Origin of the sequence: Streptomyces sp. NPDC006997, from assembly GCF_040635175.1 — a bacterium.
In the GTDB taxonomy this organism is placed as follows: Bacteria; Actinomycetota; Actinomycetes; order Streptomycetales; family Streptomycetaceae; genus Streptomyces.
Genome location: NZ_JBEYHH010000008.1, coordinates 112,262 through 168,963, shown reverse-complemented (window position 1 = coordinate 168,963; position 56,702 = coordinate 112,262). Strand labels below are relative to the sequence as shown.

At 72.1% G+C, this 56,702-nt stretch carries 49 protein-coding genes, 1 tRNA gene, 3 pseudogenes and 1 riboswitch (2 of these 54 running past the window's edge); of the genes and pseudogenes, 19 read left to right on the top strand and 34 right to left on the bottom strand.

Annotated elements, in window-relative coordinates; translation table 11 throughout:
* Positions 1–21: the end of an oligopeptide:H+ symporter gene (locus ABZ659_RS10685; protein WP_360216162.1), read on the top strand. 1,476 nt of this gene lie to the left of the window's left edge; the window shows 21 of its 1,497 coding nt (coding positions 1,477–1,497); its start codon lies off the left edge, out of view; the stop codon is at positions 19–21.
* 443 nt (positions 22–464) lie between these two features.
* Here ABZ659_RS10685 and ABZ659_RS10680 read toward each other — a convergent pair whose 3' ends face one another.
* On the bottom strand, positions 465–947 hold the full coding sequence (locus tag ABZ659_RS10680; RefSeq protein ID WP_360216159.1) for an ATP-binding protein: 483 nt from the start codon (positions 945–947) through the stop codon (positions 465–467).
* A 286-nt stretch (positions 948–1,233) separates the two neighbouring features.
* Positions 1,234–1,611: an STAS domain-containing protein gene (locus ABZ659_RS10675; protein WP_360216156.1), complete on the bottom strand. Its 378-nt coding sequence runs from the start codon at positions 1,609–1,611 to the stop codon at positions 1,234–1,236.
* A gap of 239 nt (positions 1,612–1,850) precedes the next feature.
* Between ABZ659_RS10675 and ABZ659_RS10670 the strand changes: the two genes are divergently transcribed.
* Complete coding sequence (locus ABZ659_RS10670) at positions 1,851–2,789, top strand: RNA polymerase sigma factor SigF (RefSeq protein WP_360216153.1); 939 nt, start codon at positions 1,851–1,853, stop codon at positions 2,787–2,789.
* Positions 2,790–2,975: 186 nt separating this feature from the next.
* Here the strand turns inward: ABZ659_RS10670 and hutI are convergent, their stop codons facing one another.
* From hutI to hutU, 4 genes are read right to left on the bottom strand one after another with little or no spacing between them, the layout of a single operon-like run.
* Positions 2,976–4,151 carry an imidazolonepropionase gene (gene hutI / locus ABZ659_RS10665; RefSeq protein ID WP_360216150.1) on the bottom strand — a complete coding sequence of 392 codons (1,176 nt, stop codon included), beginning with the start codon at positions 4,149–4,151 and terminating at the stop codon, positions 2,976–2,978.
* A 35-nt stretch (positions 4,152–4,186) separates the two neighbouring features.
* On the bottom strand, positions 4,187–5,611 hold the full coding sequence (locus ABZ659_RS10660) for a formimidoylglutamate deiminase (RefSeq protein ID WP_360216147.1): 1,425 nt from the start codon (positions 5,609–5,611) through the stop codon (positions 4,187–4,189).
* The gene (locus ABZ659_RS10655) at positions 5,608–6,825 is read right to left on the bottom strand and encodes an allantoate amidohydrolase (RefSeq protein WP_360216144.1); all 1,218 of its coding nucleotides are present in this window, start codon (positions 6,823–6,825) and stop codon (positions 5,608–5,610) included. Before ABZ659_RS10655 ends, ABZ659_RS10660 begins: the two co-directional genes overlap by 4 nt.
* Entirely contained in the window at positions 6,822–8,486 is a 1,665-nt protein-coding gene (gene hutU / locus ABZ659_RS10650; RefSeq protein ID WP_360216141.1) for a urocanate hydratase, read from the bottom strand. Before hutU ends, ABZ659_RS10655 begins: the two co-directional genes overlap by 4 nt.
* Before the next feature lie 138 nt (positions 8,487–8,624).
* Here hutU and ABZ659_RS10645 point away from each other — a divergent pair, with 138 nt between their 5' ends.
* Entirely contained in the window at positions 8,625–9,989 is a 1,365-nt protein-coding gene (locus tag ABZ659_RS10645) for a diaminopimelate decarboxylase (RefSeq protein WP_360216138.1), read from the top strand.
* 214 nt (positions 9,990–10,203) lie between these two features.
* On the opposite strand, the gene ABZ659_RS10640 is transcribed toward ABZ659_RS10645, so the two are convergent.
* The 4 genes from ABZ659_RS10640 to wrbA form a co-directional block, all read right to left on the bottom strand.
* Positions 10,204–10,791 (bottom strand): hypothetical protein, encoded by a 588-nt coding sequence (locus ABZ659_RS10640; protein WP_360216135.1) that lies wholly within the window; start codon positions 10,789–10,791, stop codon positions 10,204–10,206.
* 172 nt (positions 10,792–10,963) lie between these two features.
* Positions 10,964–11,830, bottom strand: a complete 867-nt coding sequence (locus ABZ659_RS10635; protein WP_360216132.1) for a MurR/RpiR family transcriptional regulator — start codon at positions 11,828–11,830, stop codon at positions 10,964–10,966.
* Positions 11,827–13,335, bottom strand: a complete 1,509-nt coding sequence (locus ABZ659_RS10630; RefSeq protein WP_360216129.1) for an aromatic amino acid ammonia-lyase — start codon at positions 13,333–13,335, stop codon at positions 11,827–11,829. Before ABZ659_RS10630 ends, ABZ659_RS10635 begins: the two co-directional genes overlap by 4 nt.
* A 298-nt stretch (positions 13,336–13,633) precedes the next feature.
* Positions 13,634–14,278 (bottom strand): NAD(P)H:quinone oxidoreductase, encoded by a 645-nt coding sequence (wrbA, locus tag ABZ659_RS10625; protein ID WP_360216126.1) that lies wholly within the window; start codon positions 14,276–14,278, stop codon positions 13,634–13,636.
* Positions 14,279–14,411: 133 nt separating this feature from the next.
* Between wrbA and ABZ659_RS10620 the strand changes: the two genes are divergently transcribed.
* Together ABZ659_RS10620 and ABZ659_RS10615 are read left to right on the top strand one after the other, a co-directional pair.
* The gene (locus tag ABZ659_RS10620) at positions 14,412–15,179 is read left to right on the top strand and encodes an isoprenyl transferase (RefSeq protein ID WP_360216341.1); all 768 of its coding nucleotides are present in this window, start codon (positions 14,412–14,414) and stop codon (positions 15,177–15,179) included.
* Positions 15,180–15,243: 64 nt separating this feature from the next.
* Positions 15,244–15,681, top strand: a complete 438-nt coding sequence (locus tag ABZ659_RS10615) for a hypothetical protein (RefSeq protein ID WP_360216123.1) — start codon at positions 15,244–15,246, stop codon at positions 15,679–15,681.
* A gap of 22 nt (positions 15,682–15,703) precedes the next feature.
* On the opposite strand, the pseudogene ABZ659_RS10610 reads toward ABZ659_RS10615, so the two are convergent.
* Positions 15,704–16,177, bottom strand: a pseudogene (locus tag ABZ659_RS10610) (SDR family NAD(P)-dependent oxidoreductase); the annotation flags it as partial.
* Between ABZ659_RS10610 and ABZ659_RS10605 the strand changes: the two are divergent.
* The gene (locus ABZ659_RS10605) at positions 16,178–16,426 is read left to right on the top strand and encodes a hypothetical protein (RefSeq protein ID WP_360216120.1); all 249 of its coding nucleotides are present in this window, start codon (positions 16,178–16,180) and stop codon (positions 16,424–16,426) included.
* 381 nt (positions 16,427–16,807) lie between these two features.
* Here ABZ659_RS10605 and ABZ659_RS10600 read toward each other — a convergent pair whose 3' ends face one another.
* Positions 16,808–18,196: a cystathionine beta-synthase gene (locus ABZ659_RS10600; protein ID WP_360216117.1), complete on the bottom strand. Its 1,389-nt coding sequence runs from the start codon at positions 18,194–18,196 to the stop codon at positions 16,808–16,810.
* Positions 18,197–18,347: 151 nt separating this feature from the next.
* Between ABZ659_RS10600 and ABZ659_RS10595 the strand changes: the two genes are divergently transcribed.
* The 3 genes from ABZ659_RS10595 (at position 18,348) to ABZ659_RS10585 (ending at position 21,853) form a co-directional block, all read left to right on the top strand.
* Entirely contained in the window at positions 18,348–19,388 is a 1,041-nt protein-coding gene (locus tag ABZ659_RS10595; protein ID WP_360216114.1) for an SGNH/GDSL hydrolase family protein, read from the top strand.
* A gap of 141 nt (positions 19,389–19,529) precedes the next feature.
* On the top strand, positions 19,530–20,750 hold the full coding sequence (locus ABZ659_RS10590; RefSeq protein ID WP_360216111.1) for an acetyl-CoA C-acetyltransferase: 1,221 nt from the start codon (positions 19,530–19,532) through the stop codon (positions 20,748–20,750).
* Positions 20,751–21,043: 293 nt separating this feature from the next.
* A complete protein-coding gene (locus ABZ659_RS10585) occupies positions 21,044–21,853 on the top strand; it encodes a hypothetical protein (RefSeq protein ID WP_360216108.1) in 810 nt (269 codons plus the stop codon).
* A gap of 19 nt (positions 21,854–21,872) precedes the next feature.
* Here ABZ659_RS10585 and ABZ659_RS10580 read toward each other — a convergent pair whose 3' ends face one another.
* Positions 21,873–22,184: a hypothetical protein gene (locus tag ABZ659_RS10580; RefSeq protein ID WP_360216105.1), complete on the bottom strand. Its 312-nt coding sequence runs from the start codon at positions 22,182–22,184 to the stop codon at positions 21,873–21,875.
* A 102-nt stretch (positions 22,185–22,286) separates the two neighbouring features.
* Between ABZ659_RS10580 and ABZ659_RS10575 the strand changes: the two genes are divergently transcribed.
* Entirely contained in the window at positions 22,287–22,517 is a 231-nt protein-coding gene (locus ABZ659_RS10575; RefSeq protein WP_360216102.1) for a DUF4287 domain-containing protein, read from the top strand.
* 76 nt (positions 22,518–22,593) lie between these two features.
* Here the strand turns inward: ABZ659_RS10575 and ABZ659_RS10570 are convergent, their stop codons facing one another.
* The gene (locus ABZ659_RS10570; RefSeq protein WP_360216099.1) at positions 22,594–23,490 is read right to left on the bottom strand and encodes a Bax inhibitor-1/YccA family protein; all 897 of its coding nucleotides are present in this window, start codon (positions 23,488–23,490) and stop codon (positions 22,594–22,596) included.
* A 375-nt stretch (positions 23,491–23,865) separates the two neighbouring features.
* On the opposite strand from ABZ659_RS10570, the gene ABZ659_RS10565 reads away from it, so the two are divergent.
* Both ABZ659_RS10565 and ABZ659_RS10560 read left to right on the top strand, forming a co-directional pair.
* Positions 23,866–24,318 (top strand): DUF6153 family protein, encoded by a 453-nt coding sequence (locus ABZ659_RS10565; RefSeq protein ID WP_360216096.1) that lies wholly within the window; start codon positions 23,866–23,868, stop codon positions 24,316–24,318.
* Between the two features lie 108 nt (positions 24,319–24,426).
* Entirely contained in the window at positions 24,427–25,296 is an 870-nt protein-coding gene (locus tag ABZ659_RS10560; protein ID WP_360216093.1) for a F510_1955 family glycosylhydrolase, read from the top strand.
* 405 nt (positions 25,297–25,701) lie between these two features.
* Here the strand turns inward: ABZ659_RS10560 and ABZ659_RS10555 are convergent.
* Positions 25,702–25,785, bottom strand: a tRNA-Leu gene (locus ABZ659_RS10555).
* Between the two features lie 469 nt (positions 25,786–26,254).
* Here ABZ659_RS10555 and ABZ659_RS10550 point away from each other — a divergent pair.
* Together ABZ659_RS10550 and ABZ659_RS10545 are read left to right on the top strand one after the other, a co-directional pair.
* The gene (locus tag ABZ659_RS10550) at positions 26,255–27,025 is read left to right on the top strand and encodes an ABC transporter ATP-binding protein (protein ID WP_360216090.1); all 771 of its coding nucleotides are present in this window, start codon (positions 26,255–26,257) and stop codon (positions 27,023–27,025) included.
* A 46-nt stretch (positions 27,026–27,071) separates the two neighbouring features.
* A complete protein-coding gene (locus ABZ659_RS10545) occupies positions 27,072–29,600 on the top strand; it encodes an FtsX-like permease family protein (RefSeq protein WP_360216087.1) in 2,529 nt (842 codons plus the stop codon).
* A gap of 41 nt (positions 29,601–29,641) precedes the next feature.
* Here ABZ659_RS10545 and ABZ659_RS10540 read toward each other — a convergent pair whose 3' ends face one another.
* From ABZ659_RS10540 to ABZ659_RS10475, 14 genes are all read right to left on the bottom strand, one after another.
* Positions 29,642–30,937, bottom strand: coding sequence for a cyclopropane-fatty-acyl-phospholipid synthase family protein (locus ABZ659_RS10540; RefSeq protein ID WP_360216084.1), 1,296 nt, complete (start codon positions 30,935–30,937; stop codon positions 29,642–29,644).
* A 182-nt stretch (positions 30,938–31,119) separates the two neighbouring features.
* Positions 31,120–32,529 carry an NAD(P)/FAD-dependent oxidoreductase gene (locus ABZ659_RS10535; protein WP_360216081.1) on the bottom strand — a complete coding sequence of 470 codons (1,410 nt, stop codon included), beginning with the start codon at positions 32,527–32,529 and terminating at the stop codon, positions 31,120–31,122.
* 424 nt (positions 32,530–32,953) lie between these two features.
* Positions 32,954–33,895 (bottom strand): Ppx/GppA phosphatase family protein, encoded by a 942-nt coding sequence (locus ABZ659_RS10530; protein ID WP_360216078.1) that lies wholly within the window; start codon positions 33,893–33,895, stop codon positions 32,954–32,956.
* Entirely contained in the window at positions 33,892–34,428 is a 537-nt protein-coding gene (locus ABZ659_RS10525; protein WP_360216075.1) for a DUF501 domain-containing protein, read from the bottom strand. Before ABZ659_RS10525 ends, ABZ659_RS10530 begins: the two co-directional genes overlap by 4 nt.
* Before the next feature lie 53 nt (positions 34,429–34,481).
* Positions 34,482–34,955 carry a septum formation initiator family protein gene (locus ABZ659_RS10520; protein WP_360216072.1) on the bottom strand — a complete coding sequence of 158 codons (474 nt, stop codon included), beginning with the start codon at positions 34,953–34,955 and terminating at the stop codon, positions 34,482–34,484.
* A gap of 117 nt (positions 34,956–35,072) precedes the next feature.
* Positions 35,073–36,353, bottom strand: a complete 1,281-nt coding sequence (eno, locus tag ABZ659_RS10515) for a phosphopyruvate hydratase (RefSeq protein ID WP_360216069.1) — start codon at positions 36,351–36,353, stop codon at positions 35,073–35,075.
* A 258-nt stretch (positions 36,354–36,611) separates the two neighbouring features.
* On the bottom strand, positions 36,612–37,307 hold the full coding sequence (locus tag ABZ659_RS10510; RefSeq protein WP_360216066.1) for a transglycosylase family protein: 696 nt from the start codon (positions 37,305–37,307) through the stop codon (positions 36,612–36,614).
* A 3-nt stretch (positions 37,308–37,310) separates the two neighbouring features.
* Positions 37,311–37,493: riboswitch (cyclic di-AMP (ydaO/yuaA leader) on the bottom strand.
* A gap of 182 nt (positions 37,494–37,675) precedes the next feature.
* Positions 37,676–38,707: a transglycosylase family protein gene (locus ABZ659_RS10505; RefSeq protein WP_360216063.1), complete on the bottom strand. Its 1,032-nt coding sequence runs from the start codon at positions 38,705–38,707 to the stop codon at positions 37,676–37,678.
* Between the two features lie 164 nt (positions 38,708–38,871).
* Positions 38,872–40,218, bottom strand: a complete 1,347-nt coding sequence (locus tag ABZ659_RS10500; protein WP_360216060.1) for a cytochrome P450 — start codon at positions 40,216–40,218, stop codon at positions 38,872–38,874.
* Between the two features lie 79 nt (positions 40,219–40,297).
* Complete coding sequence (locus tag ABZ659_RS10495) at positions 40,298–41,290, bottom strand: nucleoside triphosphate pyrophosphohydrolase (protein ID WP_360216057.1); 993 nt, start codon at positions 41,288–41,290, stop codon at positions 40,298–40,300.
* 117 nt (positions 41,291–41,407) lie between these two features.
* Positions 41,408–42,058: a SurA N-terminal domain-containing protein gene (locus ABZ659_RS10490; RefSeq protein ID WP_360216054.1), complete on the bottom strand. Its 651-nt coding sequence runs from the start codon at positions 42,056–42,058 to the stop codon at positions 41,408–41,410.
* Positions 42,059–42,224: 166 nt separating this feature from the next.
* A complete protein-coding gene (locus tag ABZ659_RS10485) occupies positions 42,225–43,718 on the bottom strand; it encodes a serine/threonine-protein kinase (RefSeq protein WP_360216338.1) in 1,494 nt (497 codons plus the stop codon).
* Positions 43,719–43,756: 38 nt separating this feature from the next.
* Positions 43,757–44,401, bottom strand: coding sequence for a hypothetical protein (locus ABZ659_RS10480; RefSeq protein WP_360216051.1), 645 nt, complete (start codon positions 44,399–44,401; stop codon positions 43,757–43,759).
* 154 nt (positions 44,402–44,555) lie between these two features.
* Positions 44,556–46,205: an N-6 DNA methylase gene (locus ABZ659_RS10475; RefSeq protein ID WP_360216048.1), complete on the bottom strand. Its 1,650-nt coding sequence runs from the start codon at positions 46,203–46,205 to the stop codon at positions 44,556–44,558.
* Here ABZ659_RS10475 and ABZ659_RS10470 point away from each other — a divergent pair.
* Positions 46,183–46,398, top strand: coding sequence for a hypothetical protein (locus tag ABZ659_RS10470; protein WP_360216045.1), 216 nt, complete (start codon positions 46,183–46,185; stop codon positions 46,396–46,398). The two genes, ABZ659_RS10475 and ABZ659_RS10470, sit on opposite strands and share 23 nt — an antisense overlap.
* 24 nt (positions 46,399–46,422) lie before the next feature.
* Here ABZ659_RS10470 and ABZ659_RS10465 read toward each other — a convergent pair.
* Positions 46,423–46,908, bottom strand: a pseudogene (locus ABZ659_RS10465) (HNH endonuclease family protein); the annotation flags it as partial.
* Positions 46,909–47,030: 122 nt separating this feature from the next.
* Between ABZ659_RS10465 and ABZ659_RS10460 the strand changes: the two are divergent.
* The 3 genes from ABZ659_RS10460 to ABZ659_RS10450 are packed head-to-tail and all read left to right on the top strand — an operon-like array spanning position 47,031 to position 50,958.
* A complete protein-coding gene (locus tag ABZ659_RS10460; protein ID WP_360216042.1) occupies positions 47,031–48,161 on the top strand; it encodes a tyrosine-type recombinase/integrase in 1,131 nt (376 codons plus the stop codon).
* A complete protein-coding gene (locus ABZ659_RS10455) occupies positions 48,158–50,362 on the top strand; it encodes a site-specific integrase (RefSeq protein ID WP_360216039.1) in 2,205 nt (734 codons plus the stop codon). Before ABZ659_RS10460 ends, ABZ659_RS10455 begins: the two co-directional genes overlap by 4 nt.
* Positions 50,359–50,958, top strand: a complete 600-nt coding sequence (locus ABZ659_RS10450) for a DUF6262 family protein (RefSeq protein WP_360216036.1) — start codon at positions 50,359–50,361, stop codon at positions 50,956–50,958. The genes ABZ659_RS10455 and ABZ659_RS10450 overlap by 4 nt, the downstream gene beginning before the upstream one ends.
* 47 nt (positions 50,959–51,005) lie before the next feature.
* Here ABZ659_RS10450 and ABZ659_RS10445 read toward each other — a convergent pair whose 3' ends face one another.
* The 3 genes and pseudogenes from ABZ659_RS10445 to ABZ659_RS10435 all read right to left on the bottom strand — a co-directional run.
* A complete protein-coding gene (locus tag ABZ659_RS10445; RefSeq protein WP_360216033.1) occupies positions 51,006–51,548 on the bottom strand; it encodes a hypothetical protein in 543 nt (180 codons plus the stop codon).
* Between the two features lie 356 nt (positions 51,549–51,904).
* Positions 51,905–52,675, bottom strand: a complete 771-nt coding sequence (locus ABZ659_RS10440) for an HNH endonuclease family protein (protein ID WP_360216031.1) — start codon at positions 52,673–52,675, stop codon at positions 51,905–51,907.
* Between the two features lie 82 nt (positions 52,676–52,757).
* A pseudogene (locus ABZ659_RS10435) lies at positions 52,758–52,973 on the bottom strand (hypothetical protein); the annotation flags it as partial.
* 175 nt (positions 52,974–53,148) lie between these two features.
* On the opposite strand from ABZ659_RS10435, the gene ABZ659_RS10430 reads away from it, so the two are divergent.
* A complete protein-coding gene (locus ABZ659_RS10430; RefSeq protein WP_360216028.1) occupies positions 53,149–53,334 on the top strand; it encodes an antitoxin in 186 nt (61 codons plus the stop codon).
* A 253-nt stretch (positions 53,335–53,587) separates the two neighbouring features.
* Here ABZ659_RS10430 and mfd read toward each other — a convergent pair whose 3' ends face one another.
* On the bottom strand, positions 53,588–56,702 hold the 3' portion of the coding sequence (mfd, locus tag ABZ659_RS10425) for a transcription-repair coupling factor (RefSeq protein WP_360216025.1). Its footprint extends 419 nt past the window's final position; the window shows 3,115 of its 3,534 coding nt (coding positions 420–3,534); the start codon falls outside the window, past its right edge — the gene reads right to left on this strand; it ends in the stop codon at positions 53,588–53,590.

The window sequence follows — 56,702 nt, the reverse complement described above, 5'->3', positions numbered from 1 at the left end:
CTGATGGGCAGCGTGCGCTGACGCCGCCCGCTCCGGCGGGGCCGCCGCATCCGAGGGGGATGCGGCGGCCCTTCGGCGTGCTCGGCGCGTCCGGCGTCCGGGCGAGGACGCCCGGCAGCTCGACGTCGATGGGCGAGACGGCGCCCTTGTCACCGGTGGGCGGCTCGCACGGGCAGTCGTCGTCGACGTCGACGACATCGGCCCGGGCGGCGGGGCGGCGGGGGCGGCGGGGGCGGCCGTCAGCAGCGCCGCCACCGCCAGGGCCGCGACGGATGCGGGCGCGGCGGCGTGTCTGCGGTCCGTCCGGTAGGACGCGGTCATCCGTCCGCCCTCCGGGTCCCCTGACACGCTTCCTGGCGGCGCGTCAGGTCGGGCGCCCCGGTACGCCGGAGCACCAGAGGAAGGACGACACGGGGCGTGGGGGAAGCGTGCGGGCGGGAGCGGGGTCCGGGGGCGGGGGCGGGCTACGCCGGAGCCGCCAGCTCCGCCCACACCGTCTTGCCCGCGACGCCGGGCGCGCGGACGACGCCCCAGTCCAGGCAGAGCCGCTGCACGATGAACATGCCGTGGCCGCCGGGCCGTCCCGCGCGGTGCGGGGTGCGCGGTGACGGCTGGCCCGTGCCGCGGTCGGAGACCTCGACGCGGATCACCTTGTTGTCGCAGGTGATCTGGAGCCCTTCCGGCCCCTCCGCGTGCAGACAGGCGTTGGTGACCAGCTCGGAGACGACGAGCAGCACGTCCTCGGCGACGGCCCGCTGATCGGCGGAGGCGGCGGGCAGCCAGCCCCAGGCGTGCAGTGCCTGCCGGGCGAAATCGCGGGCCATGGGGACGACGCCGCTCTCGCCGTCGAGGCTCAGCCTGCGGACCTGACGTCCCGCGGACGCCCCGGAAGCGCCGCTGGGCTCAGGGCCGCGGTCGCCCGGCGGGTAGGGCCGGGTGGTGCTCATCAGCGCTTCACCTCACCGATTCACCAGTTCATGTTTCAAAAGTCACTACTCGGTCGACCACTGCCCAGTGTCGGCGCCCGGGGTCCGGGTTCGGTCACCGCCCAGTGTCAGGTTGTCTCCTGCCCGAGCGGACCGGGGGAACACCCCCCTTCCGCCGGGAACCCCGCTACGGCCGAAAAGCGCAGGCCACAGGGGACGTCGGGAGTCGGTCAGCGCGCACGGGGGCCACTGCGGGCCGCGCGGACGGCGCGGTCGCGGCGGCGCGGGGCGGGCCCGGCGCACGGGGTCAACCGGCGTCGCCGGGGAAGGCGTCCTCGACGGTGTCGTGAACCGTGAAGACCGCGTCCGCCCCCGTGATCTCGAACACCCGCGCCACCACGGGCAGCATTCCCGCCAGATGGACGCCGCCACCGGCGGCCTCCGCCTTCAGCCGGGCGCCGAGCAGCACGTTGAGCCCTGTGGAGTCGCAGAACTCCAGCCGCGAGCAGTCGATGACAAGGCGGCTGAGCCCTTTGGCGAGGCAGTCGTCGAGCGGCTCGCGCAACAGGTCGGCGGTGTGGTGGTCCAACTCACCCGCCGGGGTCACGACGGCACTAGAGCCCTCTTCCCGCACCTCCACCAGAAGCCGGCCCGACTGTGCGCTGCCGACCGTCCCGTGGTCCATGCCGTCTCTCTCCCGAGGTCGTGGCTGCTTGACTGATTGCCCTCGAACACTACGCCCTCCCGACCGACTCCGACTACCGAACATCCTCCCAGAATCGGACATTTCCCCACAGAACGCACTTGCGGTGGGCTCCGTGAAGCGGGTAGGGCTAGTAAGGACACGTAACCAACACGGCCGGCTTCGGAGGCGCCGCACACCGCAGTGCACGTATTGGCTTCGGCAGCCATATGCCGAGAACGATGGAGGACATCATGTCACCCCGGCTCGACGCATCGCATACCCAGAGGGCGACGTCGGCATCCCCTTCGGATCATCCGGCCCCGGCCCCGCCCGTCGCCGTCCACGACGCCCACGAGGCCGACCACGACGACGTACTCGCCGGGCTCCCGGAGATCCCCCCGTACGACGAAGTGGCGCCCCTCGACGCGCGGGCCCTGTCCAAGACCCTCTTCGAGCGGCTGGAGTCCCTCGAGGAAGGCACCCACGAGTACGCCTACGTCCGCAACACGCTCGTCGAACTCAACCTCGCCCTGGTCAAGTTCGCCGCCTCCCGCTTCCGCTCCCGCAGCGAGCCGATGGAGGACATCATCCAGGTCGGCACGATCGGTCTGATCAAGGCCATCGACCGCTTCGAACTCAGCCGTGGCGTCGAGTTCCCGACCTTCGCGATGCCAACCATCATCGGCGAGATCAAGCGCTTCTTCCGTGACACCTCCTGGTCCGTGCGCGTACCGCGGCGCCTCCAGGAGCTCCGGCTCGACCTGGCCAAGGCCGGTGACGAGCTGGCCCAGCGGCTCGACCGCGCCCCGACGGTCGGCGAACTGGCCGAGCGGCTCGGCATCTCCGAGGACGAGGTCGTGGAGGGCATGGCCGCGTCCAACGCGTACACCGCCAGCTCGCTGGACGCCCAGCCCGAGGAGGACGACTCCGAGGGCGCCCTCGCGGACCGCATCGGCTACGAGGACCACGGCCTCGAAGGCATCGAGTACGTCGAGTCGTTGAAGCCGCTGATCGCCGAACTTCCGTCCAGGGACCGCAGGATCCTTTCCCTGCGCTTCGTCGCCAACATGACCCAGTCGGAGATCGGCGACGAGCTGGGCATCTCCCAGATGCACGTGTCCCGGCTGCTGTCGCGCACGCTGGTGCGGCTGCGCAAGGGACTGACGGTCGAGGAGTGACCGCGCCTCCCTCTGAGGCCGTTCCCGGGTGCGCGTCCGGGCGCGGCCCCAGGGGCGTGTCGCGAAGGTCCCGTCGTCCGCCCGCAGGGCGGGCCGAACGGCGTCATGGGGGGGGTCCCCCCTGCTCGAACGGAGCCGAGAGCTTGGGGGAGTGCCAGACGCCGGGCGAGACTTTCGCCACACGCTTCAGACCACGCGGCGTCCCGCGCGCCACACCTGTGTGACCAACGGCACGCCCGGCCGGTAGGCGAGGTGGACGTGGCTCGGCGCGTCGAGGACGACGAGGTCGGCGCGGGCACCGGGGCCCAGACGGCCGACGTCGTCGCGCCGGAGCGCCGCCGCGCCGCCCGCGGTGGCCGACCAGACGGCCTCGTCGGGTGTCATCCCCATGTCCCGCACGGCGAGCGCGACACAGAACGGCACCGACGAGGTGTACGACGATCCCGGGTTGCAGTCGGTCGACAGCGCGACGGTGACGCCCGCGTCCACCAGGCGGCGGGCGTCCGGCCACGCGGCGCGGGTGGAGAACTCCGCGCCGGGCAGCAGCGTGGCGACGGTACGGCTGTGGGCCAGGGCGTCCACGTCGGCGTCGGTGAGGTGGGTGCAGTGGTCGGCGCTGGCCGCGTCGAGTTCGACGGCGAGCTGCACGCCGGGGCCGAAGGAGAGCTGGTTGGCGTGGATGCGGGGGTGCAGGCCCTTCGCCTTCCCGGCGGTGAGGACGGCACGGGCCTGGTCGCCGTCGAAGGCGCCCTTCTCGCAGAACACGTCGATCCAGCGGGCGTACGGCGCGCAGGCGTCGAGCATCTCGCCGGTGACCAGGGCGACGTAGGCGGCCGGGTCGTCGGCGAGGTCGGGGGCGACGATGTGCGCGCCGAGGTAGGTGACCTCGTCGGTGTGCGCGGCGGCGACGCGCAGGGCGCGGGCCTCGTCGGCGACGGTGAGGCCGTAGCCGGACTTGGTCTCGAAGGTGGTGGTGCCCTGCCGGAGGGCCTCGGCGAGGTGGCGGGTGAGGTTGTCTTCCAGCTGCTCGTCGCTGGCGGCGCGGGTGGCGGCGACGGTGGTGCGGATGCCGCCCGCGCTGTAGGGGCGGCCGGACATGCGGGCGTTGAACTCGGCGGTGCGGTCGCCCGCGAACAGCAGGTGGGAGTGGGAGTCGACGAAGCCGGGGAGGACGGCCCGGCCGCCGACGTCGACCCGGTTGTCAGTGGCGGGTGCTTTGCTTGACTCACCGGTCCACGTGACGCGGTCGCCTTCGATGACGACGGCCGCGTCCTGGACGAGTCCGAGGGGTGAGTGGTCGCCGAGGGAGGGGTCGTTGGTGACGAGCGTCGCGATGTTGGTGATGACGGTGCTGCTGCTCATGGCGTCCTCGGGGGTGGCCGGGCGGGTGGGGGTCGTCAGGCGCGCAGGGCTTCCACGGCCCGCGCGAGCGCTCGCGGCACGTCCGGTACGAGGGTGTGGGCCCCGTCGCGCACGACGTGCCGCCCTCCGACGACCGTGTGCCGTACGTCCGCCGCTGTCGCGGCGAATACGGCCGTCTCGGCGCCGAGCCGTGGCGCTGGCCCCGCTGTTCTGACCGAGTCGAGGGCGAGGGTCGTCAGGTCGGCGCGGGCACCGGGTCCGATGGTCCCGGCGTCCGGCCAGCCGAGGGCGGCGTGTCCGTCGGCGGAGGCGGCGCGCAGCAGGGCCGCCGCGGGCCAGTGGCCCCGGGCGCGGGTGCGCAGGCGCTCGTTCAGTTCCATGGCGCGGGCCTCTTCGAGCAGGTCGATGACGGCGTGGCTGTCGGAGCCGAGGGAGAGCGGGGAGCCCGCCCGCTGGAGGGCGGCGGCCGGTCCGATGCCGTCCGCGAGGTCCCGTTCGGTCGTCGGGCACATACAGGTGCCGGTGCCGCTGCCGCCGATCAGGGCGATGTCCTCGCTGGTGAGGTGCGTGTTGTGGACGCCGGTGGTGCGCGGTCCGAGGACGCCGTGGTCGGCGAGGAGCCGGGTGGGGGTGCGGCCGTGGGCGGCCTGGCAGGCGTCGTTCTCGGCGGTCTGCTCGGACAGGTGCACATGCAGCGGGGCCCGCCGTTCCCCGGCCCAGTGGGCGACGGTGGCGAGTTGGTCGGCGGGCACGGCCCGTACGGAGTGGATCGCCGCCCCGATCCGTGCGTGATCCCGGTCCTTGAGAACTGAACAGCGTTGCGCCCAGGCGTCGGCCGTGCGGTCGGAGAAGCGGAGCTGGGGGGTGCTGGGCGGCTGCCCGAAGCCGGAGGACAGGTAGCAGGTGTCGAGGAGGGTGATGCGGATCCCGGCTTCGGCGGCGGCCTCGATGAGGGCCTCGCCCATCGCGTTGGGGTCGGCGTAGGGGGTGCCGCCGGGGGCGTGGTGGAGGTAGTGGAACTCGCCCACGGCGGTGATGCCGGCGAGGGCCATCTCGGCGTACGTCGCACGCGCGAGGGAGTAGTAGGTCTCCGGTGTGAGCCTCTCGGCTACCGCGTACATCACGTCGCGCCAAGCCCAGAATGATTCCGGGGCCCGCTCCGTGCCTTCCCCGTTCCTCCGCGCGAGCGGAGGTGAACCCGTGCCGCCGCCGACCTGGACGGTGCCGCGCAGGGCGCGGTGGAAGGCGTGGGAGTGGGCGTTGGCCAGGCCCGGGAGGGTGAGGCCGCGCAGGATCTCGGCGCCGGGCGGCGGGGCGGGGCGCTCCCGGTGGACGGCGGTGACGCGGCCGTCGTCGGTCTCCACGACGACGCCGGGCTCGACGTGGGTGCCGAGCCAGGCGTGCTCCAGCCAGTAGGTGCTCCGGGCGGCGGGGGCCGTCCGGGTGGTCGGGTGCGTCACGTGCGGAGCAGTCCTTCCAGTGCGTCGGCGAGGGCGAGTACCCCGGCGACGCAGTCGTCCTCGGTCGCGTGCTCGGCCGGGGAGTGGGAGACGCCGGTGGGGTTGCGTACGAACAGCATGGCGGTCGGGACGGTGCCGGAGAGGATCCCGGCGTCGTGCCCGGCGCCCGTGCCGAGGACGGGGACCTTGAGGTCGGTGTCCCGGCCGAGGACGCGGGCCAGTTCGTCGCGCAGGGCGTGGTCGAACTCGACGACGGGGGTGAAGGACTCGCGGACCACCTCCACGTCGACGCCGTGCGCGGCGGCGTGGTCGCGGGCGGCCCGCTCGACGCCGGTGACGACGGTGTCCAGGGTGGTCTGGTCGGCGGCGCGGGAGTCGAGCCAGCCGCGGACCAGGGAGGGGACGGCGTTGACGCCGTTCGGCTCGACGGCGATCTTGCCGAAGGTGGCGACGGCACCGGCGAGCCGCGCCTCGGACCGCGCGGCGAGCACGGTCTCGGCGTACGGCAGCATCGGGTCGCGGCGGTCCGCCAGCCGGGTCGTCCCGGCGTGGTTGGCCTCGCCCCGGAAGTCGAACCGCCACCGGCCGTGCGGCCAGATGGCGCTGGCCAGGCCGACCTGGTCGCCGGACAGGTCCAGCGCGCGGCCCTGTTCGACGTGGAGTTCGACGAACGCGCCGATGTGGGCGAGCCGTTCGGGGTCGGGGCCGATGGCGTCGGGGTCGTACCCGGCGGACGCCATGGCCTGGGGGAGGGTCACGCCGTCGCCGTCGGTGAGGCGGTGGGCCTGGTCGACGGTGAGGTGTCCGGCGGCGAGGCGGGAGCCGACGCAGGCGAGGCCGAAGCGGGCGCCTTCCTCGTCGCCGAAGTTGACGATGCCGAAGGGCTTGCCGAAGGGCACGTCCCGGCCGCGCAGTTCGTCCAGCGCGGCGAACGCGGAGACGACGCCGAGCGGCCCGTCGAAGGCCCCGCCGTCCGGCACGGAGTCCAGGTGCGAGCCGGTGACGACGGTGTCCCCGGCGGCGGGGTCGCCGAGCCAGGCCCACTGGTTGCCGTTCCGGTCGACCTCGTAGGCCAGCCCGCGCGTCTCGGCCTGCTCCCGGAACCAGGCCCGGCACTCGGCGTCGGGTCCGGTCCAGGCGTAGCGGCGGTAGCCACCGGAGGCGGCGCTGCGGCCCACCGGCAGCAGCTCCGCCCACATGCGGTGGAAGCTCACGCGCCGTCACCTTCCCGCATCGGCACCCGCACGCCCCGCTCCCCCGCCACCGACTCCGCGATGTCGTACCCGGCGTCGACGTGGCGGATGACGCCCATGCCGGGGTCGTTCGTCAGCACCCGGCGGATCTTCTCGCCCGCGAGGGCCGTCCCGTCGGCCACCGTCACCTGCCCGGCGTGCAGGGAGCGGCCCATGCCGACGCCGCCGCCGTGGTGGAGGGAGACCCAGGACGCCCCGGAGGCCACGTTGACCATGGCGTTCAGCAGCGGCCAGTCGGCGATCGCGTCGGAGCCGTCGAGCATCGCCTCGGTCTCCCGGTAGGGGGAGGCGACGGAGCCGCAGTCGAGGTGGTCGCGGCCGATGACGATCGGCGCGGCCAGCTCACCGGAGGCGACCATGTCGTTGAAGCGCTCACCGGCACGGTCCCGTTCCCCGTAGCCGAGCCAGCAGATGCGCGCGGGCAGGCCCTGGAAGTGGACGCGTTCGCCCGCCAGCCTGATCCAGCGGGCCAGGGACTCGTTCTCGGGGAAGAGGTCGAGGATCGCCCGGTCGGTCTTGTGGATGTCGGCGGGGTCGCCGGAGAGCGCGGCCCAGCGGAAGGGGCCCTTGCCCTCGCAGAAGAGGGGCCGGATGTAGGCGGGCACGAAGCCGGGGAAGGCGAAGGCGCGGTCGTACCCGGCGAGCTGGGCCTCGCCGCGGATGGAGTTGCCGTAGTCGAAGACCTCGGCACCGGCGTCCTGGAAGCCGACCATCGCCTCGACGTGCCGGGCCATGGACTCCCGGGCGCGCACGGTGAACCCGGCGGGGTCCTTGGCGGCGGCGTCGGCCATGTCCTCGAAGGCGAGGCCGGCCGGCAGGTAGGCGAGGGGGTCGTGGGCGGAGGTCTGGTCGGTGACGATGTCGATGGGGGCGTCCATCGCGAGGAGCCGGGGGACCAGTTCGGCGGCGTTGCCGAGGACGCCGACGGAGAGCGGGCGGCGGGCGTCCCGGGCCTCCACGGCCAGGCGCAGGGCCTCGTCGAGGGAGTCGGCCCTGACGTCGAGGTAGCGGTGTTCGATGCGGCGCTCGATGGCGCGGGGGTCGCAGTCGACGCAGATCGCGACGCCGTCGTTCATGGTGACGGCGAGGGGCTGGGCGCCGCCCATGCCGCCGAGTCCGGCGGTGAGGGTGATCGTCCCGGCGAGGGTGCCGCCGAACTTCTTGGCGGCGACGGCGGCGAACGTCTCGTAGGTGCCCTGGAGGATGCCCTGGGTGCCGATGTAGATCCAGGAACCGGCGGTCATCTGCCCGTACATGGTCAGGCCGAGGGCCTCCAGGCGGCGGAACTCCTCCCAGGTGGCCCAGTCGCCGACGAGGTTGGAGTTGGCGATGAGGACGCGCGGGGCCCACTCGTGGGTCTGCATCACGCCGACGGGGCGGCCGGACTGGACGAGCATGGTCTCGTCCCGCTTGAGGGTCTTCAGGGTGCGCACCATCGCGTCGAAGGAGCGCCAGTCGCGGGCGGCCTTGCCGGTGCCGCCGTAGACGACGAGCTTGTCCGGGTGCTCGGCGACCTCCGGGTCCAGGTTGTTCTGGAGCATCCGCAGGGCGGCCTCCTGCGGCCATCCCAGGGCGCTCGGTTCCGTACCGCGCGGGGCTCGGACGGGTCGGGGTCCTGACATGAACGGCCTCCCGGGAGGGATGGTGGTGGACTCTGGCGACTGTTGCGGACTCTATTCACATCCTGGGCTGATGAATAGAGCTAGTCAATACGGGGGGCGGTGCGGCACGGGCCGCCCGGTGGATGTTTGGCTGAACGCATGACGCACGAAACAGGCACGGACGTGGAAGCAGCCGAGCGGGCGGCCCGGCGCGACGAGGCGGTGCGGGCCGCCGTGGAACAGGGGCTGGTCGGGCCGGACAACCCGATCGTCGGCCTGCTCGACGTCCCCGGCATCCGCGCCTCGGCGGCGGCGCTGCGGGCGGCGTTCGACGAGGTCACCGCGCCCGGCACGCCGGTGCTGCACGCCTTCGCGGTGAAGGCGACCCCGCTGGTGCCGGTGCTGCGGCTGCTGCGCGACACCGGCCTGGGCGCGGAGGTGGCGAGCCCCGGTGAGCTGGCGCTGGCCCGCGCGGCGGGGCTGCCGCCGGAGCGGACGGTGCTGGACTCGCCCGCCAAGACCCCGGCCGAGCTGCGGGAGGCGCTGGCGCTGGGCATCGCCGTCAACGCGGACAACCCGCAGGAGCTGGACCGCATCGACGCCCTGATGCGGTCGGCGCCGAGCCGGTCCCCGATCGGGCTCCGGGTGAACCCGCAGGTCGGCGGCGGTTCCATCGAGGCGCTGTCGACGGCGACGGCGACGTCGAAGTTCGGGGTGGCGCTGCGGGACGAGGGCGCGCGGGAGTGGGTCATACGGGCGTACCAGGAGCGGCCGTGGCTGCGGCGGCTGCACGCGCACACCGGCTCGCAGGGCATCGCGCTGCCGCTGATGGCGCAGGGGGTGGCGCGGACGTACGAACTCGCCGAGGAGATCAACCAGCGGCTCGGACGGCAGCAGATCGACACCGTCGACATCGGCGGCGGACTGCCGGTGAACTTCTCCTCGGAGGCGACGGCGCCGACGTACGCCGACTACGCGCGGCTGCTGCGGGAGACGGTGCCGGGGCTGTTCGACGGGCGGTACGGGCTGGTGACCGAGTTCGGGCGGTCGCTGCTGGCGAAGCACGGCACGGTGGTGGCGCGGGTCGAGTACACCAAGAGCGCGGGCGGGCGGCCGGTCGCCGTCACCCACGCGGGCGTGCAGGTCGCCACCAGGACGGTGTACGTGCCGGGTGCGTGGCCGCTGCGGATCGGCGCGTACGACGCCAAGGGGCGGCCGAAGGCGGGGCCGGACGTGGTGCAGGACGTGGCCGGGCCCGCCTGTTTCGCGGGGGACCTGCTGGCCGAGGGGCGTGCGCTGCCGCTGCTGGAGCCGGGGGACTATGTGACGGCGCTGGACACCGGGGCGTACTACTTCGCGCACCACTACGCGTACAACTCGCTGGCGCGGCCGGGTATCCACGGGTTCGCTCCGGACGGGAGCGGGCAGGTCGTGTTCGCCGTGGTGCGGGAGGAGCAGTCGGTGCGGGAGATCGTCGCCGAGGCCGGCGGGGCGCACGGTGGGGCGCTTACGGGGTTGGCCTAGCGGGGCGGTGGGGGGCGCGGGCGCGGTGGTCCGGTGCCGGTGCGTCGTGGCTTGTCGCGCAGTTCCCCGCGCCCCTGGGGCACCTGCCGCGTCCCGCGTCGCCAAGCCAAGGCGCCTCAGTGCGCCCCCCTGAAAACGCCTCAACGCCCCCTGAAAACCCCTCCGCGCCTCCGAAAAGCGCCTCGGCGTTCCCGAGAACGCCTCCGCGTCCCCGTCAGACCAGCGCCGCCGTCGGCTTCCGGCGTCGGCCGCCCGGGATGGCGTCACCGGCCGCGATGCCGGTGCTGCGGTACGCCTTGACCGGCTTGCCCGTGGGGTTGCCGCCGCGGCGGTCGAGCCAGTCCACGCGGACCCACAGCAGTTCCTCGGCGGCGCGCTCCCGGCGGCCGAGCCACGCGGCCTTCAGCCACAGCCCCACCCCGGCGCCCGCCAGCGCCATGCCGCCCGCCGCGGGCACCGCGAAGGCGCTGCCGAGGGCGGCGAGGAAGGCGAGCAGGAGCCACCAGCGGTGACCGCGGTGCCAGGTGCGGGCGGTGACCGCGCGGTCCTGGAGGACGTCGTTGCGGCCCGCGCGGGCGGCGCCCTTGGCGAGGGCGGCGTACCGCCCGCGGCGCGGCAGGGCGACCGCGACGGCCACCACGATGAGGAGGGCCGCTCCGGCGAGCACCCCGATCCGGCGCCCGGTGACACCCGGCACCGCCACGCCGATCCCGGCCGCGGCCACGCCGAGCCACCACATCGGCGCCGCCCCGGCCCGTACGACGACCGCCACCCGAGCCAGTCCCTGACCTCCGCGCGCCACGATCCGCCTCCTCGTCGCCCAGCACATCCGTGCATCCGTCATCTGCGCAGTCCTGTCGGGCAGGCAGGGTAACGAGCGAACGTGAGACGCGTCTGAGAAAGACGCGCGCCCCGGACGTCGCCCCGGGCACGCCCCACCAGCCCACGGACTACCCCACGATTTACTCCACGGGCTACTCCACGAACAAGCCCCGTGCCGCCGCCCGTGCGTCGAACTCCTCCAGGCGGGCCTGCGCCTCCGGCAGGTCGTCGCACATCGCCTCCAGCAGGACCCGGCCGAGCAGCATCGGGGCGCAGGCGGTGTCGAAGGCGAGGCCGGTGCCGACGGCGGCGGGCAGCAGCACGTCGGAGACCTTGGCGACCGGCGCGAACGCCGAGTCGGCGACGGTGACGACGGTCAGTCCGGCCTCCTTGGCGTAGCCGAGGGTGTCGAGGACCTCGCGCGGGTGCCGGGGCAGGGCGAAGCAGAGCAGCGCGGAGGCGCCCGCGCGGACGGCGCCGTCGATCCGGTCCTGGACCATCGTGCCGCCCTCGTGGAACAGCCGGACGTCGGGGTGGACCTTGGCGGCGAAGTAGGCGAAGCCGTACGCCTGGGCGGCGGCGGCGCGCAGCCCGAGCACCGGCAGCGGGCGGGAGGCGGCGAGCAGCGCGCCCGCCCGGCGTACGGGGCGCGGGTCGGCGAGGAGGGCGGCGAGGAGGCGCAGGTTCTCGATCTCGGACTCGACGGCCTGCTGGTAGGCGTTGAACTGAGCGGCCGGTCTCGTCTGTTCGGCGGGCGCGACCTCGCGCAGGTGCCGGCGCAGCGCGGGGTAGCCGTCGAAGCCGAGGGCGACGGCGAAGCGGGTCACGGACGGCTGGCTGACCCCGGCGAGTTCGGCCAGTTCCACGCTGGACAGGAAGGGCACGTCGGCGGCGCGGCGCACCATGTGGTGGGCGATGCGCCGCTGGGTGGGGGTGAGCCGGTGCCCTTCGAAGAGGGTCTGGAGCCGGGCGGCGGGGCTGTCCGCGGGGCTCTCGTCACGGCGGTCGGTGCCGGTCATGGTGTGGTGCTCCCCCTGTGGATGTCCGTGAACCGGTCGAGCAGTCGGGCCGCGGCCGTCACGTCGTCCGTGAGTGGCCGGTCGGCCCAGTCCCCGTCGAGTACCTGCTCGGCGAGGGCCAGCGCCCGCCCCACCGGCGGCTTCGGGCCGGGCCGCAGCTCGCGCTGGCGCAGCGCCCGTACGGCGGCGACGAGTTCGCAGCCGACGACGAGCCGGTAGGCGGCGCAGGCGCGCAGGGTCTGGCGGGCGGCGAGTGAGGCGAAGCTGGCCTGTTCCTCGACGCCCCGGGAGAGCACGGCGTGGCCGAGGGAGGCGGGCGCGGAGCAGGCACGCAGGTCACCGAGGGCGGCGGCGGCCGAGTACTCCAGGATCATCACGCCGGACGCGGCGGGTTCGTGGTCGGCGAGGAAGGGCCGCAGCCGGGTGAAGGCGGGCTCGTTGAGGGTGGAGAGCCGGGCCGTGGACAGCCGGGCGACCTGCGTCAGGGCGAGCCGGAAGTGGTCCAGGGCGAGGGCGAGCTGGGCCTGGTAGAAGCCGCCGTGGTGGTAGGCGGCCTGGTCCTCGGCGGAGATCAGGGGGTTCTCGGCGGCGGCGTTGATCTCGACGGCGATGACGTCGTCCAGGGTGTCGGCGGCGTCGAGGGCGGGGCCGTGTATCTGGGGCAGGCAGCGGAAGCCGTACGGGTCCTGGATGCGGCCGAGCGGTGGCTGCGGGCGGTCGGCGGCGCCGATCAGGGCGCGCATCCGGCGGGCGGCCTCGGCACTGCCGCGGTGCGGTCGGGCGGCGTGCACGGGGGCGGCGTAGGGCTCGTGGGAGCCGTCGACGGCGAGCAGGGACAGCGCGGCGACGACCTCGGTGGCGGCGAGCAGGCCGCGCAGCTCGCGCAGGGCGAGTGCGGCCTGGCCGAGGGTGAGGGCGTTGCTGCTGATCAGGGCGAGGGCGTCGTTGTTGTCGAGCGGCTGGGGCGGCGGGGCGCCGGTGCCGTGCCAGGGGTGCTCACCGGCGAGGGCGAGTCCCGCCTGGGCGAGGGCGGCGATGTCGCCGGTGCCGACCGAGCCGTACTCGTTGACGACGGGGTGGGCGCCGTTGGTCAGCGCCTCGCAGAGCGCGGTGACGACGCTGGGCCGCAGTCCGGCGCCGCCCGCGAGGATCTGGTTGGCGCGGACGGCGAGCATGGCGCGGACCTGCCGGGCGGGCAGTTCCTCGCCGATGCCCCCGGCGTGGCTGCGCAGCAGCCGCAGTCCGTGCCCGGCGGCGGCCTCGGTCGGCACCGGCACGGAGCGGTTGGCGCCGACGCCGGTGGAGCGGCCGTAGACCCGGCCGGTGACGGCGAGCCGCCGGGCGGTGTGCCAGGAGAGCTCGGCGCGGCGCATCCCGTCCGGCGCGGGGACCGGGCGCGCGGCCCCGTCGGCGAGCCGTACGACGTCGGCGGCGGAGAGCCCGGCCCCGTCGAGCACGACGACGTCCCCCGGGACCCGCGCCGCGGGCACCCCGGCCCCGCCCACCGCACGAACCGTATGAGACACAGCCCGCAGCCCCTCTCCGCCCACACGCCCCATTCACTCCAGCAGAACTCTGCATGGAGTCATGCAGCCGAGCAAGCGGAGGAAAGAACTCCGCGCCCGGGAGGGCGGGCGCGGAGAGACGGTGACGGCGGCGGGACCGGCCGTGGGCGGCGTGGCGGCCTGGCGCCACGCCGTGGCGGAGTGGCAGCGTCACGCCGTGGCGGAGTGGCAGCGCGGCGGAGTGGCAGCGTGGCGGAGTGGCAGCGTGGCGGAGTGGCAGCGTGGCGGACGCGCGGCGTCAGCCCGCGCGGCCCGCCTTCAGCGCCGCCGCGATCTGCACCGCGCGGCGGGCCTGGTGGCGGGCCGCCTCCAGGGCGACGTCGCCGGGCGCGCCCTCGCCCGCCACGTGGGAGGTGCCGTAGGGGTTGCCCGACTTGAACTGGACGGGGTCGGTGTAGCCGGGCGGCACGATGATGCCGCCCCAGTGGTAGAAGGTGTTCGCCAGCGCCAGGATGGTGGACTCCTGCCCGCCGTGGGCGGTGTTGGAGGCGGTGAAGGCCGAGTACACCTTGCCCGCGAGCGCGCCCTTGAACCACAGGGGCCCGGTGGTCTCCATGAACGCCCGCAGCTGGCTGGCCGGGTTGCCGAAGCGGGTGGGCGTGCCGAGCAGCACCACGTCGGCCCACTCCAGGTCGTCGAGGCTCGGCCGGGGGATGTCGGCGGTGTCCTTCAGGTGCCGGGCCCACTCCGGGCGGCTGTCGACGGCCTCCTGCGGCGCCGTCTCGGCGGCCCTGCGCAGCCGTACCTCGGCACCCGCCTTCTCCGCGCCCTCGGCGACGGCCTGCGCCAGGGCGTGCACGTTCCCCGTGGCGCTGTAGTAGATGATCGCGACCTTGACGCTGTCCACCGTGGGTTCCCTTCCTCGTGCCCGGATCGCCGTCATCCTCTGGCGTCCGGCTGGAGAAGCGCCGCAGCTCCGCTTGAGCCCGTCACCGCCCCAACACCTGTGCGGGCGACGGAGGTTACCGTGACGCTGACGCACCGCGGACCGAGGGCGAAGGGGGATGGCGGTGGCACTGAAGGCGCTCCGCTCGGCGCTTGAGGCCCTGTACGTCAGGCGCCTGACGCGCGCCCTGGAGGGCAGACCGCGCCCCCGGCACGTCGCCATCATGCTGGACGGCAACCGCCGGTGGGCCCGCGGCACCGGGCACGACGACGTCCGGGAGGGCTACCGGGTCGGCGGCGCCAAGGTCGGCGAGTTCCTGCGCTGGTGCGACGCGGCGGGCATCGAGCAGGTCACCCTGTGGATGCTCTCCGACGACAACCTGCACCGGCCGCCGGACCAGCTCGGCCCGCTGCTCGGCATCATCGAGGAGACCGTGGCGAGCGTCTGCGCCGCCGACGAGGACTGGCGGGTCGAGATCATCGGCGCCGCCGACCTGCTGCCCGACGACACCGCGCGGTCCCTGAAGTCCGCCGCCTCGCGCACCAGCGGCCGGACGGGCCTCAAGGTGGACGTGGCGGTCGGCTACGGCGGGCGCCGCGAGATCATCGACGCGGTCCGGACCGCCTTCGACAAGCACATCGCCTCCGGCGGGGACCCGCGGCAGCTGGCCGAGGTCTTCGACCTCCAGCACATCTCCGACAACCTGTACTCGTCCCGCCACGACGCCGACTTCATCATCCGCACCTCCGGCGAGCAGCGGCTGTCGGGCTTCCTGCTCTGGCAGTCCGCGTACGCGGAGGTGCACTTCGTGGACGTCCTGTGGCCCGCCTTCCGGCAGGTGGACCTGTTGCGCGCGCTGCGCTCGTACGCCGCCCGGGAGCGCCGCTACGGCAGGTGACCCCAGGCAAACAGGGGGGCTAACCCCAGTGCGGCCGTCGGCGCCGGTTTCCTACCGTGGGGGCATGAGCGGAATGGACGCGCGGGACACCGACCTGAAGAAGGACCTCGACGCCACCCTGCGGGCACGCAGGGACCTGGGCGACGACTACGACTCCGCGCTGGTGGAGTCCTTCCTGGAGAAGCTCGACCAGCGCATGGACGCCACGGTCGACCGCCGGGTGCGGCGGCAGCTCGCCGAGCAGCAGATGGTGGTGGCCCGCGACGCGCGGTCGCCGAAGCCGACGGACACCTGGGGGGAGCGGTTCGGCTTCGGCATCGTCTCGCTGGTGCTGGCCGTCCCGCTGTCCGGCATCGGCGGCGGCGTCGCGGGCCTGCCCGGTCTGCTGGTGGCGTGGGCGGGCATCGTGGGCGTCAACGCCGTCCAGGCGGCCCGCACACACCCGGGCCTGTTCGGCCGCCACCGCGCCGCCCGCCGGGACGGCGACGCCTGGGAGGACTGACCTCCCCCGCGCGCCCCCGGTCTCACACCTGCCGGGTCGGCAGGACGACGATCTGCCGCAGGTTGACCCGGCGCGGCCTGCTCACCGTGTACGCGACGACGTCGGCCAGTTCCCCGGCGGACAGCGCGCCGACGGCGTCCCGCATGGCGCCGACCTCCCGCGCCAGCCGCCCGTCCTCGATCCGGTCGATCAGCTCGCTCTCGACGAACCCCGGCTCGACGTTGGTGACCCGGACGTCCCGCGGCCCGTACTCGGTGCGCAGGACCTGCGAGAGATGGGTGACGGCGGCCTTGCTGGCGCTGTAGACGGCGTAGTCGGGGAAGACCACGTGCGCGCCGATGGACGACACGTTGACGATGTCGGCGGTACGGCCGTCCGCCGCCGCCCGCACCAGGTCGTCGCTGAACGCGCCGGTGACCCGCAGCACTCCGGTGACGTTGGTGTCGAGCATCCGCCGCCACTCGTCCACGCGCTGGTCGGCCACCGGGTGGCGGACGTGTCGGCGCGCAGCGAGGAGTTCCGCCGGATGTGGGAGGACCACGCGGTCCGCCCCTGCGACACCGGCGTCAAACGCCTCCGCCACCCGGTCACGGGCCTGCTGACGCTCCCCTACGAGACCCTGACGATCCCCACGTCCCCGGACCAGACGATCGTCACCTACGTCCCGGAAGAGGACACGGAGACGGCGGACCGCCTGACCATGCTGGCAAGTGGGAAAGCGACCACGACCGCCACCGTCAATTGAGCAACCACGACCCAGCGCACCAGGTCCGCGAAAGCGGCGCCGGTTCAGGCGCGAAGAGTGCGCGCGGGGACCGCCGCACCCCCGTAGGACGGGGGGCGGGACGACGGCGGTCCCCGCGGGGGACGCGGCCGGGGCGGGCCCGGCGTCGCGTCCTTGGCGTCCTTGGAGGTCCGGGAGCCGCTCCGGAGGTCCTTGGCGCCGTTCGGTGTCGGCCCGGGCGGGGAGCCGCTCCCGCCCTGCCGACGCCCACCAATCTGCCGGACGCGTGTTAAGCGGGTGCTGCGCGGACGTGACGCGCTCGTACCACTTCCGGGAAGACCAGACGGGCCGCGGGCGCCGTAAGACCGCCGCCCGCGCGGCCCGTTCACCGCACGTTCGCCGTCACTTACCGGTCTTGGCGAGGAAGGACAGCAGGTCCTGGCGGCTGATGACGCCGGTGGGCTTGCCCTCGACGAGGACGATCGCGGCGTCCGCGGTGCCGAGCACGGACATCAGGTCCGCGACCGGCTCACCGGAGCCGACCTGCGGCAGCGGGGCCGACAGGTGCTTCTCCAGCGGGTCGTCGAGGGAGGCCCGCCTGGTGAACAGCGCGTCGAGCAGCTCGCGTTCGACGACCGACCCGACGACCTCGGCGGCCATCACGTCGGGGTGCCCGGCGCCCGGCTTGACGACCGGCATCTGCGAGACGCCGTACTCGCGCAGCACCTCGATGGCCTGGCCGACGGTCTCCTCGGGGTGCATGTGGACGAGGGAGGGCAGTACGCCGCCCTGCTTGTCGTCGAGGACGTCGGCGACGCGGGCGCTGGGACCGGCGTCCTCCAGGAAGCCGTAGTCGGCCATCCACTCGTCGTTGAAGATCTTGCTGAGGTAGCCGCGCCCGCTGTCCGGGAGCAGGACGACGACCACGTCGTCCTCGCCGAGCCGTTCGGCGACCTTCAGCGCGGCGACGACGGCCATGCCGCAGGAGCCGCCGACCAGGAGGCCCTCCTCCTTGGCGAGGCGGCGGGTCATCTGGAAGGAGTCCTTGTCGGAGACGGCGACGATCTCGTCCGCGACGTCGCGGTCGTAGGCGGTGGGCCAGAAGTCCTCACCGACGCCCTCGACGAGGTACGGCCGTCCGGAGCCGCCGGAGTAGACGGAGCCCTCGGGGTCGGCGCCGACGACCTGGACGCGTCCGTCGCTGACCTCCTTGAGGTAGCGGCCGGTGCCGGAGATGGTGCCGCCGGTGCCGACGCCCGCCACGAAGTGGGTGATCTTCCCCTCGGTCTGCTCCCACAGCTCGGGACCGGTGGAGTGGTAGTGGGAGAGCGGGTTGTGCGGGTTGGAGTACTGGTCGGGCTTCCAGGCGCCGGGCGTCTCGCGGACCAGCCGGTCGGAGACGTTGTAGTAGGAGTCGGGGTGCTCGGGGGCGACGGCGGTCGGGCAGACGACCACCTCGGCGCCGTACGCCCGCAGCACGTTGATCTTGTCGGTGGAGACCTTGTCGGGGCAGACGAAGATGCAGTGGTAGCCCTTCTGCTGGGCCACGATCGCCAGCCCCACGCCGGTGTTGCCGCTGGTCGGCTCGACGATCGTGCCACCGGGCCGCAGCTCGCCGCTCCGCTCGGCCGCCTCGATCATGCGCAGGGCGATGCGGTCCTTCACCGACCCGCCCGGGTTGAAGTACTCCACCTTGGCCAGGACGGTCGCCCTGATGCCCTGGGTGACGTGGTTGAGCCGCACCAGCGGGGTGTTGCCGACGAGGCTGATCATCGAGTCGTGGAACTGCACCGTTGTCTCCGGTCGCCGCTTGGGAAGTGGTCGTGATGGGTGCCGCCAGCCTAAGGGCCGGAGGGCCCGTTCACTGACTGTCGAGATTGACGCACCGTCGGTACGGGGCAAGCAGAGGGTGTACGGCTATGGAGGGAGGTGTCGCCGACCCATGACGAGGATGTCGAGGGCACGGGTGGCCCGGCGCATCGCGGCCGGTGCGGCCTACGGCGGGGGCGGTGTCGGACTGGCCGGCGCGGCGGCCGTCGGACTGGTGCTGGCCGAGGTGCGGCTGGCGAAGCGGCAGGTGGGCAACGGCGGCGGCACCCCGGTCCACGTGCCGAACGCGAACGGCCTGTACGTCCATCCCTACACCACCTCCGGCGAACCTCCCCTGCTGCTGACCCTGCTGGGCGACTCCACGGCCGCGGGCCAGGGCGTCCACCGGGCGAGCCAGACGCCGGGCGCGCTGCTGGCGTCGGGGCTCGCGGCGGTCGCGGAGCGCCCGGTCCGGCTGCGGAACGTGGCCCTGCCCGGTGCCCGGTCCGACGACCTGGAGCGGCAGGTGTCGCTGACCCTGGCGGACCAGGACCGGGTGCCCGACATCTGCGTGATCATGATCGGCGCCAACGACGTCACCCACCGGATGCCGCCGACCCGTTCGGTGCGCTGCCTGGCCACGGCGGTACGGCGGCTGCGCACCGCCGGTGCCGAGGTGGTCGTCGGCACCTGTCCCGACCTGGGCACCATCGAGCCGGTGCAGCAGCCGCTGCGCTGGCTGGCGCGCCGGGCCTCGCGGCAGCTGGCGGCGGCGCAGACGATCGGCGTGGTGGAGCAGGGCGGGCGCACGGTGTCGCTGGGCGACCTGCTGGGCCCGGAGTTCGCGGCCAACCCGCGCGAGCTGTTCGGCCCGGACAACTACCACCCCTCCGCCGAGGGCTACGCCACCGCCGCGATGGCGGTGCTGCCGACCGTGTGCGCCGCGCTCGGCCTGTGGCCCGCGGAGGAGGAGCGTCCCGACGCCGCCCGCCACGAGGGCTTCCTGCCCGTCGCCCGCGCCGCCGCGGAGGCCGCCTCGGAGGCGGGCACGGAGGTCGCCGCGGCCCTTCCCACGGGCCCGCGCGGTCCCTGGGCCCTGCTCAAGCGGCGCAGGCGGCGCCGGGTGCCGACGGCGGACCTGGACGCGGTGGACTCGGGCCCGGCGGGGCGGTGAGCGCGCGAGGCGGAGTTCACCGGAAGGCGTCTAAGCAAGCGCTTGGAAAAGAGGCCCGTGTCACACCACAATGGCAGTGACCGAGCGCTTACCTCCCGGTAATTTCGCCCGTACGCCCTACCGTCGTCGTCTGGAGCCGTGATGCCCGAAGCCGTGATCGTCTCAGCCGCCCGCTCCCCCATCGGCCGCGCCTTCAAGGGCTCACTCAAGGACCTGCGCCCCGACGACCTGACCGCCACGATCATCCAGGCGGCGCTCGCCAAGGTCCCAGAGCTGGACCCGAAGGACATCGACGACCTGATGCTGGGCTGCGGTCTGCCCGGCGGCGAGCAGGGCCACAACCTCGGCCGGATCGTCGCCGTACAGATGGGCATGGACCACCTGCCGGGCTGCACGATCACCCGGTACTGCTCCTCGTCGCTGCAGACCTCGCGGATGGCGCTGCACGCCATCAAGGCGGGCGAGGGCGACGTCTTCATCTCGGCCGGTGTCGAGATGGTCTCGCGCAGCGTCAAGGGCACCAGCGACGGGATGCCCGACACCCACAACCCGCTGTTCGCCGACGCCGAGGCCCGGACCGCCGAGGTCGCCCAGTCCGAGGGCTCCTCCTGGCACGACCCGCGCGAGGACGGCCTGCTGCCCGACCCGTACATCGCGATGGGCCAGACCGCCGAGAACCTCGCCCGCCTCAAGGGCGTCACCCGCCAGGACATGGACGAGTTCGGCGTCCGCTCGCAGAACCTCGCCGAGGAGGCCATCAAGAACGGCTTCTGGGAGCGCGAGATCACCCCGGTCACACTGCCCGACTCCACCGTGGTCAGCAAGGACGACGGTCCCCGCGCCGGGGTCACCCTGGAGGGCGTCGCGGGCCTGAAGCCGGTCTTCCGCCCCGACGGCCTGGTCACCGCGGGCAACTGCTGCCCGCTCAACGACGGCGCCGCCGCCCTGGTGATCATGTCCGACACCAAGGCGCGCGAGCTGGGCCTGACCCCGCTGGCCCGGATCGTCTCCACCGGCGTCTCCGGCCTCTCCCCGGAGATCATGGGCTACGGCCCCGTCGAGGCGTCCCAGCAGGCGCTGTCCCGCGCCGGTCTCGGCATCGGCGACATCGACCTGGTCGAGATCAACGAGGCGTTCGCCGCGCAGGTCATCCCCTCCTACCGCGACCTCGGCATCCCGCTGGAGAAGCTGAACGTCAACGGCGGCGCCATCGCCGTCGGCCACCCCTTCGGCATGACCGGCGCCCGGATCACCGGCACGCTGATCAACTCCCTGCAGTGGCACGACAAGCAGTTCGGCCTGGAGACCATGTGCGTCGGCGGCGGCCAGGGCATGGCGATGGTCATCGAGCGCCTGAGCTGACCCGTACGGCCAACCCCGCGGGAACACTTCGGTAACCGCGGGGAAACGTTGCGTCACGCAGCGGCCCGGAGTCCGGGATACCCCTGGACGCCGGGCCGCTTTGTGATGCAATCTCCCCCAGGATGTGACCTATCTCCCTCATCCCAGTAACCACGCAGGTCAGCGCAGTCCACGGGGTAACAGCCGACCCAGCCCCCTGTCCGATTCGTGACGTTACGCACTGACAGCTGGTTAGTTCACCCATCAAGCTGATGTAGGAAGTCGGGGGTCGACCTTGAACCGGGAGTACGTCAGTGAGCGCCATGCCGATCGCCTTGCTGGTCACCACGGCCGCCACGGGCGCCGTGGGCGTCGCCGTCCTGCGCACCCTGTTGCAGTTGAGGCGGCAGTTCACGGCCCTGCACGCCGAACTGGTCGCTAGCCGCACCGCCCGCGCCGTGGTGCCCGCGGCCCGCCGGGCCGCCGACGCCGACGAGATACGCGCCGCCGTCGCCGAGGCCCTCGCCGAGGAACGCGAGCGCGAGCTGGCCGAGGCCCGCGCCTTCTGGGCCGCCCAGGAGGCCCGCGACGCCCCGGACACCCCGACCCTGCTGGGCGGCGTGCCCGACGGCGAGCTGTTCCTGCCCCGGCAGGCGGACTTCGCGGGCCTGGAGCCGGTCACCGAGCCCGGCCCCGAGCCCGACGACTTCTCCCCCAGGGACTACGTCCAGGGAGGGGCCCCCAGCGACTCCCCGGAGCTGGCCGCGGCCCGCCGCCGCCATCCCTCGCACCCCGACTTCGTGCCGAACCCGTCACCGGTGGTGAACGACCACGAGCGCACGGTCGCCACCCTGGAGGAACTCGCCGCCTCCCACACCGAGCTGACCGACGTCCGCCCCGGCCCGCTGGGCACCCTCGACGTCTACGTCTTCGCCGACGGCACCACCCTGTGCATGACCCCCGGCCACCGCGAGACCGCCGAACGCCTCGCCGCGGCCCTGCGCACCGGCGAGACGCCGGTCCTGCTGGGCGGCTCCGGCATCTCGGGCGCGTACACCCTGACGTTCGCGTGCGGCGAGGAGAAGGTCTACATCCTGGCGGACCGGGTCATAGCGTCGCTCTGACCCCGCGCCGCCCCCGCCCTCACACCCCCGCCCGCTTCTGCGCCTCCTCCACCGCCCGCACCGCCTCGGCGACGTCCTCGTCCGTCGTCAGGACGACGGCCAAGTCCCGCCCCGCCACGGTGACCTGGTCGGCCGCCGCGAACATCCCCGCGTCCGGCATCACCCGGGGCTCCGCCCCGGGCGCCTCAAGGGCCTGCGACCACCGTGCCAACTCCCGGGCCAGCGCCAGCGCCTCCGCCGCGGCACCCCGCTGGAGCCGACTCTGCGGCGCGGCCCGCAGCCGGTCGGCGAAATGGTCAACGGCATGGATCAAAGACGTCGTATCCACCACGGCGCGAGCCTACGCACCCCACCCGGGCTGTTGCCAACGGGCGAACGCTCAGGCACGGTGACCTGAAGGACCGGCTTACATCCCCTGCGTCCGGAGGCGCCGATGTCCCAAGTCTTCTCCGAGGAGACCCATCGCAATCTGCTCGCCCGCATCCCCCACTGCACCGGCCGTGAAGTGTCCGACTGGTTGCGCACCGTCGAGGACGGCCCCAGTCTCTTCCGCTTCGAGGAGAAGGTCAGCTGGCTGCGCCATGAGCACAACCTGGCGTACGGCCACGCCAAAGCGATCATTCACGAGTACGACCTGAGGAGGGCCGCGCGCAAACTGCTCTGAGCGCGCATCTGTTCTGCTGGGACACGCCGAAGGGCCCCGGGCGTGCGCCCGGGGCCCTTCGCACACACTGTCGGCGTCAGTCGCTGCTGTTGAGGATCGCGATGAGCCGCAGGAACTCCAGGTAGATCCAGACCAGCGTCATCGTGAGGCCGAACGCGGCGAGCCACGCCTCCTCGCGCGGGGCGCCGTAGGTGATGCCGTCCTCGACCTGCTTGAAGTCCAGGGCGAGGAAGGCGGCGCCGAGCAGGATGCCGATGATGCCGAAGGCGATGCCGAGGCCGCCGCTGCGGAAGCCGAGGCCGTCACCGCCGCCGAAGACGGCGAACAGCAGGTTGACCGCCATGAGCATCACGAAGCCGAGCGCCGCGGCCATCACGAAGCCGTAGAAGCGCCGGTTGACGCGGATCCAGCCCGCCTTGTAGGCGATCAGCACCGCGGTGAAGACGGCGAGCGTGCCGATCACCGCCTGCATGGCCGCGCCGTCGGCGATGCGGTTGTCCACGACGCTGGAGACGACGCCGAGGAAGACACCCTCCAGGGCGGCGTACGACAGGATCAGCGCGGGCGACGCCGTGCGCTTGAAGGACTGCACCAGCGCCAGCACCATGCCGAGCAGGGCGGCGCCGATGGCGATGCCGTACGAGCGGCCGATGTTGGCGTCGTCGACCGGCAGCAGCGCCCACGCGAGGGCGGCCGTCACGACGAGAACGCCGAGCGTGGTGCCGGTGCGCATGACGACGTCGTCCATCGTCATCCGGCCGGTGGTGACCGGGGCCTGCGGCGGGACGCCGGGCTGGAGGCCCTGCTGTGCGTAGGGGTTCTGCGCGTACGGGTTGCCGGCCTGCGGCTGGGCGTAGGGGTTGCCCTGCGTGCCGACAGCTGCTCCCCCGGCCTGCGGCGCGGTGTTGAAGCCCGCGTAGCCGTTGTCGCGGCTGAACCCCCGTCGCGAGAAGACCGGGTTGCTGCTCCTCATTTCACTCCTCCATGGCCACACTGCGCGGCCTTGGCTCAAGAGTAATGGAAAGGCAAAAGAATGACCCTAGTGCCTGGGAAGGATCTTTCCCTCACCGTGCTGGAGAACACGCTACGCGCACGAGTGATTCCCGCCACTGGCGGGTTCCACTCCTGCCCCGTACGGATCAGTCGGCCGGGAACCCGGGACCGGCTCCGATGATGCCGACGGTGGTGCGCGTCGGTCGTCCCCTCCGACGAGTGGGCGGGGTACGGGTACACGCCTGTTCACATGGTGCGCACCGCCCCGACGTTCGCGGAGGGAAGTCCTCCGCACGTACGCGCGAAGCGTCTCCGCCGCGAGCCGGCGCCGGTCACCGGGCGTAGCATGACCGCCATGTCCGCCCGTGCCCGGCCTCACCGCGCGTCGGCGCCACCGCTGCGGTGGTCCGCGCTGCTGGTGTTCGGGCTGCTCGTCGGGCTGCTCGGGATGCACGCCCTCGGCCCCGGCGGTGTGCCTTCTCCCCGAGGCCAGCACGCCGTCTCGGCCTCGCCCGCGCACGCGCACAGCGCCGCCGCCGCTGTGACGGACGCCACCGGGGACGCTGACGAGGACGCTGACGGGGCGTCCGCCTGCCACAGCGGCGACGCCGACTCCGGGCACGCCCGGCACGCCGACGTGCACTGCGCCTCGGGCGCCGTGGGCGACGGCCCGGTCCTGCCCGTCCCGCTGTCCGACCCCGGCGCGCGGACGCTGACGCGGGTCGGCGGCACCGGCATGGCGGTCTCCTCGCCGCAGGGCGGTCCCGCGCCGCCCTCGCTGGCCCGGCTCCAACTCCTGCGGGTCTAGGACAGGACCCCGCCGTGCCCTCCGCCGCGTCCACCGCGACGGGGGTCCACGGCGCACCGTCATGTCCCGCGCCCCCTGGCGCCCCGCAGAGACACCTGAGAGACCGTCATGAAGAAGCACTCCCGCACGGCCACCGCCGTCACCGCCACCGCGGCCGTCCTCGCCGCCGTACTGACCGCCTGCTCGACCGACGCCACCGGCACCGGCTCCGACCCCGGCTCCGCCACCTCCCTCGCCGTCAGCCACGTCCACGGCCTGGGCGTCGACCCGGCCGACGGACGCCTGTACGTCGCCACCCACGAGGGCGTCCTCGCCGTGACCGGGGACGGCGCGGCCCGCCGGGTCGGCGACACCGCCGACTACATGGGGTTCACCGTCATCGGCCCCAGGACCTTCCTCGGCAGCGGCCACCCCGCCGCGGGCAGTGACGACGACGGCAACCGCGGCCTGCTCCGCTCCACGGACTCCGGCCGGACCTGGAAGACGCTCTCGCTGGGCGGCGCCACCGACTTCCACTCCCTCGAATACACGGACAAGACGGTCTACGGCTACGACAGCGCCACCGGCACCCTCCGCGTCAGCACCGACCTCACGACGTGGGACGACCGGGCCCGACTCGCCGCCCTGGACCTCGCGGTCAGCCCCGAGGAGCCCGACCGGGTGCTGGCCACCACCGAGGACGGCGTCGCCACCAGCACCGACGGCGGCCGGACCTTCGGCGCCGGTTCCGGGCAACTGCTGGCGTACCTGTCCTGGCCGACGGCCGACACCCTGTACGGCGTCGACCCGTCGGGCGGCCTCCACCTGAGCGAGGACGCGGGCGCCACCTGGCGGCAGACCGGCACCGTGCCGGGCGGGCAGCCGCAGGCGCTGACCGCCGTCAGCGCGGAACGGCTGCTGGCCGCCACCGCGGGCGGGGTCTACGAGTCCCGCGACGGCGGCCGGACGTTCGAGCAGCGCCTGCCGATGTCGGCGTGACGGGGCCACCAGAGGAGACCCGTACCCGTCTGCGCACGGATCGCCGCGGTGGCCGTCGCCACCGCGGCCGCGCTGCTGGCCACCGCCTCGTCCGTCGCGTCACGGGCGGCGGGCGGCACGCTCGGGAGCAACTTCACCCGGTTCGGGTACGCCCTGATCCCGCTGGACGTCCGTACCGGTCCTGCTCCGCGGCGCGCTGAACGCCTGCCTCTTCGCCCTGCCGATGGCCCACCGCGGGTGGACCCGGCGCCGGTGGAAAACCGGGCCCCCGGTCGGCTCACGCTCGGATGGGTCGCTGGTTTCGGACACGGCGGCCGGATGCCGTCCCACCGGACGAGTGACGGCGCCAACCGGCCGTGGAGGCGGGTCTGGCGCCGTCGTAGCCGTCGGCCGTAGACGTGGAGGTGCCCGGAACCGGACTTGAACCGGTACGCCCGCGAAGGGGCAGCGAGGTTTAAGCTCGCCGTGTCTGCATTCCACCATCCGGGCAGGCCGTGGGCTCCGCATCGAGCGCCCCGAGCCTATCGGGACGCATCCCCCGAACAGCGGACGGGCGGAGCGATGTTGTCTTATTTTATTGATGTCTGAGGGTGCATCAGCACTCGGGACGCGCCATCCGCACTTGCCAACAGCCTGACGTGCGACGGTCCGCCGCGTGTGCGGAATGACGGAATTTCACCGCCGGGACCGGGGTGCTCCACCCGTTCTCGACAAGATCAGGCCAGCGGGGACAAGGGTGGGCCTCAGGGGGGCCGTCATCCCCAGGTATGACGGACGTGGCCGAAGTCCGACCCAAGTCGGCCCCCGGAACACGAACAGGGGGTGACTACACGGCGGTGTGCGGTCGGGACGATGGAGAGGTCCAGCGAGCAGCGCGCGAGCCGCGGCGGAGTGATCGCCGAGCCGGTCTCAAGCGGGGCTCCAGCGACCGCCGCCGTCCCGACAGGAGTGTCCCCCCGTGACCACCACCCCCCTCGCCCAGCCGACCACCGCCGTGGCCGCCCGCGCCACGGAGCTGTCGAAGATCTACGGCCAGGACGAGACCCAGGTGGTCGCACTGGACCGGGTCTCCGTCGCCTTCCAGCAGGCCGAGTTCACCGCGATCATGGGCCCGTCGGGCTCCGGCAAGTCCACGCTGATGCACTGCGTGGCCGGTCTGGACACCTTCTCCTCCGGTTCCGTGCGCATCGGTGACACCGAACTGGGCGCCCTGAAGGACAAGCAGCTCACCAGGTTGCGCCGGGACAAGATCGGGTTCATCTTCCAGGCGTTCAACCTGCTGCCGACGCTGACGGCGCTGGAGAACATCACCCTTCCGATGGACATAGCCGGGCGCAAGCCGGACAAGGAGTGGCTGGACACCGTGATCCGCATGGTGGGCCTGGCGGACCGGCTGGGCCACCGGCCCTCCCAGCTCTCCGGCGGCCAGCAGCAGCGCGTCGCCGTGGCCCGCGCCCTCGCCTCCAGGCCGGACATCGTCTTCGGCGACGAACCGACCGGGAACCTCGATTCCCGCTCCGGCGCCGAGGTGCTGGGCTTCCTGCGCAACTCCGTGCGGGAGCTGGGACAGACCGTGGTGATGGTGACCCACGACCCGGTGGCGGCGGCGTACGCGGACCGGGTGGTGTTCCTCGCGGACGGCCGCATCGTCGACGAGGTGTACGGGCCGACGGCGGAGGCGGTCCTGGACCGCATGAAGCAGTTCGACGCCAAGGGACGCACCAGCTAGACCACGCCCCGCCCCCCACCCCCGTACCCCTGGACTGAGATCACCCATGTTCCGTACCGCCTTGCGCAACGTGCTCGCGCACAAGGCCCGGCTCCTGATGACCGTCCTCGCCGTGATGCTCGGCGTGGCCTTCGTGTCGGGGACCCTGGTCTTCACCAACACCATCTCCGACGCCTACCAGAACAGTTCGGCCAAGGGCTTCGACCACGTCGACGTCGCCGTCGAGCCGGAGTACCAGGACGCCCGCGGCGACCAGGTCGGCAAGCGGCGGAAGCTGACCGAGGCGGTGCTCGACGACAGCGCCGGGGTGCCGGGCGCGGCCTCCGCCATCGGTGTCGTACGCGGCTTCACCGCGATCGCCGACAAGGACGGCGACCTGATCGGCAACGGCTTCCAGTCGCAGGGCGGCAACTACTGGGGCGACGACGACCCCCGCTACCCGCTGGTCGACGGGCGCGCGCCCAGCGGCGCGGACGAGGTGCTCATCGACGCCGAGACCGCGAAGCGCACCGGGTACGGCGTCGGCGACACCGTACGGCTCTCCGTGGACGGCCCCGTCCTCGCCCCGGAGGTCACCGGCGTCTTCACCACCGACGACGGCAACGTGGCCGCGGGCGGCAGCCTCGCCCTGTTCGACACGGCGACCGCGCAGAAGCTGTTCGGCGAGCCAGGCGTCTACGACGAGATCGACGTCGAGGCCGCCGCGGGCACCAGCCAGACCGCGCTGAAGGCCGCGCTGGACGAGGCGCTGCCCGGCGACGTCGCGCGGACCACGACCGGTGCCGAACTCGCCGACGAGCAGGCGGAGATGATCGCGGCGTCGATGGGCGGGCTCAAGCAGGGCCTGCTGGTCTTCGCGGGCATCGCGCTCTTCGTCGGTACGTTCATCATCGCCAACACCTTCACCATGCTGGTCGCCCAGCGCACCCGGGAGCTGGCGCTGATGCGGGCGGTCGGCGCGTCCCGGCGCCAGGTCACCCGTTCGGTGCTGATCGAGGCGTTCGTGGTGGGCGCCGTCGCGGCGGTGGCCGGTCTGGTCGCGGGCGTCGGCATCGGCGCGGGGCTGCGCTCGCTGATGGGCACGCTGGGCGCGACCGTGCCGGACGGTCCGCTGGTGATCTCGCCCGGCACGGTCGGCACCGCCGTCGCGGTGGGCGTCCTGGTGACGATGCTCGCGGCCTGGCTGCCGGGCCGCCGCGCGGCGAAGATCCCGCCGGTCGCCGCGATGAGCAGTGTGCACGCGCGGGCCACCACCAAGTCGCTGGTGCTGCGCAACACCCTCGGCGCGCTGTTCTCCGCCGCCGGTGTCGCCGTCGTCCTCGCCGCGACCACGATGGACGGCTCGGACGGCCAGGCCCCCATGGGCGTCGGCGCGGTCCTCCTCATCGTCGGCGTCTTCATCCTCACGCCGCTGCTGTCCCGTCCGCTGGTCGCGGCGGCGGCCCCCGTCCTGCGGATCTTCGGTGTCTCCGGGAAGCTGGCCCGGCAGAACTCGGTGCGCAACCCGCGCCGTACCGCCGCCACCGCGTCCGCCCTGATGATCGGCCTCACCCTGATCACCGGCATGACGGTGATGGCGGGCAGCCTCCAGCAGGCCATCGACAAGATGGCGTCGGCGTCGATCCGCGCGGACTACGTCGTCTCCATGGCGAACGGCAACGCGCTCTCCCCCGACGTCGCCGAGCGGCTGGCGGCCACCGACGGGGTCACCGCGACCAGTCCGCTGCGCAACGCCGCCTCCCGGATCGACGGCGAGACCGAGTACCTGACCGGCGTCACCGGCGCGACCATCGGTGAGCTGACCGACCTGCCGGTGGACGGCGGGACCTTCGAGGTCGGCGGCGGGCGGGTCGTGGTCGACGACGACACCGCGGGGCGGCACGGCTGGCGGGCGGGTTCCGCGTTCACCGTCTCCTACGAGGACGGCGCGAAGGAGCGGCTCACGGTCGCCGGGGTCTACCAGGGCAACGAGATGATCCGCGGCATCATGCTCGACAGCGCCGCCCTCACCCCGCACCTGTCCGACCCGGCGGACATGCAGGTCATGGTGAAGACCTCCGGGGGCGCGTCGGGCGCGGCCAAGGACCGGCTGGAGCGGGCCCTCGGCGACAACCCGGCGATCAAGGTGCAGGATAAGAAGGACATCTCCAACGACATCGCCCGGATGTTCACGCTGATACTGAACATGCTCTACGGCCTGCTCGCCATGGCGGTGATCGTCGCCGTCCTCGGCGTGATCAACACGCTCGCCATGTCCGTCTTCGAACGCTCCCAGGAGATCGGGATGCTCCGCGCGATCGGCCTGGACCGCAAGGGCGTCAAGCGGATGGTGCGGCTGGAGTCCCTGGTGATCTCCCTGTTCGGCGGGGTGCTCGGCATCGGACTCGGCGTGTTCTTCGGCTGGGCGGCCGGTGAGCTGCTGGGCACCCGGATGGCGACGTACGAACTCGTCCTGCCGTGGACCCGGATGGCGCTCTTCCTCCTGCTGGCCGCCACGGTCGGCGTCCTGGCGGCCCTGTGGCCCGCGCGCCGGGCGGCCCGCCTGAACATGCTGACGGCGATCAAGTCGGAGTAGGCACGGAGGGGACAGCGGCGGGGGTCCGCCGCTGTCCCCTCTCACTTCCAGACACGGGCGCGGAGAGGCATCCCGGAGTCACCGGAGCCATCCGGAGTCCGTACCGCGAGCACCTGGTTGACGCCGATGCGGTTCTGCTCGAAGGCGAGGGCGGAGGCCGCCATGTACAGCCGCCAGACGCGGGCGCGGCCGGGACCGGCCAGCCGCATGGCGCGCGGCCAGTCGGCCTCCAGGTTGGCGACCCACTGGCGCAGGGTGAGGCCGTAGTGCTCGCGGATCGACTCCACGTCCCGCACCTCGAACCCGGCCCGTTCGAGCTGGGTGACGGTGGTGCCGAGCGGGGCGAGTTCGCCGTCCGGAAAGACGTAGGCGTCGATGAACTCGTCCACGTGGTACGAGGACTCGTCGCGCTGTGGGCGGCGGGCGATCTGGTGGTTCAGGAGCCGTCCGCCGGGCCGCAGCAGGGCGTACAGGTCCCGGGCGTAGGCGAGGTAGCGTTCGGCGCCGACGTGTTCGGCCATGCCGATGGAGGAGATCGCGTCGAAGGGGCCGTCGCGGACGTCCCGGTAGTCCTGCACCCGGATCTCGACGCGGTCGGTGAGCCCCTCCTCGGCGATCCGCTTGCGGGCGTACGCCGCCTGTTCCTGCGACAGGGTGATGCCGACGACGTTCACGCCGTGCTCGCGGGCGGCGTGGACGGCCATCGAGCCCCAGCCGCAGCCGACGTCGAGGAGGCGCTGACCGGGCCTCAGGGCGAGCTTGCGGGCCACGAGTTCGAGCTTGTCACGCTGGGCGGTCTCCAGGTCGCCGCCGTCCGGGGACTCCCAGTAGGCGCAGGAGTAGACCATGGACGGCCCGAGGACGATCTCGTAGAAGTCGTTGCCGACGTCGTAGTGGTGGCTGATGGCGCGTCTGTCGGTGCGGCGGGTGTGCAGGTGGCCGCGGCGCCGGGCCTCCTCGCGGGGCGGGGCGGGCGGCAGCGCGGGTCCCGCCAGCCGGAACAGCCCGCGCACCGCGGACCGCACCTCCGGGTCGCGCAGCGCCTGGCCGAGCGTCCTGGCGTCCTCACCGCGGTCCCAGACCAGCCCGGACAGCGCGTCGAGCCCGGCGTAGAGATCCCCCTCGATATCGAGGTCCCCCGCCACCCACGCCCGGGCCAGCCCCAGTTCGCCCGGCCTCCACAGCAGGCGGCGCAGGGCCCGCCGGTTGCGCACGACGAGCAGCGGCGCGCCGGGCGGCCCCGCCTGCGAGCCGTCCCAGGCGCGCACGCGCACCGGGAGCGGCACCCCCAGCATCTGTTCGAGCAGCCCCTTCAGCCGCGAAGCGGCGTCGGCCATGGCGCACACCTCCGTGACAGCGATCCCGGAATGTCCCACACCACGTAAACACCCCACCCGCCACGGGGCAGTCCCCCACGCCCGTCACAGCTGTGCAAAATACGGCAGACGGCACCCGCACGCCGAAGGGCCGCCCGCACCACGGATGGCGGGCGGCCCTCGGGCTGTTCAGCGGGGGCGGGTCAGGAGGCCTTGGCCTTCTGCTGTTCGGCGGGGGCCGGGGCGGGGGCCGGGGCGGTGGCCTTCACCTGGGCCGGGGCGGGCTTCGCGGCCTCGTAGAACTCCTCGCGCGGGGACTCCAGCGCGCCGAGGGCGACGACCTCGCGCTTGAGGAACATGCCGAGGGTCCAGTCGGCGAAGACGCGGATCTTGCGGTTCCAGGTCGGCATCGCCAGACCGTGGTAGCCACGGTGCATGTACCAGGCGAGACGGCCCTTGAGCTTGATCTTCATCTTGCCCATGACGATCATCGCGACGCCCTTGTGGAGGCCGAGACCGGCCACCGCGCCCTTGTTGGCGTGCGTGTAGTCCTTCTGCGGGAAGCCCCGCATCCCGGAGATCACGTTGTCGCCGAGGGCCTTGGCCTGGCGCAGCGCGTGCTGGGCGTTGGGCGGGCACCAGGCGTTGGGGTTGCCCGCCTTGCGGCCGACGAGGTCCGGGACCTGGGCGTTGTCGCCCGCGGCCCAGATGTAGTCGGTGCCGGTGACCTGGAGCGTCGGCTGGCAGTCGACGTGACCACGGGGGCCGAGGGGCAGTCCGAAGCGGGACAGGACCGGGTTGGGCTTGACGCCGGCCGTCCACACGATCGTGTGGGAGTCGACTTCGAGGCCGTTCTTCAGCACGACGTGGCCGTCGACGCAGGAGTCCATGGAGGTGGAGAGGTAGACCTCGACGCCCCGGCTCTCCAGGTGCTCCTTGCCGTAGGCGCCCAGCTTCGGGCCGACCTCGGGGAGGATCTTGTCGGCGGCGTCCACGAGGATGAACCGCATGTCCTCGCGGGAGACGTTGTTGTAGTACTTGGCCGCGTCCCGGGCCATGTCCTCGACCTCGCCGATGGTCTCCGCGCCCGCGAAGCCACCGCCGACGAACACGAACGTGAGCGCCTTGCGGCGGATCTCCTCGTCGGTGGTGGAGTCGGCCTTGTCGAGCTGCTCCAGGACGTGGTTCCGCAGCCCGATGGCCTCCTCGATGCCCTTCATGCCGATGCCCTGCTCGGCGAGGCCGGGGATCGGGAAGGTACGGGAGACGGCGCCCATGGCGATGACCAGGTAGTCGAACGGCAGCTCGTACGCCTCGCCGACCAGCGGCGCGATCGTCGCGACCTTGCGGTCCTGGTCGATGGTGGTGACCCGGCCGGTGAGGACCTCCGCCTTCGGCAGCACGCGTCGCAGCGGGACGACGACGTGCCGGGGGGAGATGTTGCCGGCGGCCGTTTCGGGGAGGAAGGGCTGGTAGGTCATGTACGACCGGGGGTCGACGACCGTGACGGTCGCCTCGCCGTAGCGCATCTTCTTCAGGATGCGCCGAGCTGCGTACAGACCTACGTACCCACCGCCTACTACGAGGATCCTGGGACGCTCCGTGGTGCTCATGGCATCGAGTATCCACCCGCCCCAGGGGGGTACCTCGTGCGCCCCTTCACAAGGTTCCTACGCACCTCTGTTACACTTCGCCGCCCTTGTGCCCCAGCTCAGCCCCCGGGCCGGGAACCAGGAGGCGGGGCGGCACGTTGTCAATGCCGCCTGAGCTGCCGCGCAGGGCGGCCGACCGCACCGCTCCCCCTCAGGACCGGGCCCGCCCGGGACCCCCGTACACCCTCTGGGCGCGCCCCACAAGGGACCCTCCGGGGCACGGAAACAGCCTCCTGTGGCCTAGCCGTCGCCCCCCGGCACCCAATTCCTTGTGAAGAACTTCACGAACTTTCCCGACGCCATGTCGCCGCCACCCCGGAATCCACCCCTCCACCCCGCTCAAACGCCGCCCGACCTGCTCAGCCGTGTGGCAGCGACCCCCCTGTCACGCCACCGACCAAGCGATGCCGTCGAGGATGTCGTGTTCGCTCACCACGACCTCCTCCGCGCCGACGCGTTCCATGAGCGTGAGGAGGATCAGGGCGCCCGCGGCGATCACGTCGACGCGGCCCGGGTGCATGGACGGGACGGCGGCGCGTTCGGCGTGGGTGGAGTGGAGGAGCCAGTCGGTGATCTCGCGGACCCTGGTGCGCGGGACGCGGGAGTGGTGGATGGCCGTCGAGTCGTACGCGGGGAGTTCCTGGGCGATCGCCGACACCGTCGTCACCGAACCGGCGAGACCGACCAGCGTGCGCGCCTCGCGCAGCGGGACCTCCTCCTCGGCGAGGTCCAGGGCCGCCACGATGTCGGCGCGCATCGCCGCGATCTGCTCCTCGGTCGGCGGGTCGGACACCTCGCCGTCCCGCACCAGGTGCCGTTCCGTCATCCGCACACAGCCGATGTCCACCGAGCGCGCCGCGCGTACGTGGTCGTCGCCGACGACGCACTCCGTCGAGCCGCCGCCGATGTCCACCACCAGGTAGGGCCGGGTGAGGTCGGTACGCCCGGCGAGTTCGCGCGTGGCGCCGGTGAAGGAGAACTCCGCCTCCTGGTCGCCACTGATCACCTCGGGCTCGACACCCAGGATGTCCAGCACCCCGCGCACGAAGTCCGCCCGGTTCTCCGCGTCCCGGGAGGCGGAGGTGGCGACGAAGCGGATCCGCTCGGCGCCGTGCTCCTTGATGACCGCGGCGTACTCACGGCAGGCCGCGAACGTGCGCTCCAGCGCCTCGGGAGCGAGTCGGCCGGTGCGGTCGACGCCCTGGCCCAGGCGGACGATCGTCATACGGCGGTCCAGGTCGACCAGTTCGCCGGTCGCCGGGTCGCAGTCGGCGACCAGCAGGCGGATCGAGTTCGTACCGCAGTCGATGGCGGCTACGCGGGTCACCGGCCGTCCTCCCCGCTCTCCGTCGTGGTCACACAGGGGCCCTTGCGCCACCACTCCGGCAGCATCGCCAGCGCCTCGTCGCCCAGCGGGTTCACGCCCGGCCCGGCGGCCAGCGAGTGGGCCACCAGGACGTGCAGGCACTTGACCCGGTCGGGCATCCCGCCCGCGCTCGGGAAGCCCGTCAGCTCCTCGATCTCGTCCCGGCGCCGGAGGTAGTCCTCGTGCGCGGCGCGGTACGCGGCGGCCAGCTCCGGGTCGCCCTCCAGACGGGCCGTCATCTCCTTCATCACGCCGTTGGCCTCCAGCGTGCCGATGGCCGACGCCGCCTTCGGGCACGTCAGGTAGTACAGCGTCGGGAACGGCGTGCCGTCGGGCAGCCGCGGCGCCGTCTCCACCACGTCCGGCTGTCCGCACGGGCAGCGGTGCGCGATCGCGCGCAGACCGCGCGGCGGACGTCCGAGCTGCTGCTGGAACGCCTCGACGTCCGCGTCCGTGGGCTCGGTGCGCGGGGTGGGCGGCGGAAGGGTGTCCATAGGATTCTCTACGCGTCTTTCTCGCTCAACGGTGTCACTGGTCGGCGCGGGGGTCACTGGCCGGCGTCGGACCTGTCCACGCCGTCCCAGACGTTCGAGTACCAGGGGCGGTCGGCCGCGCCCCGTTCGCCGCGGGCCCGCTCGGCCGCGTCCGGGTCGATGACGACGTAACCGGTCTCCCCGGGCATCACGTAGTGCAGCCGCTGCCGGATCTGCTGCTCGGCGTACGCGTCGTCCTGCCACCGCGCCTTCTGGTCGCGCAGCTGTTCGACGCGCTCGCTGGCCTGCCGCTTCTGCCGCTCCAGGTCGGCGATCTCGGCGCGCTGGGCGACGTACTGCCTTATCGGGTAGGCGAGCGCGACGACCAGCGTGCAGACGACCAGGGCGAGCAGGGCCGCGCGGCCGGTGAGGCGGGAGCGGCGGGCCTGGCGGCGGGTCTGGGAGCGGTAGACGCGGGCCGCCGTCTGCTCGCCGAGCAGCCGCAGTCTGGTGGTGGTGGAGAACCGGTCCCGGTCCTTCACTGCCATGCCCCGCCTCCGTCTCGTCCCGCCGTACACGCGCGTACGTCCCCGCACACGGTACGGGACCGGGTACGGGGACGTACGGACGACGCCGCCCACACGTGCGTGGGCGCGTGCGTGGGCTCAGCCCTTGAAGCGCGGGAACGCGCTGCGGCCCGCGTACACCGCGGCGTCGTCGAGGATCTCCTCGATGCGCAGCAGCTGGTTGTACTTGGCGACGCGCTCGGAGCGGGCCGGGGCGCCGGTCTTGATCTGGCCGCAGTTGGTGGCGACGGCGAGGTCCGCGATGGTGACGTCCTCGGTCTCACCGGAGCGGTGGGACATCATGCACTTGAAGCCGTTGCGCTGGGCCAGCTCCACGGCGTCCAGGGTCTCGGTCAGCGAGCCGATCTGGTTGACCTTGACCAGCAGGGCGTTGGCCGCGCCCTCCTCGATGCCGCGGGCGAGGCGCTCGGGGTTGGTGACGAACAGATCGTCGCCGACCAGCTGCACCTTGTCGCCGAGGCGCTCGGTGATGGTCTGCCAGCCCGCCCAGTCGTCCTCGAACAGCGGGTCCTCGATGGAGACCAGCGGGTACGCCTCGACCAGCTCGGCGTAGTAGTCCGTCATCTCGGCGGCGGAGCGCTCCTTGCCCTCGAAGGTGTAGGAGCCCTCCTTGTAGAACTCGGAGGCGGCCACGTCGAGGGCGAGGGCGATCTGCTCGCCGGGGGTGTAACCGGCTTCCTTGATCGCTTCGAGGATGAGGTCGAGGGCCTCGCGGTTGGAGCCGAGGTTCGGGGCGAAGCCGCCCTCGTCGCCGAGGCCGGTGGCCAGGCCCTTGCCCTTCAGCACCTTCTTGAGGGTGTGGTAGACCTCGGTGCCCCAGCGCAGCGCCTCGGAGAACGACTCCGCGCCGATCGGCGCGATCATGAACTCCTGGATGTCCACGTTGGAGTCGGCGTGCGAGCCGCCGTTCAGGATGTTCATCATCGGCACCGGCAGCAGGTGCGCGTTCGGGCCGCCCAGGTAGCGGAAGAGGGGGAGGTCGCTGGCCTCGGAGGCGGCGTGGGCGACGGCGAGGGAGACGCCGAGGATGGCGTTGGCGCCGAGGGAGCCCTTGTTGTCGGTGGCGTCCAGGTCGAACATGGCCTGGTCGATCAGCCGCTGCTCGGTGGCGTCGTAGCCGACCAGCTCCGGGCCGATCTGCTCGATCACGGCGAGGACGGCCTTCTCGACGCCCTTGCCCTGGTAGCGGTTCGGGTCACCGTCGCGCAGCTCGATGGCCTCGAAGGCACCCGTCGAGGCGCCGGACGGGACGGCGGCACGACCGGTGCTGCCGTCGTCGAGGCCGACCTCGACCTCGACCGTGGGATTGCCTCGGGAGTCCAGGATTTCCCGGGCTACGACGACGTCGATGGACGGCACGAGCATCTCCTTCATGGATGTGACGTGGGTCAGCAGTACCGCGGTGGGTGCTGCGCCATGAGCCTAACCGGCCGGGGGCCGTCGGCTCGCCCTCCGACCCCCGGTAGAGCCGAAACCGAGAGTAAATTGTTTCCGAACGGAACAAAGAGAAGGGTGGACGGGTACCGGAAGCAGAGAGGGCACGGGGGCATGGAAAACCCCGCCCCGGCGCGTACGGGGGGAGACGCGCCGGAGCGGGGTGGTCTGCCGGGGCAGGACTTACTTGAGGTGCAGCTGCTGACCCGGGTAGATGAGGTCGGCGTCCTGGACGATGTCGTCGTTCAGCTTGAACAGCTTGGCCCAGCCGCCCTTGACGTCGTGCTCCTGCGCGATCGTGCTGAGGGTGTCACCCTTGACGACCTTGTACTCGCCGTCGCCCTTCTTGACCTTCTTGCCGGTCGGGGTGGTGACGGTCTTCTTCGCGGCCGGGCGCTCGGCGGAGCGGGAGGTGCTCGGCTGCTCGGTCTCGCGGGTGGCGGTGGAGTCGTCGGTGGTCCCGGCGCTGGAGCCGGTGTCCGTGGAGCCGCCGCCGTTGTACGCGGCGCTCGACAGGCCGGTGCCGCAGACCGGCCAGGCGCCCTTGCCCTGCCCCGCGAGGACCTTCTCGGCGATCTCTATCTGCTGGGCCTTGCTGGCCTGGTCGGCGGTGGCGGCGTACTGCGTGCCGCCGTACGCGGCCCAGGTGGAGGCCGAGAACTGCAGGCCGCCGTAGTACCCGTTGCCGGTGTTGATGGACCAGTTGCCGCCGGACTCGCACTGGGCGACGGCGTCCCACTCGGACGCGGTGGCGGCGGAGGCGCTGCCCGCGGCCATCAGCGGGGCGGCGACGGCCGCGGCCCCGGTGACGCCGACGGCGGCGATGGCGCGGACGGTCTTGGACGGACGGCGGTGCTTGCCCTTGCCGGAAAACAGCATGGTTGATCCCCTCACCGACGCCTGCGAGGTGAGCTGTCGGGTTCGGGCCGGTTGAGTTGCCCGGCCACACCCCTCTTTACGAGCGGTGCGGCTTCACCCCTAGCCGGTTCGGCGGCGAGTCTCCTCAACCGCCTGGTCCGGCGCTTACCTTGGGTCCCCCGCTCCTGCCTGCGGCGCTTGACGCGACGACTGTTCCCGGGCCGCCACTGGCAGGATTCGGCGTTGCGGCGGCCGGGGCTCGTGTTGGCGAGCGGTCATGACCGTAGACACGCGATCCGCGGAATTTCAAAGACGATCAGGGCTTCTGAGACTCATCCCACACTTCCACTGAAACGGACATTAGGTGTGAAGTGTGGCGTTAACTCCCGCTACTTTGCGCCCGTTTCCACCCCTACTTCCAGGGTCTGACCGGGGAGGATGAGGTCCGGGTCGGCTCCTACGGCGTCCTCGTTGGCCTCGTAGAGCGCGCACCATCCGCCGTCGAGGTCAAGGGAGTCGGCGATATAGGTCAGATTGTCGCCGGGCTGGACGGTGTAGGCACCGTCGGCGGTGACGGCGGCGTCACGGGCGGCGTCACGGGACGCGTGGCGGCCGGAGGATTCGGCGCGGGCGCCGTCGGCGGAGTCCTCGTCGGCGCTGTCGCCGCGGTGGCGGCCGCTGCCGGAGGTGGCGTCCGACGCGTCGCCGTCCCGGAGCGAAGCGTCCGACGGGTCACTCTTCGTGGAGGCCGTGGGGGAGTTGCGGGGCGCGACGGAGTCCGATTCCGCGCCCGAGCCGGAGGTCGCTTCGGCGTCCCGACCGGAGTCGGACGCGGATCCGGAGTCGGAGCTGGACTTCGAGTCGGAGGTCGCTTCGGGAGCGGCCGAATCAGTGGACTTGTCGGACTTGGTCGACTTGTCCTTGCGTTGGTCGGTGCCGTCCGCGTCCTCTGACGTGGAGTCAGCGGAGTCGTCGGGAGCGTCGGAGGACGCGGAGGACGCCGGGGAGTCCTCGGCCAGTCCCGTGTCGACGTCGGCGGAACCGCTGTCCTTCGTCAGTCCGGAGAGCAGCCCACAGGCGGGCCAGGCACCGGGGCCCTGGTCGGCGAGTATCCGCTCGGCGACGGCTATCTGCTGCGAGCGGCTGGCCAGGTCGGCGCTGCCCGCGTAGTCGAGACCGCCGTATGACTCCCAGTCGTCCTGCGAGATCTGGAGACCGCCGTAGTAGCCGCTGCCGTTGTCCGCGCTCCAGGAGCCGCCGCTCTCGCACTCGGCCACCTGGTCCCACACGGTGCCGTCGGCGGCGCTCGCGCCGGATGCGCCGAGCAACGGGATGGCGATGGCGGAACCGGTCACTCCGGCGGCGACGAGGAGAGCCGGAGCCTGGCGGGGGCGACGGTGACGACCGTTCCCGGAGAGCATGTCGGGACCTTTCGCAAGACAGCGGTGACCAGCGCGGCGCATGATGCTGCGGCGCCGTGCTGATGGGTGAACGTATCGGCAGACGATCACTTGTCACAAGTTAATGCCGCGCAGATCACGTGAAGATCACAGAGTTGAGCGCGTGTCACCTTTGCGTCGAGGTGTCATCTTTGCTCCGGAGAACGATCCGTTGACTGCGGCTGAGGGGGTGTGAACTCCACCGGCAGGGTGCGCAGTCCGCGCATGATGAGCCCGCCGCGCCACCTCAACTCCCCTGGTTCCACCGCGAGTCGGAGGTCCGGGAGCACGGTGAGGAGGGTGCCGAGCGCGGACTGCCCTTCGAGACGGGCGAGCGGGGCGCCGAGGCAGTAGTGAACACCGTGGCCGTAACCGAGGTGCTGGTTGTCCCGGCGGGACAGGTCGAGCGTGTCCGGATCGGCGAACCGCTCCGGGTCCCGGTCGGCCGCGGCGAGGACGACGAGGACGGGGTCGCCCGCCGCGATGTCCTGCCCGCCGAGGGTGAGGGGCTCGGTGGCGAACCGCCAGGTGGCGAGTTCCACGGGGCCGTCGAAGCGGAGGAGTTCCTCTACCCCGGTCGCGAGCAGGGCGCGGTCACCGGCGTCGAGGGAACGCTGGAGGCGGGCGCGCTGGCCGGGATGGGTGAGCAGGGCGAGCGTGCCGTTGCCGATGAGGTTCACGGTCGTCTCGAATCCGGCAAACAGAAGGATGAAGGCCATCGCGGCGGCCTCGTTCTCGGTGAGGTGCTCCCCGTGGTCGGAGGCGCGGATCAGCCCGGAGATCAGGTCCTCGCCGGGGACGGGTTCGTCGGGCAGGACTTCCCGCTTCCGGTGGATCAGCTCGGAGAGGTAGCCCCGCATCATCTTCACCGACCGCGCGACCCCGCCCCGCGGCCCGCCCTGATGCCGGATCATCATGCCCGCCCAGTCCCGGAAGTCGTCCTGGTCCTCGCGCGGGACGCCGAGCAGGTCGCAGATGGCGTAGATGGGCAGCGGGAAGGCGAACTCGTGGATGAGGTCGGCGCTCCCCCGCCCGGCGAACCGCCCGATGAGGTCGTCGGTCAGCTCCTGCACCCGCGGTGCGAACTCCGCCACCCGGCGCGGTGTGAACGCCTTGCTGACGAGCCGCCGGAGCCGGGTGTGGTCCGGCGGGTCGATGTTGAGCAGGTGCGTCATCAACTCGGCCTTGCGCTCGCCGGGGATCCCCGTCTTCCCCTTGGCGTGCGCGGGCTCGTCGTGGTGCGCGGGGTTCTTGCTGAGCCGCTGGTCCGCCAGCGCCTGCCGGGCATCGCCGTACCGGGTGACCAACCACGCCCCCACCCCACTCGGCAACCGCGTCCACCGCACCGGCTCGTTCTCCCGCAGCCAGGCGTAGGCGGGGTAGGGGTCGGCGGCGAACTCCCAGGTGAAGAGTTCGGGGGTGGGGCCCTGGGCGGGCGTGGAGGTGGAGGTGGAGGTGGCGGCGGTGTCGTGCGAGGCGGTCTGGTCGGTCACCCTCTGACCGTAACCGCCGCCCGGGGCCGGGGCTTCTCCCTCCCCCGCTCCCCGCTCCCCACTCCCCTCAACTCTCCGCTCACTCCGCCTCCGCCTCCGCCTCCCTGATCGCGTCCCGGTAGGCGCGGGCCGCCGCGCGCAGGGTGGATTCCGGGTCGGTGCCCTCGCGTTCGGCCTGGGCTGCCAGGGCGAGGAGGGTGTAGCCGATGCCCTCGCCGGTGGGGAGGGGTATGTCCAGGGACGCGCTGCGGGCGCGGGCGGCGAGTTTCGCGGCGAGGGCGAGGGCGGGCTGGTGGAGGGGGATGCCCTCGGTGACGGAGGAGCGCCGCTTCTCGACCGCCTTCGTACGCAGCCAGTGGGCCTTGACCTCTTCGGGGGTGGCGGCGGTCTCGTCGCCGAAGACGTGCGGGTGGCGGTGGATGAGCTTGGTCACGATGGTGGCCGCCACGTCGTCGATGGAGAACGGCGCCTCCGGGTCCTCCTCCGCTATACGGGCGTGGAAGACGACCTGGAGGAGGACGTCGCCCAGTTCCTCGCGGAGTTCGTCGCGGTCGCCGTCCTCGATCGCCTCGACCAGTTCGTACGCCTCCTCGATGCCGTACTTGGCCAGGCCCTTGTGGGTCTGCTGGGAGGACCAGGGGCACTCGGCGCGGATGCGGTCCATGACCTGGACGAGGTCGAGGAGGCGGGCGCCGGGCAGGTCGTAGGAGGCGGGGAGCAGCTCCAGGTCGGGCATCTGGACGCGGCCGGAGCCCGCGAGCCGGGCCAGGCCGTCCGTCAGGGCGGGCTCGCCCTCGCCGGTGGCGACGACGACCACCGTGTGGCCCCCGGCGCAGGCGTCGACGAGTTCCTCGGCGGTGGGGGCCGCCTCGGACACGGTGATCCCGGCCTCGCGCAGGTAGGGCAGCTGCGGGTGCGCCCCGTCCGCGCACAGCACCTGGTCGGCGGCGTGCAGGGCCTGCCAGGCGGGCCAGGACAGCAGGCCGGGCGCGACCCGGTGGCTGGTGGTGAGCAGGACGACACGGCCGGGGTCGGCGGCCTCGGTGACGGCTGCGGGGCTGATTGCGTTCACGATCCGAACGTAACGCACCCCGCCGACCGGCTCCTCCAGTTATCCACAGCCTCAGGCGATCATCGGATTAACGGTGCGGTGGCACCGCCACCCTCCGGTGCGGTCGCACCGCCGCCCCTACGCAGGCTGCTCCGGCTGCGCCGCCGCCGTCACCTCGCGCACCCACGGCGTGTCCGCGTCCACGCGGCTGACCTTCTCCACGTCCCAGGAGCCGTAGCGCGGGTTGAGGTCGACGTTCAGTTCCTCGGACGCCTCCGAGAGGGTCTTCCAGAACGCGGGCTGGCTGGTGTCCGTGCCCAGGCTCGCGGCGAGCTTCTGGGCCTCGATCTGGAGCCGCAGGTTCTCGTCCAGGCGCTCCGGCGCCACGCCGTACTGCTGGAGCCACGCCGTCTCCAGCGCCTCCGCGCCGCCGACCTGCTGCTCCAGACCGGAGCGCATGTCCTGGACCTCCTTGCGGCTGACGGTGATGTCCGCGTCCTGCGCCGCCCGGTGCAGCACCCGGTCCAGGACCATGCCGTGCAGCGTGTCCCGGGCCAGGCCACCGCTGCCCGCGATGGCCTGGGCGTACTGGGCGTCGTCCTGGATCGCCGCGCGCTGCGCCGAGCGCACCTCGTCGACCCGGTTCTCCAGTTGCGCGACGGTGATCCGCTGGCCGCCGACGACCGCCGCCGCGCCGGGATGCGCGTCGTTTCCACAGGCGGTGAGCAGGGGGGCCGCTGCGGCGAGCGCGGCGGTGAGGACGAGCGCGGTGCGACGGCGGCGGTGCAAGGAGACCTCCAGGGGAGATTGTGCGGCGGTGCACAAAGTCTTGCGATGATCGATGGTAGGCAGCCGGGCAGCTCTGGCCAACCCATTGGACCAACGATTCATCAGGAGTTACGGCACCGGCCCGGCAGCGCCCGGCGGTGCGGGGACGGCGTCGCCGCCCCCGCACCTAGCGCACCCGGCCCAGCCAGTGCAGCGTCCTGCGTACGTCCGCCGCCAGCGGGTGCGCGGGGCCCTGCACCCGCTCCACGTCGTGCAGCAGCCGCACCAGCGTGTCGTGCGCCGCCGCCCGGTCACCGAGCGCCAGCAGCAGGTGGCCGATGCGGCGGCGCACGTCGTGGGCCAGCTCCGGGTCCCCGGAGACGTACTGGTTCTCGTAGTACGGCAGCAGCTCCCGGTACCCGGCGAGGGCCGCCGCCGCTTCACCCAGCTGTTCCAGGCACTGGGCGGCCTCGTAGCGGTAGCGCAGCGACTGCGGGTCGGACGGTCCGGCCTCGGCGGCGCGTTCGTCGGCGAGGCGGCGCAGTTCGGGCAGCGCGCGCCGGTACTGGCCGTCGTCCATCAGCGTGGCGGCGTACTGCTTGCGCAGGGTCCGTACGACCGGGGAGTGCTCGCCGTGCTGTTCGGCCGCGGCGGGCAGGATCGCGCCGAGGATGTCGACGGCCTGCGTGATACGGCCCTCCCCCAGCAGCCGTTTCACCTCGTCCACGGCCCGCGCGACATCCGGCTTCTCCGCCTTCTCCGCGGTCGGCGGCACCGGCGGCGCGGGCTGCGGCGCGGGGGTGCGCGCCCGGTCCGGCCACGGCGCGTGCGGGCGCAGGAACGGGCGGGTGGGGTCCAGGGGCGCCCCCGTCGGTATCCCGCGCGCGGGCAGCAGCGGCGCCAGTTCCTCGTACACCTCCTGCGCGCTGCCGTGCCGGTGCTGGGGGTCCTTGGCGAGCAGCCGCAGCACCAGGGCCTCCAGGGGCTCCGGCACCTCGGGGCGCAGTCGGCGCACCGGCAGCGGGGGCTCGTACAGGTGCCGGTGCAGTACGCCGAGGGCCGTGGAGCCCGCGAACGGGACCTCGCCGCTGAGCAGTTCGTGCAGCAGCACCCCGAGCGCGTACAGGTCCGTGTACGGGCCCACCGCGCCGCCCATCGCCTGCTCCGGCGCCATGTAGGCGGGCGAGCCGATCGGGGAGCCGGTGTGCGTCAGGCGGGTGGTGTCGGTGTCCATGACGGAGGCGACGCCGAGGTCCAGCACGGTGACCGTGCCGTCCTGCTTCACCATCACGTTGCGCGGCTTGAGGTCCCGGTGGACGATCGGCACCGCGTGTACGGCGCTCAGGACGGCGCACAGCTGCCCGGCGACCGCCACCGCCCACTGCCACGGGTACGGCTGGTGCTCGGCGAGGTGGTCGCCGAGGTCCGCCCCGTCGACGTACTGCATGACGAGGAACAGCTCCTCGCCCTCGCTGCCCGCGTCGTGCACCGTCACCAGGCCGGGGTGGTCGACCTGCGCGGTGACCCGGCACTCGCGCACGAAGCGGCGGCGCAGCTCCTCCGCCTCCTGTCCGGCCACCTTGTCGGGGCGCAGCAGCTTCACCGCCACGCGCCGGTCGAGGCGCCGGTCGTAGGCCGTCCAGACCTGGCCCATGCCGCCCTGGCCGATCAGCGTGGCCAGTTCGTAGCGCCCGGCGACGACACGTCCCGCCGCCACGGTCACCTTCCGCCCTCGTGCCCGCCGTCCTGCTGGCGCAGGTAGTCACTCAGTTCGTCCAGCTCGGCGCGCACCTGGTCGATACGCGCGGGCGCCGGGCCGGGGCGGTGCGGGGGCGGGCTGGGTATCGGCGGGCCGGGTACCGGCGGGGGCGTGTGCGGGTTCTGCGCGACGGGCACCGTCGTCGCGGGCGGCGTCCGCGGCGCCGTCGTCGCGTGGTATGGCATCGGCGTAGGGGTCGGCGTCGGCTGCGGGAAGCCGTAGGCCGTCGCCGGGGCGGGCTGGGCGGCGTAACCGCCGTACCGCAGCTGGTGGAAGTGGCGTACGTCCGCCGCGAGGTAGTACGCGATGTCGGCCACCAGGGTGCCCAGCAGCAGGGCGAGGCCGAACCAGCCGCCCGGGGTGTGGATCTCGTCGCCGGGCTCGGAGCCGATCAGGACGACGGCGAGCGTCTCCGCCACCAGGACGACGCCCAGCAGCACCCAGTCCGCCACCCGGCGGGTGACGATCGCCAGGCGCAGCTGCACCACCCACGTCAGGAAGCCGAAGCTGAGGATCGCGAGCCCCACGAACAGCACACGCAGGAAGACCAGCAACGCCGTCGGGGGCGGCTGCTTCACCGGCTGCGTGTAGCCGAGGCCATGCATGACTGCTCCTGGGTGCCTGAGGTGGGCCTGTGTGCCCGTCCGGGGTCCTGCGACGCCGTTCGTGCGATTGTCGGTTCGAGCGTATCGGTCGACACGGACAACCGGTCCCGGGTTGTACCGAACCGTTGTCGTTCAGGCGGGCCCCGCGCGCGGGTCAGTCCGGGTCGACCGTGCCGTCCGTCAGGCCGTCGTACATGCCGCGCACCAGCTGGTCGCCGAGCCGTCCCGCGTGCCGGAGCGCCCGTTCGAACTCGTCCAGGGCGCGGAAGCGGGCGCCGTAGCGCCGCTGTTCGTCGAGCGGGAGGCGGGGCAGCTGGAGCCGTCGGACGTCGAGGCGGGTGGCGGTGGAGGCGTAGCTGCTGGCCTGGCGGTTGTTGGCGGTGCCGCGCAGGAACCCGGCGAGGAACCACGGGTCGACGGCCGTGCCGTCCGGGCGCAGCAGCACCAGGCTGCGGCCGAGGACGGCGCCCGCGGTCGCCGTGTCGATCACGCGCGCCACCGCGCCCCCGCCGAGCACGGGTACGACGACGTCCCCGGCCTCCGTCAGCACGGCCTCCTCGTCGCTGGGCGGGAGCGTGCCGGAGGGGGCGGTCCCGGCGAGGATGTCGGTGTCGGTGAGGACGGGCACGCGCGCGTGGCCGCCGTTTCCGCCGGTGCGCATCACCAGGGCGCCCCCGCGCGCGAGTTCACCGACCGTGGTCAGCGGCCAGCGGGTCGGCCGGGCGGTGGCGGCGGGCGGCGGGGTGAGGTCGGCGGTCAGCCGCAGCGTCTCGCCCAGCCGCTCGCGCACGTCGACGAGGGCCTCGGCGCCGTCGGCCTCCGTCGGCGGCGGCAGGTGCCGGGCCGGGGCGAGGTCGACGTCGTCGTCGAGGAGTTCGATGACCGGCACGGACCGGGCCAGGCCCGGCCGTTCGGCCAGCGTGCCCGCGCGGTCGAAGTCCTGCCAGGCGTCCAGCACGGCCTCCCGCACCGCCCGCCAGTCGGGCCCGCCGCGCCCTTCGGTGGCGAACCGCCCCGTGTCCGCGAGCAGTACCTCCGGCTGCGCGGGCGCCCGGTCGGGGCGGCGCAACACCCACAGGTGCAGGGGGATGTTGTACGGCGGTGCCGCGCCCAGCGGCAGAGCGACGACGGCCTTCAGCGCCCCGCGCCGCAGCAGGTCGGCCCGGATGCGGCGGCCGGAGCGGCGGGAGGCGGCAGCGGGCGGCATGAGCAGGACGGCGGTGCCGCCGTCGGCGAGGCGCGCCAGCGCGTGCTGCACCCAGGCCAGCTCGGACTCGGTGCGCGCCGGGAAGCCGTACTCCCAGCGGGGGTCGTAGGCGAGTTCGTCGTGCCCCCAGTTGCGCTCGTTGAACGGCGGGTGGCACAGCACGGCGTCGGCGCGCAGCTCCGGGAAGGCGTCGGCGCGCAGGGTGTCACCGACGGCGGCGCGTACGGCGTCCGGGGGCGGGGTGTGCAGGGCGAGCCGGAACGCGGTGAGCGCGGCGAGGTCGGGGGCGCCGTCCTGCGCGTACAGCTCCTGGCCGGGGCGGGTGACGGCGGCGCGGAGCAGGGCGCCGGTGCCGCAGGCGGGGTCGAGGACGGTACGGGCGGGACCGGCGAGCCGGGCCATCAGCGCGGCGAGTTCGGCGGGCGTGGGCGTGTACTGGCGGGGGTTGGCGTCGAGGTGCCGCCCGAGCAGGAACTCGAAGGTCTGCCGGGCCCCCAGTTCGGCGGCGAGTTCGGCGACGCCGCGGAGGAGGGGGGTGGAGGGGAGGAGTTGGGGACTGGTGGGCGACGGCGGCATGTTCAGAGTCGGCGCCGACATCGCGCCCGGCACCTACAAGTCCACCGGCGACACGGACGACATGTGCTACTGGGAGCGCACCAAGGACGCCGAGCACTCGCTCGACTCGATCATCGCCAACGACAACGTGTCCGGTTCGGCCGTGGTGACGGTCAGCGCGTCCGACGCCTACTTCAAGACGTCCGGCTGCCAGGACTGGAAGAAGACCGGCTGACCGGTGTCAACGATCCCCCACCCCTCAGTCGGCGTGGAAGCGCGGCGGCGCGGCGGTGGGGTTGCCGCCCGTCGGGAGGGTCTGGTCGGGGCACCCGGACAGCACCCGCTTCATGGCGTCCTGCTCGGCGGAGGTCACCCACAGCCCGTACTTCTTCTTCACGGCGACCTGGGCGGCGACGTACGGGCACCGGTACGACTTGTTCGGCGGCAGCCAGGTCGCGGTGTCGCCGTCACCCTTGGACCGGTTGGTGCCCGCGTCGACGGCGACGAGGTTGAGGGGGTCGTTGGCGAAGGCGATGCGCTTGCCGGGCTCCCAGCGGTGGGCACCCTTCTGCCAGGCGTCGGAGAGGGCGACGACGTGGTCCACGTCCACCTGGCTGCGCCCGCGCACGTAGGTGACGTCCTTGCCGCTGTAGGGGTCGGGGTCCAGGACGCCGGAGGCCACCTTGCAGTGGCCGTCGCTGAACTCCACGTCCTCCAGGTCGCGTTTGAGGATGTCGTCGCGGGTTATCTGCAGCTCCTTCATAGATGCGATGCACATGAGGCACAGCCGTAACCCACTCCTGTCCCTCACCGTTATCGGTCATGCCGTGAGGCACATGAGCGACTTCGGAGACAGGAAGTAGATCCATGACGTTATGCACAGAGAAGGCCGTATCTCCCAGCACGGGCGAGATCACCTGGCTCCTGGTCGACGAGGAGACGTACGCGCCCCACCCCGAAGCCCGTGAGTTCTCCCTGTACCTGCGCGGAGCCGGGCGGTCAGCGCAGACACAGCGCGCGTACATCCCCAGAATCGGCCGCTTCCTCAATTGGTGCGCAGAGCGGGGTACCGACTGGAGGACCGTCCGGCTCGGGGACATGAGTCTGTTCAAGTTCCACGTCGAGCGGACACCGACCCAGTACGGGCGGCCTCCGTCCGGCAAGACGGTCAACGCCACGCTCACTGCGGTGTGTGAGTTCCTCCGCTTCTGCGCCGTTCAGGGACATGTGGCTCACGAAGTCGCCGAACGTCTCAGCGAACCGCGCTTCCTCGCCCACGCCCCGGGCGGCTTCGATCCCGGAGAGGGCGGCCAGCACCTGATGGTCAAAGCCCGCGTCCTGAAGGCGCCGGAGATCGAGCGGGCACCGCAGACGCTCACCGGCGTCCAGACGGAACAGGTCATCGATGCCGCTCGCACCGCGCGTGACCGGCTGCTGTTGACCGTCCTGGTGGAAGCGGGACTCCGCATCGGCGAAGCCCTCGGACTACGGCGTGAGGACATGCATCTGCTCCCCGACTCCACACACCTGGGCTGCCGAACCGGTGGCGCGCACTTGCACGTCAGGCCCCGTCAGGACAACGCGAACGGGGCGCGGGCCAAGGCCGGGCGCCCTCGCATGGTTCCGCTCACGCCGGAAGTAGTGCACCGATACCGCGATCATCTCGCCGAGCGTGAACAGGTAGTCGGATCCACCGACTGTGACTACGTCTTCCTCAATCTCGTCGGCGTCCACGCGGGGCGCCCGCTCTCCTACTCCAACACCAAGCAGGTGATCGAACGTATCGGGAAGCGCTGCGGATTCACCGCCCGACCACACATGATGCGGCACACAGCCGCCACTCGCTGGATCCGCAACGGGGTCGCTCCGGACGTCGTACAAACCCTCCTGGGGCACGCCTCATCGGCGAGCACGGCCGTGTACCTGCATGCCCAGGACGAGGATCTCCGCGCAGCCGTCGCGGCCGTCGAAAGTCTCATGCCGGAGCTGCTGCGATGACCATTGCGCTGCTCCGCTCCCCTGCCGTTCCCTCCGTCCCCGGTGTCCCGGAGTGGTCGTCGTGGCTCGCGGCACGCCTGCCGTCGGACTGGCGCACGGGTGAGTGGGACCCCGTTCAGGCGCTCTTCACCGCCGATCCCGGCAACCCTACGACCAGCGTGTTCGTCTGCTCCGTAGGCGCCTGTTGCACCCATGTAGCGAGTAACGGATCCCGTTGCGACGCCTGCCGTAAAGCCCGTTATCTTCTGGGCAATCCCGCGGACTTCGACGCCACGCACATCCCGGACCCGTCCCGCCGCCGGCCCAACACCTCCGCGAACGGGGCCATGCCGGGCGTCTCCCAGTTCTCGCTCGCGGGTGTGAGCCCCGCGGTCCGCCAGGAACTCTTGTACGGGCTCCAGCAGCGCGACGGCGCCGGAATCAGCTTGGTCCCCCAGCGGGTACGCCGCATTGTGGCCGGCCTCCCCGCCGGACTCGGCTCGCTCCTCGACCTGGACACCTCCTTCTCCTCCGGGCTTCCGGCTGCGGCCTCCGGCGTCCTGAACGGTGTTCTCCTGCACGTCCGACGCGCACGCGTCGAGTTCGAGGGCACCGATCCGACCTCAGGCGACGTATGGGAGTGCGCTCTCATCGGGCTGACGGCAGGGCGCGGCCGCAGGTATGCCGCTGTCCACGGCGACATCGACTTCCGTCCGGTACGGCAGCGTTGGCTGCGGGAACTGGTCAAGGAGTACGGCCGCACGGCACGCCCCAATGTCATGGACCTACGGCAGACCGTCTACGCGGCGACCATCGCGTCCTCCGCGCTGGCAGGCCGCCCCCACGGGGATGAGCCGGGGCTCCTCGCCATGGCTGACATGAACGCCGTAGTGGACATGTTCCGAATCACCAAACGTCCCGAGGACGGTCACGACTACTCCACCAGCCACCGCAGAGCCCTGCTCCGCCACTGGCGCACGTTCCTGGAATACGCCCGTCAGGCCGGGATGATGGACCACGTGCCCGGCGGGTTCGCGCTCAACCCCCGCTTCCACAGCATCGCCGCCGTGGAAGTGACCGAGGACGATCTCGGCCGTGCGATCCCCGAGCACGTCATCGCCCAACTCAACGCGCACCTCGATCTGCTGGGCACCTCGACGGGGTACGCGAGCGGCGGCTGGACGGCCGCCGACTTCGCGCGGATGTATCAGGTGGTCTACGCGGTCCTCCGGGACACCGGCCGGCGTCCGGGCGAGGTCACCAGCCTGCACCGCGACTGCCTGGAGCGGGTCGACGGCAAACCGACGCTGATCTACGACAACCACAAACGGCGACGCCACGGCCGTCGGCTGCCGATCTCGGAGAGCACCGCCCAGCTGATCGAAACCTGGCAGAAGGAGCTCGATGCGCTACCAGCCGTACCGGCCTGCGCCCAGTGGCTGTTTCCCTCGCCCGGACAGCGCAACCGTCCGCGCTGCGGGCATCTGAACACTTCGCACTTCTGCAACCGGATCTTCCGGAACTGGATCGACGAACTGATCCCAGACCTCGTGGACGACCGGCTCGACAAGGACGGCGCCCCGCTCGCTTACGACCGGACCCAGGTCGTCCCGTACGGCTTCCGCCACGCTTACGCCCAGCGCCATGCGGACGCGGGCACTCGCCCCGACGTTCTGCGGGAACTCATGGACCACCGTTCGCTGGACGTGACCATGGGCTACTACAAGGTCTCCCTCAGCCGAAAGCAGGAGGCCGTGCGAACGGTCGCAGCACTCGCCGTCGACCGGCACGGAGCAGCCCGCGGATTCGGCGATCCCCTCGCCTACGAGGTGGAAAGCGTCGGGGTTCCCTACGGCGGCTGCACCGAGCCGAGCAACGTCAAGGCCGGCGGCGGCCACTGCCGCATCCGCTTCCAGTGCGCCGGATGCGACTTCTATCGCCCCGATCCCTCCTACCTCCCCTCCCTGGAACAGCAGATCGCGGACCTGCGCGCCGACAAGGAAGCGGCCCTGGCGATGGAGGCCGCCGACTGGGTCGTGCGCAATCTCGATGACCAGATCCGCGCCTACTCGAAGTCGGCCGACGAGATGCGGCGGAAGCTCGACGCCCTGCCCGCCGAGGAGCGGGCCGCCGTCGAATCCGCCTCACGGGAGCTGCGCAAGGCACGTTCGGCAGCGGCCTTCATTCCTCTGCAGTCGCTGACGACACGGAGTTCGGAATGAAAATCCCTGCTGCTTCCGGCGGCAACGACCGGAACGCCCGGGTCGAGCGGCTGCGCGTCAGCCGCGCCAAGGACAGCGAAGACAAGACCAGGCGTGCACTCGACGCCGTGGACGGTCTTCTCCGCTCGGGACGACGGATCACCGTCGCCCAAGTAGCCCGGGAGGCCTCGGTATCCACGTGGTTCGTCTACAACCAGCCTCAGGTGCACCAGGCCGTTCAGGACGGCATCACCGCCCAGCGAACGCGGGGTCACCAGAAATCCCGCACTCCGGAAGTGTCCCAGGTGTCTCCGGCCGGGTTGCGGACGGACCTTGCGCTGGCCCGCGAAGAGATCAAGGACCTCAAGAAGGAGCGCGATCGGCTCCGTAACCGGGTCAGGCTGTCACTCGGCGCCGAATTGGAGGGCGTGAACCAGCACGGACTGATCGAGCGAGTACAGCAGATCGAGCACCGGAATACCGCGCTGGAGCAAGCGTTGTCAGAGGCCAGAGATCAGATCGCCGCCCTGGAGAGCCAACTGCGTGAGGCGGAGGACGACCTCACCGCCGCGAGAGCCAGTCTCCGCCGTGCCATGCGGTCCGTTCCGACTCCGTAGCCCGCGCTCTCCTGCCGCAGTCCGCGACTGTCCGGCTTGAGTGTCGTCTACCGGACAGCCGTGAGAGGCGGAGTCAGAATGGGGATCGTTGAAGAGCGAGCCGGTCCAGACAGGTGCGACCGGCTCGGATTCACGCTGTTGGAGGAGTACGACAGCGTCTTCGACGCGACCCAGGTCGATGAGGTGGCCAGCCAGGTCATGGCTGTTCGCGAAGGCGTGCTGTTCGAGAACGGCAACAGCCTCCTCGGCGCGTCCAGCGCTGGCGAGCAGCTCAGCGATTCGTCGACACGTCCCTGGCGTTCACGGATCGTGTCTAGCAGCCCGATTGCCGTGTCGGGGTTGAGACCGCGGCAGCACCACGGGCTATCGCACCGGTGCTGGGCCGGGATCCGGACAGCGAGCAGCGCGGTGATGTCTTCGTCCCGGCCTACTCCTTCGGTGATGTCGACCAGAGCGGTGGCAAGAAGCCAGTCGTCGATTCCCGCACTCAGCCGAGTGACCGCCTCGTCCATACGCCCGTGCCGGGCCAGCAGGCGCGCGAAGAACTCCAGCGGGATCCCTCCCGTGCTGGCGTACGGCCGGGCCGGCACGATCGCCTCCTCTGCCGCCCCCAGCTCTCCAGCAGTTCCGCCTCGGTCCGGGCGGCCGGCCACCAGCCCGTGGCAACGTACGGAGCAAGCACCTCCAACGCCTGCGCTTGCCGACCCTGGTCACCGAGCAGCCGCGCCCACTCCCGCGCGCAGAACCATTCCCCTCGACTGGCCTGAACCTCCACCTCCTCACTGTGGCCGAGCTCAAGAAGCTGGGAGACCAGGAGCGGAGGAATGCAACCGGACATTGTCCGGGCCTGGCGGTCGAGATCGGCAGCGTCCATGACTGCGCACCTTAGCCACCGCGTCCGGCACAGGCCCTGCAGCCCCAGGCAGGGAAGGCCATCGGGATGCTGTCAGTCCTGACACTGCTTCAACATCATCGCCTTGTCCGCCGTAGTCACCGCGAGGTCGTACCTGAGAGCCACCTGTGCGAACCGCACCGCGTACGAGCACCGGATCGACTTGTTCGGCGGCAGCCAGGACGCCGGGCCCGAGTCCCGCTTGGCGGAGTTCGTGGAGCCGGAGACCGGCAGAAGATTGAGCACGTCGTTGGCCAGCTGCTCCCGCTTCTCCTTGCTCCAACGCGAGGCACCCATCTGCCAGGCGTACGACAACGGCACCACGTGGTCGATCTGTACCTCGGTGGCCTTGGCCTTCTTCCAGGCGATGTCCTTGCCGGTGTACGGGTCGTACAGGTCCATCGACACGACCACGCAGTCGGACCCCGTACGGAACTCGACGTCCTGACCATGGAGTTTCAGCAAGTCGTTCCGCGTGTCACAACCGTTCCTCGCCAGCGGCACCCCATCCGCCGTGTCCATCCACGCATAGCCGAACTTGTCCCGGTCGTAGCCCGTCTTCGGCCCCCGCCCCTTGACTGTGAGTTCTTCGACGAGTTTGCGCGCGTTCGCCTTGTCTGCCTCCGACGTGAGCGCGCCGAGCCCCGGCTTGGTTCCGTCCGGATTCGTCAGCGGGCTCGCCGCCCGTCCGGCAGCGGCGTCCGGTCCGGATCCCGCGGAGCTTCCGCCCGGCTCCAGGCCATCACAGCCTGCGACGAACGTGACGGCAACGGTGACCGTGAGGACGGCCCTCTTCCCCCGCGTACACAGCGGCCTGTGACTCATGTGCCTCTCACTACGCATAGCCGACCACACCCCCCATACGCTGCGAGAACAGTTCCATGACGGCGCGAACCATAGAGATAACGCGGGTGTCGCAGTCGTTGGAGTCGGTGTCGGCCCACGGACTGCCGAACTTGTCCCGGTCGTACCCGGTCTTGGGCGCCCGCCCCTTCACGGTCAGTGACTCCGCGCCCGCGAGGGCCGGACCCCCGCCGCCCTTCTGCGCACCGCCGCCGGTACCGCCCGCGCCTGTCACGTCCTCCGTGCACCCGGTCGCGCCGAGCAGCACACCGGCCGCCATCACCGTGGCCACGACGGCCGTCCTCATACCTGTCACGCTGTGCAACCTCCCCTTGCCTGCCCCGCTACCTGCCACGGTAGCGAGCGAGAGGTCCAGACCACATAGGGCGTAAAGGCGCATCCGGCACATACCCGGCGTATCGTCGGTTTTGAGCCACCTCCGGAAGGAGCCTTGGATGGGCATCTTCGACAAGTTCAAGAGCCACGGTCAGAACAAGGACAAGCAGAAGAAAATGTCCGACACCGTGGAACGGCAGGTCAACAAGCGGACGGGCAACAAGTACGAGGACCAGGTCGACGCCGCCCAGCAGCAGGTCGAGGGCAGGCTCGGGATGGACCGCGACCGGCCCGACCAGCAGTAGGACCGCCGACCACCCCGAGGTCCACGGACCGGAGCCGCCTAGGGACCTCCTCCCTCGGGCGGCTTCCCATGGTTCCCGGGGCTGCGACCACTGGCCGGTCCCGTCGTCCTGGCGTCCCCGTACCCGGCGGTGCCTGGGCTCGACGCGCCTGGTCCTGCCCGCGCGAACGCCTCACCGCGGCCCGGACGACGGGCCTGCCCGGTGCCGCCGGGGCGGTGGTCCCCGCTCAGCCCGAGGGGGACCGGGAGACGGCCTACGACCCCAGCACCGCCGCCAGGAACTCCCCCACCCAGCCCAGCAACTCCCGCCCCACCAACGGCTTGCCGCCCACCTTCGCCGTCTTCGGGCGGGGTACGAGGATCTGCCGTACCGAGGGCTTGATCACCGACCCGGGGTACAGCCGCTTCAGGCGCAGCTCTTGCGACTCCCGCAACTCCACCGGCGCGAAGCGGATGTTGGTGCCCTGGAGGACGACCTCGCCGACCCCGCAGGCCCGCGCCAGCATCCGCAGCCCGGCCACCAGCAGCAGGTTCTCCACGGGTTCGGGCAGCTTGCCGTAGCGGTCGGTGAGTTCCTCGCGGACGGCGCGGATGTCGTCCTCGCTGTTGGCGGAGGCGATGGAGCGGTACGCCTGGAGGCGCAGGCGCTCGCCGGGGGCGTAGTCGTGCGGGACGTGCGCGTCCACCGGAAGCTCGATCTTGACCTCCAGCGGCGGCTCCTCCTCGATCTCGCCGGTTTCGAGCTGCCGTCGGTAGTCCGCGACCGCCTCGCCGACCATCCGCACGTACAGGTCGAAGCCGACGCCCGCGATGTGGCCGGACTGTTCGCCGCCGAGGAGGTTGCCCGCGCCGCGGATCTCCAGGTCCTTCATGGCGACGTACATACCGGCGCCCATCTCGGTGTGCTGGGCGATGGTGGCGAGCCGTTCGTGCGCGGTCTCCGTGAGGGGCTTCTCCGGCGGGTAGAGGAAGTAGGCGTAGCCGCGTTCGCGGCCCCGGCCGACCCGGCCGCGCAGCTGGTGGAGCTGGCTGAGGCCGAAGTTGTCGCCGCGCTCGACGATCAGGGTGTTGGCGTTGGAGATGTCGATGCCGGACTCGACGATCGTCGTCGAGACGAGCACGTCGAACTTCTTCTCCCAGAAGTCGACGACGACCTGCTCCAGCGCCGCCTCCGACATCTGGCCGTGCGCGGTGGCGATGCGCGCCTCGGGGACGATCTCCCGCAGTCGGGCCGCCGCCCGGTCGATGGACTCGACCCGGTTGTGGATGTAGAAGACCTGGCCCTCGCGCAGCAGTTCGCGGCGGATCGCGGCGCCGATCTGCCTCACCTCGTACGGGCCGACGAAGGTCAGCACCGGGTGGCGCTCCTCCGGGGGCGTGGTGATCGTGGACATCTCGCGGATGCCGGTGACCGCCATCTCCAGGGTGCGCGGGATGGGCGTGGCGGACATGGTCAGCACGTCCACGTTGGCACGGAGCTTCTTCAACTGCTCCTTGTGCTCGACGCCGAAGCGCTGCTCCTCGTCGACGATGACGAGCCCGAGGTCCTTGAACTTGGTCTCGGAGGAGAACAGCCGGTGGGTGCCGATGACGATGTCCACCGAGCCCTCGCGCAGCCCCTCCAGGGTCGCCTTCGCCTCGGTGTCGGTCTGGAAGCGGGACAGCGCCTTCACGCTCACCGGGAACTGCGCGTACCGCTCGCTGAAGGTGCCGAAGTGCTGCTGCACCAGCAGCGTGGTGGGGACGAGGACGGCGACCTGCTTGCCGTCCTGGACGGCCTTGAACGCGGCGCGGACCGCGATCTCCGTCTTGCCGTAGCCGACGTCGCCGCAGATCAGGCGGTCCATGGGGACCGTCTTCTCCATGTCCTCCTTGACCTCGGCGATGGTGGTGAGCTGGTCGGGCGTCTCCGCGTACGGGAAGGCGTCCTCCAGTTCGCGCTGCCAGGGGGTGTCCGCGCCGAAGGCGTGGCCGGGCGCCGCCATGCGCGCGCTGTACAGCTTGATGAGGTCGGCGGCGATCTCCTTGACGGCCTTCTTGGCCCGCGCCTTGGTCTTGGTCCAGTCGGCGCCGCCGAGCCGGTGCAGGGTGGGGGCCTCCCCGCCGACGTACTTGGTGATCTGCTCCAGCTGGTCGGTGGGGATGTACAGCCGGTCGCCGGGCTGGCCGCGCTTGGCGGGGGCGTACTCGACGACGAGGTACTCGCGGGTGGCGCCCTGCACCGTGCGCTGCACCATCTCGATGTAGCGGCCGACGCCGTGCTGCTCGTGGACGATGTAGTCGCCCGCCTCCAGGGTGAGCGGGTCGATGGTCTTGCGCCGCCGCACCGGCATCCGCGCGCCGTCCCGCCCGGCGGCCTTCTGGCCGGTCAGGTCGGTCTCGGTGAGCACCGCCAGCCTCAGCGCGGGGTCGACGAACCCGACGTCGATGCAGCCGCAGCCGACGTGCACGACGGACGGGGAGATCTCTCCCAGGTCGATCTCCAGCCGGGCCGCGATGCCCTCGCCGCCGAGCACCTCGGCGGTGCGGGCGGCCGGGCCGTGGCCCTCGGTGACGTACACCGTGCGCCAGCCGTCGGCGAGCCAGCCCTTGGTGTCGGCGAGGGCCCGCGCGGTGTCGCCGCGGTAGCTCTCGGGGGCGTGCATCCCCAGCTTCAGGGTGTCGGAGGTCAGCTCCTCGTCGGCGGCGAACGGCGAGACGGACCACCACATCATGTCCAGCTCGCGCGCCCGGTCCCGGACGTCCGCGAGGGACCACAGGGAGGCCGCGCCGACGTCGATCGGCGCCTCCCCTCCGCCCGCGGTCGCCGCCCAGGACGCCGCGAGGAACTCCTGGCTGGTCGCCACCAGGTCGGCGGCCCGCGTGCGCACCCGCTCCGGGTCGCAGACGACGGCCATGGCGCCCTTCGGCAGGACGTCGAGCAGCAGCTCCATGTCGTCGACGAGGACCGGCGCGAGGGACTCCATGCCCTCCACGGCGATCCCCTCGGCGATCTTGCCGAGCAGTTCGCCCAGCTCGGGGTGGGCCTCGGCCAGCTCACGCGCGCGTGCCCGCACCTCGTCGGTGAGCAGCAGCTCGCGGCAGGGCGGTGCCCACAGCCCGTGCTCGGCGACCTCAAGGGAGCGCTGGTCGGCGACCTTGAAGTAGCGGATCTCCTCGACCTCGTCGCCCCAGAACTCCACCCGCAGGGGGTGTTCCTCGGTCGGCGGGAAGACGTCCAGGATGCCGCCGCGTACGGCGAACTCGCCCCGCTTCTCGACCAGCTCCACGCGCGCGTACGCCGCCGCCGCGAGGGCCCGGGTGATCTCCCCCAGGTCGGCGCTCTCGCCGTTCCTGAGCGCCACCGGCTCCAGCTCGCCGAGCCCCTTG

Coding starts and splice junctions, on each gene's coding strand:
- ABZ659_RS10680 (WP_360216159.1), bottom strand. CDS start 947: ATGAGCACCACCCGGCCCTACCCGCCGGGCGACCGCGGCCCTGAGCCC.
- ABZ659_RS10675 (WP_360216156.1), bottom strand. CDS start 1,611: ATGGACCACGGGACGGTCGGCAGCGCACAGTCGGGCCGGCTTCTGGTG.
- ABZ659_RS10670 (WP_360216153.1), top strand. CDS start 1,851: ATGGAGGACATCATGTCACCCCGGCTCGACGCATCGCATACCCAGAGG.
- hutI (WP_360216150.1), bottom strand. CDS start 4,151: ATGAGCAGCAGCACCGTCATCACCAACATCGCGACGCTCGTCACCAAC.
- hutU (WP_360216141.1), bottom strand. CDS start 8,486: ATGTCAGGACCCCGACCCGTCCGAGCCCCGCGCGGTACGGAACCGAGC.
- ABZ659_RS10645 (WP_360216138.1), top strand. CDS start 8,625: ATGACGCACGAAACAGGCACGGACGTGGAAGCAGCCGAGCGGGCGGCC.
- ABZ659_RS10635 (WP_360216132.1), bottom strand. CDS start 11,830: ATGACCGGCACCGACCGCCGTGACGAGAGCCCCGCGGACAGCCCCGCC.
- wrbA (WP_360216126.1), bottom strand. CDS start 14,278: ATGACGGCGATCCGGGCACGAGGAAGGGAACCCACGGTGGACAGCGTC.
- ABZ659_RS10615 (WP_360216123.1), top strand. CDS start 15,244: ATGAGCGGAATGGACGCGCGGGACACCGACCTGAAGAAGGACCTCGAC.
- ABZ659_RS10595 (WP_360216114.1), top strand. CDS start 18,348: ATGACGAGGATGTCGAGGGCACGGGTGGCCCGGCGCATCGCGGCCGGT.
- ABZ659_RS10590 (WP_360216111.1), top strand. CDS start 19,530: ATGCCCGAAGCCGTGATCGTCTCAGCCGCCCGCTCCCCCATCGGCCGC.
- ABZ659_RS10575 (WP_360216102.1), top strand. CDS start 22,287: ATGTCCCAAGTCTTCTCCGAGGAGACCCATCGCAATCTGCTCGCCCGC.
- ABZ659_RS10570 (WP_360216099.1), bottom strand. CDS start 23,490: ATGAGGAGCAGCAACCCGGTCTTCTCGCGACGGGGGTTCAGCCGCGAC.
- ABZ659_RS10565 (WP_360216096.1), top strand. CDS start 23,866: ATGTCCGCCCGTGCCCGGCCTCACCGCGCGTCGGCGCCACCGCTGCGG.
- ABZ659_RS10560 (WP_360216093.1), top strand. CDS start 24,427: ATGAAGAAGCACTCCCGCACGGCCACCGCCGTCACCGCCACCGCGGCC.
- ABZ659_RS10545 (WP_360216087.1), top strand. CDS start 27,072: ATGTTCCGTACCGCCTTGCGCAACGTGCTCGCGCACAAGGCCCGGCTC.
- ABZ659_RS10540 (WP_360216084.1), bottom strand. CDS start 30,937: ATGGCCGACGCCGCTTCGCGGCTGAAGGGGCTGCTCGAACAGATGCTG.
- ABZ659_RS10535 (WP_360216081.1), bottom strand. CDS start 32,529: ATGAGCACCACGGAGCGTCCCAGGATCCTCGTAGTAGGCGGTGGGTAC.
- ABZ659_RS10525 (WP_360216075.1), bottom strand. CDS start 34,428: ATGGACACCCTTCCGCCGCCCACCCCGCGCACCGAGCCCACGGACGCG.
- ABZ659_RS10520 (WP_360216072.1), bottom strand. CDS start 34,955: ATGGCAGTGAAGGACCGGGACCGGTTCTCCACCACCACCAGACTGCGG.
- ABZ659_RS10510 (WP_360216066.1), bottom strand. CDS start 37,307: ATGCTGTTTTCCGGCAAGGGCAAGCACCGCCGTCCGTCCAAGACCGTC.
- ABZ659_RS10505 (WP_360216063.1), bottom strand. CDS start 38,707: ATGCTCTCCGGGAACGGTCGTCACCGTCGCCCCCGCCAGGCTCCGGCT.
- ABZ659_RS10480 (WP_360216051.1), bottom strand. CDS start 44,401: ATGCATGGCCTCGGCTACACGCAGCCGGTGAAGCAGCCGCCCCCGACG.
- ABZ659_RS10470 (WP_360216045.1), top strand. CDS start 46,183: ATGTTCAGAGTCGGCGCCGACATCGCGCCCGGCACCTACAAGTCCACC.
- ABZ659_RS10475 (WP_360216048.1), bottom strand. CDS start 46,205: ATGTCGGCGCCGACTCTGAACATGCCGCCGTCGCCCACCAGTCCCCAA.
- ABZ659_RS10460 (WP_360216042.1), top strand. CDS start 47,031: ATGACGTTATGCACAGAGAAGGCCGTATCTCCCAGCACGGGCGAGATC.
- ABZ659_RS10455 (WP_360216039.1), top strand. CDS start 48,158: ATGACCATTGCGCTGCTCCGCTCCCCTGCCGTTCCCTCCGTCCCCGGT.
- ABZ659_RS10450 (WP_360216036.1), top strand. CDS start 50,359: ATGAAAATCCCTGCTGCTTCCGGCGGCAACGACCGGAACGCCCGGGTC.
- ABZ659_RS10440 (WP_360216031.1), bottom strand. CDS start 52,675: ATGAGTCACAGGCCGCTGTGTACGCGGGGGAAGAGGGCCGTCCTCACG.
- ABZ659_RS10430 (WP_360216028.1), top strand. CDS start 53,149: ATGGGCATCTTCGACAAGTTCAAGAGCCACGGTCAGAACAAGGACAAG.